A 57,671-nucleotide genomic window follows, 5' to 3' on the forward strand; every position below is an offset into this window, starting at 1 on the left:
ATCAATTACATTAGACGATGTCATTAACTTTTTACAAAAATATAAAGATGAAAAAGAATTAAAAGAATTACACCAAAAAATTGAATTGTTACAAAAGGAAAAGGAATGGCTTCTTCAGCGTGTATCTGTATATGAAGAAGAGTATCGTACTTTGCTTGATTATATTGATCGAAAAAGAAGTGTGATGGTACTAGAAACAAAAGAAAGAGATACCATTTATGAGCATGAAACATTAGAAAAGGTGAAAAAATAAAAACAGCTGAATAACAGCTGTTTTTATTTTATGCGGATTCTTCATTTGTAACCGCATTCAAATTAGCTTCTGGATGCCAAATGTAAAATTCGCCATCAGTGGTTGATATTTGCCCGAAGTTTAGTTTCTCCCAAAATGCAGCGGATTGAATACGAGCTGTTGTTTTGATTGGAAATTGTAGTTGTTTTGCATAATTAACAAGCATTTGACCAAAACCTTGTTTTTGAAAGTTTGGTAACACTTCAAGTTTAGAGAGTTCTACGTAAGATCCAGTAATCTCAAGATTTGATTCACCATGTCTCCTCATGTACAAGCTCATACGTGCGATAAGGGATCCGCCGTAATAAATGCCGTAAAATGGGGATTCACTATCATTTTCAATAATATTTGCTTGTAACTCTTCAAACATGGAGAGTTCTTGAGCGCCACATCCCTTAAATTTTTTAAATTCGTCTAACGTTTTATAATTGATGAGCAAGCGCTCAACTTTTGGGAATGTCATTACATCACATCCTTTTCTCGTTTTGTAAAATAAAGAAAAGTATAAATATTTTCAATAATATTATAACTCATTTTTTCATTTTTATGAAGGAAATAGAATATTTCTTTCAGTATTTTTTTTGAGGATTTGCTACACTAGTCGTATGAAGGGAATTTATATATATTTATGAAATGTACTTTTAGTTGTTGAAATATAAATAAGATATACTCAATGTTAGGATGAGTTATAGAGGGGAGGTAATCAGAAGGCTTCTAATTGATTACAGGATATCTTTCTTCTTTGTATTCGTTAGGAGATTCTGAGGGGATAGAGATGAAGATTGGGATTGTTGGTCCGGGAGCTATTGGTCTTCTTTTTGCATTTTATTTAAAAAAGAACAAACAGGATGTTACATTATTTACAAGAACGGTAGAACAAACTGAAAAGTTAATGCAGGAGGGGATAAGCTGTATTCGTAAGGGAAGAAAGGAAACGGTATTTCCGAATGTTACGCCATTAGAGAGTATTGTAGGTGAACAAATGGACTATACGTTTATTGCTGTAAAACAATATCATTTAGCGAATATACTTCCTTTCATAAAAGGACAAAGGCAGATTATCTTTTTGCAAAATGGAATGTCTCATCTGGATATATTACACGAAATAAAGTGTGAAAATGTAGCGGTGGGGATTGTGGAGCATGGGGCAAAAAAAGAAAATGAATACACAGTGCACCATACAGGAGTAGGGGTTACGAAATTTGGAGTAGTAAATGGTGATTGGTCTCAATTTGAGTCACTATTGGATTGTTTTTCCTCAAAGTATTTTTCGGTGCAAGTAGAAGAAGATTGGAAACAAACAATGAGTTATAAACTTGTAATAAATGCCTGCATTAATCCACTAACAGCTTTATTTGGTATACAAAACGGAGAATTACTATCGAATCCTTTTTTTTATAAAGTGATGGAGCAAATATTTCAGGAGGTCATGTTCCTTGTAGGGGAGAAAAAAAAAGAAGAGATGTGGCAATTAGTTTGTCATGTATGTGAAACAACATCCAGTAATACATCCTCTATGTTAGCTGACGTAAAAGAGAATCGGGAAACGGAAATTGATGCTATTATTGGCTATGCGATAGAAGAAGCGAGGAAACAGCGAAAGCAAGTTCCCACACTGCAATTTTTATATAATTCAATAAAGGGATTAGAGGTATAAGAGATATTCTTTGCTTTTACATCAAACATTGACTACAATTTGGATTGGTGAGAGAACAGGATAGGAAAGGAAGAATTATATGGAGATAAAAGAAATCTCTGTTCCACTACAAGGTGTTGTGGCGGACTATATGAAGGGTAGAAAAGAAGTGCAGGCATTCTTCGATTATCCGTTGACAGAAGATGGATTCGGGCGGCGTCTGTATGATTTGCGTGATAAGAAGTTTTTCCGTCAAGACTTAGTGGCACATTTATTGGAATATAATACTAATTTACATGCTGGAGAGCATACTCTTCGGAATATAGAGGCGCTAGCGGATGAAAATACATATGTTGTTGTTGGAGGACAACAAGCAGGACTATTAACAGGACCTCTTTATACTGTGCATAAAATTATTTCGATTTTACAGCTTGCAAAAGAAAAAGAAGCAAATTTAGGAGTTCGTGTAGTTCCTGTTTTTTGGATTGCTGGTGAAGATCACGATATCGATGAAATTAATCATGTGTTTGTAACGAAAAATAAAAAAATAAAAAAGACGATTTTCCATGATCGTCATCCAAAAAAGGCAAGTGCATCTGAATCTGATCTTTCAATAGAAGACTGTAGAAAGTGGATTGAAGAAATTTTCAAAACATATCCGGAAACGAATTTTACAAAGGATGTATTACAGTTTGTTGAAGATGCTTTGCAGAATTCTCTTACATATGTAGATTTCTTTGCGCATCTTATTATGAAATTATTTGTAGATTCAGGATTGATTCTCGTTGATTCCCATCATCCAGCGTTAAGAAAGTTAGAAGTTTCTTTTTTAAAACAAATACTAAGTCGATATAAAGAAGTGCAAATGAGTCTTCAAAAACAACAGCAATTAGTAAAGGAACAAGGATATAAACCGATTATTGAAACAAAATCAAATGCAGTGCACATATTTATGCAAATTGATGAAGAGCGTGTGTTGTTAGAAGAAGAGAATGGGAAATTTGTTGGAAAAGATGGTATTTATTCATTTTCGTATGAAGAGTTGATAGCGGAAATGGAAAAAAGTCCGGAACGATTTAGTAATAATGTTGTAACAAGACCACTTATGCAAGAATATATATTTCCGACATTAGCGTTTATTGGAGGGCCTGGTGAAATTGCTTACTGGAGTGAATTGCAGCAAGTATTTCATGTGTTTGGTTTTCAGATGCCTCCGGTTGTTCCGAGACTCACAATTAGTTATATGGAACGCGATATTATAACAGATTTACATGATTTACAATTACAAGAGAGTGATCCATTTGTAAATGACATAGATATGCTACGTGAAGAGTGGCTTTCTAACCAAATAGAAGAACCAATTGACAATCAGTTTATAGAAGCGACAGAGAAAATGATGGATGTTCATACTTCTTTACAACAGTTTGTAAAAAAAATAGACCCAGGATTGCAGCAATTCGCTGAGAAAAATGAGCGGAAAATTAAAGAGCAAATTGAGTTGCTAGAAAGAATGTTAAAGCGAAATGTTGAGAAAAAACATGAAGTAGAGCTGAATAAATTTCGCCGTTTACAATACGCGCTCCGTCCGCTAGGTGCGCCGCAAGAACGGGTATGGAATATATGTTATTATTTAAATCAGTTTGGATTAGATTTTGTTGAACGAGTAATGAAGCAATCGTACTCTTGGAACGGGAACCATCATATTATAAAACTATAAAATCTTGCTCTTAGGAGCAGGATTTTATTTTTCGCACGTGGAATTAACTGTAAAGTGATTTTTTCTGAATTATCTAACGGAATGTTCGGGAGTATGATATTTATAATAAAGCACATGTACATGACAAAATAGAACAAAATGTAAACGTATTATTGTGTTTTTCGACATGTTTTTATTTAATTTCCCGCAAAAAATGATAAAATTTAGTATATAATAAAGTGAAACTGCGATTTGTGGATATTAGATTTCCACTGACGCCAAGTTGGATGTGACATATTTTCGTAGCATTAATTTCCCGACATATTGGGTGGTTTATTAGGAAGAAAAAGAGACATTCAACGTAATTATTTTGCAAAAAGTAGGTGCAACAATGTTTAAACACGTAACAGTTCTTTTAAAAGAAACAGTAGATGGTTTGGATATAAAACCAGGTGGTACATATGTCGATTGTACGCTAGGTGGTGGAGGACATAGTTCCTATTTATTATCCCAGCTAACGGAAGGGGGAAAATTAATTGCATTTGATCAAGATGAAATTGCGATTCAAAATGCAAAAGAAAGATTTTCTTCTTATGGTGATCAATTTATAACAGTGAAGAGTAATTTTCGCTATTTGTCAGAAAAGCTACATGAATTAGGAATAACAGAAGTAGACGGAATTTTATTTGATTTAGGTGTTTCATCCCCACAATTAGATACACCAGAACGTGGTTTTAGTTATCATCATGATGCGCCCTTAGATATGCGGATGGATCAAGATGCCCCATTAACGGCATATGATGTTGTAAACAACTGGTCATATGAACAACTCGTAAGAATCTTTTTCCAATATGGTGAAGAGAAGTTTTCAAAGCAAATTGCAAGGAAAATCGAAGCGTACCGCGAGAATAAGGCGATTGAAACGACAGGAGAGTTAGTAGAGCTAATTAAAGAAGGAATTCCTGCTCCAGCTCGTAGAACGGGTGGACATCCTGCAAAACGAGTGTTCCAAGCGATTCGAATTGCTGTAAATGATGAGTTGAAAGTATTCGAGGAGGCACTGGAATCTGCGATTGAAATGGTTAAGCCAGGTGGAAGAATTAGTGTTATTACGTTCCATTCATTAGAAGATCGTATTTGTAAAACAACATTTAAACGAAATAGTACAACACCACAGCTTCCTCCAGGATTACCAATTATCCCTGATGAGTTTAAGCCGAAACTAAAGCTCATTACAAGAAAACCGATTTTACCTTCTGATGAAGAGTTAGAAGAAAATAATCGAGCGCGTTCTGCGAAGTTACGAATCGCTGAAAAACGATAAAAAGGAGAGAGAGGTATGACAAATTTAGCTGTAAAGTATAAACAACAACAAGTGCAAGAACAAGTGCAAGTACAATCTCAAGCTCCGCAGCAAAACGTACAACCAAAAGCGAAAACAAAAATTACAAGAATTGAAAAATTGTTGTATGTGGCTTTTATTGGCTTTTTATTATATGCTTGCGTGGCTTTTATTGGAAATAAAGCAGGCCTGTACCAAGTTGATGCGGAAGCAGCAAAAATAGAGAATAAAATTGTGGAAAAACAAAAAGCAAACCAAGAATTACAAGCTGAAGTGGAAAAGTTAAGTCGCTATGAGCGTATCGCAGAAATCGCAAAAAAACACGGTCTGGAAATTAATGCGAATAATGTGAAAGGTTTACATTAATATAGTAGGTGTGAAGAAAATATGAAGACGAATATGAACAAAATTCATACCAATAAAGGAGCAGGTTACTTTATGATATTTTTCCTCCTGCTCTTTTTGCTGTTGTTAGCCCGATTCTTTTATATTCAAGCGACAGGAACAGTACATGGTCAAGACTTAAAGAAACTTGCACAAGACAAGCATAATAAAAATGGCGTACTTGAAGCGAATCGTGGAACGATTTATGATCAAAATGGACATGTGTTAGCGCAAGATGCGAACTCATACAAGATTGTTGCGAAACTAAAAGGTGAAAAACCTGTAAAAGATAAAGAGGATGCTGCAAAGAAAATTGCAGGTGTACTTGGGACAGGTGAAGATGAAATTTTAGCCACTTTAAACAAAGATAAGAGTCAGGTAGAGTTCGGAGCGCTGGGAAAGAACTTGACGAAAGAGAAGAAAGAGCAACTAGAAAGTCTTAAAATACCAGGTATTTCATTTGTTACAGAAAAAGCTAGAGTGTATCCAAATGGGGATTTCGCATCTTACGTGTTAGGTTTTGCAAAACCTGATGATAAAGGAATTGCGGGGGGGAAATTTGGATTAGAAGAGAGCTTAGATAAGTATTTACGTGCTTCTAATGGAAGTGTAGCATATACAGGAGATCGTAATGGTGTTTCTCTCGATGGTGGAAAGCAAAATGTAAAGCCACCGGAAAATGGAGAAAATGTGTATTTAACAATTGATCAACGTATTCAAGGGTTTTTAGAAGATGCGATGAAAGCAGCTGATCAGCACTATGAACCTTCTATGCTAATTGGATTGGTTGCAGATCCGAAAACAGGAAAAATACTAGGAATGTCTAGTCGACCTAGCTATGACCCAAATAAGGGTGATATTCAATACTATATTAATGATCCAATCGCAAATGCGTATGAGCCGGGGTCTACGATGAAAATTTTCACATTAGCTGCGGCGATTAATGAAGGTGTATATAATGGTCAAGAATATTACCAGTCAGGTACGTATCCAGTTGGAAACCGTAAAATAAAAGATCATAACGGTGGTGCAGGTTGGGGATCTATTACATTTGATGAAGGGGTTGAGCGTTCTTCTAACGTTGCATTTGCAATTTTAGGAGATCAAAAACTTGGTCCAGATCGTTTCCGTCAATATATTCATAAATTTGGATTGGATGAAAAGACTGGTATTGATTTACCTAATGAAGGAAAAAATACAATTGTATTTGACCAGCAGATTCAACAGGTAACAACAGCATTCGGACAAGGCTCTACTGTAACACCGATGCAACTTGTACAAGCTGCAACCGCAATCGCAAATGATGGGAAAATGATGAAACCTTATACCATCGATCGAATTGTAGATCCACTAACGAATAAAGTGGAATTAGAGCATAAACCAGAAGAAGTGGGGCAACCAGTTACAAAAGAAACAGCAGAACAAGTAAGACAATTATTAGAACGCGTTGTTACCTCACCAAAAGGAACAGGGAATGCGTATAAAATCGATGGATACTCTGTTGGTGGTAAAACAGGAACAGCACAAATTCCGGATGGAAAAGGTGGATATATGACCGGAAGAGAAAACTATATTTTCTCATTCCTTGGTATGGCACCAATGGACGATCCGCAATTAATTGTTTACTTTGCAATTAAGCAGCCGAAATTAAAAGATAATGAATACGGGGCACAACCTCTCGCGGAAATGTTTAAATCTGTAACGAAAAATAGTTTAGAGTATTTGAAAATTAAACCGAATGAAGTAAAAGATTCGAAGAAATATGTGAAAGAGCAACAGGCGGTTGTTCCAGAGGTAACCGGAAAAACAATGGAAGAGGCAAAAGCAACATTAGAAAAAGCTAAATTCCGTCCGATTATAGTAGGTGAAGGAAAAGTAAAACAACAGGTACCAAAAGCGACTGAAAAAACATTGAAGGGCGATCGAGTCTTCTTAGTAGGAGATAAACCGTTGATGCCAAATATACAAGGATGGGCACTTCGGGATGTAATGAATTTAGCGAAAATGTTAAATCTTAATTTGAAGCCATCTGGTACAGGATATGTGACAGAACAAAGTGTGGCGGAAGGAACGCCGTTACAAGCAGGTACGGAATTAGCTGTAACACTTGTACCACCGCTTGAGCCACAGCAAGAGGCAGAAAAGCCATAGAATGTTCTAGGTGCATAATATAAGAAGTCCAAGAGGTTCTATTCGAATAGGTACAAGCATATATTGGAACAAGCTAGGCGTAAAGGAGGCTTGTTCCAATATGCGTGTATCGAATGTAACAGTTAGAAAGCGACTTATTTTTATACTTATATCAGGTATACTCATTTTTACAATTATTGATATTCGTCTTGGATACGTACAGTTTTTTCTTGGGAATATGTTAACAGATCGTGCAAAGGATTCGTGGAGTCGTAATATTACTTTCGAACCTGAACGAGGAAAAATTTTAGATCGAAATGGTGTGGAGCTTGCAACGAATAAAAGTGCACCAACTGTCTTTGTTGTACCAAGGCAAATTGAAAAACCAGCAGAGACTGCAGAGAAGTTAGCTGCAGTTTTAGGTGTGGAAAAAGAGGGAATTTATAAACGGATTACAAAAAAAGAGTCCATTGTAAGATTGGATAAAGGCGGAAGGAAAATTTCTCATGATAAAGCAAAGGAAGTACGTGCTTTAAGTTTAAAAGGTGTTTATATTGCTGAAGATTCCATTCGGTATTATCCGTTCGGAAAATATTTATCGCATGTACTAGGGTTTGCTGGTAGTGACAATCAGGGACTTATGGGACTTGAGTCGTATTATGATAAAGAGCTAAATGGTGATAAAGGGCATGTGCGCTTTTTTGCAGATGCGAAAGGACAAAGGATGCCGAATGTTGGAGATGATTTCAAAAAACCAGAGGCCGGCTTAGATTTAAAATTAACAATCGATTCTCGAATCAATACGATTATAGAGAGAGAAATGAATATCGCAGATTCTACGTATAATCCAGATGGTATGATCGCAATCGCGATGAACCCGAAAAATGGTGAAATTTTAGGAATGTCAAGTCGCCCAAGTTTCGATCCCACGGATTTTCAGAGTGTTTCACCAGAAGTGTTTAATCGAAACCTGCCTGTATGGAGTACATATGAGCCGGGATCGACTTTTAAAATCATTACACTTGCGGCTGCTTTAAATGAAAAATTAGTAGACTTGGAGAAAGATACGTTTTATGATGATGGAGCAGCTGAAGTTGGAGGCGCTAGGCTACGTTGTTGGAAAGCTGGTGGCCACGGTAGTCAAACGTTTTTAGAAGTTGTTCAAAATTCTTGTAACCCAGGTTTTATTGAGCTTGGGGACCGCCTTGGAAAAGAAAAGTTATTCCAATACATTCGTGATTTTGGTTTTGGACAGAAGACAGGGATTGACTTGCAAGGAGAAGGAAAAGGGATTTTATTCAACTTAGATAAGGTTGGTCCGGTTGAACAGGCGACGACTTCTTTCGGGCAAGGGGTTTCTGTTACACCGATCCAACAAGTTGCTGCGGTAGCGGCAGCTGTAAATGGTGGGACATTATACCAGCCGTATATTGCGAAAGAATTTGTTGATCCATCGAATAATCAAGTTGTAAGAAAGAAAACACCGGTCGAGAAAAGAAAAGTTATTTCCAAGGAAACATCGGAAAAAGTTCGTTATGCGTTAGAAAATGTTGTAGCGAAAGGTTCTGGTAAAGGTGCATATATTGATGGTTATCGTGTTGGTGGAAAAACGGGAACTGCCCAAAAAGTAAAAGACGGAAAATATTTAGATAATAACTATATTGTATCTTTTATTGGATTTGCTCCAGCAGATGACCCACAAATCGTTGTGTATGTTGCAGTTGATAATCCAAAAGGGGTTACTCAATTTGGTGGTGTTGTTGCTGCGCCAATTGTAGGGAATATTCTTCGTGATGTGCTTCCTGTTATGGGAGTAGAGCCACGCAAGGAGCAGGTTGAAAGGGAATATAAATGGGGCGATACCCCTACAATAGAAGTTCCGGATTTAATCGGGATGAAGAAAAAAGATTTGCAAACGCAGCTTGTAGACTTGCAGCTCGATGTAAGTGGTGAGGGAGACAAAGTAATTAAACAATCACCAGAAGCTGGTGCCAAAGTAAAGGAAGGATCAAAAATTAGGATTTACTTTGGTAATTAAAGGTCAGAGATTGTGTTTTGTGATACAATTGGTGGAAGTTGAGTTAATATATAATCTCTGTTTTCATAGAAATTTATTTTCTATGAAAACAGATTATATTGCTCTTGAACATAAAAAATAAAGAATTTATCAGCTAAGGTATTATATGATGCACTGATAAACGAGTCTGATTTTTCGGGCTCTCAGCAAATGCTTCCTTCTTCAATTTTTAGCGAATGAAGGATAGGAAGAATTACTTATTAAGTAAGAGATAAATAAACAATGTAGAGAGGGTTTAGTGAAATGAAGTTGCACACACTTGTATCATGTTTGCATGATTTTCCAGTTGTTCCAAAAGAAAATCCAGAAATTACATCCATTGAAGCAGATTCACGTAAAGTGACAAATGGAAGCTTATTTGTATGTATGAAAGGGTATACGGTTGATAGCCATGATTTTGCTAAGCAAGCAGCCGCGCAAGGTGCGGCTGCTATTGTTGCGGAAAGACCGATTGATGTTGACGTTCCAGTTGTACTTGTGAAAAATACCTATCGTTCTTTAGCGGTTTTAGCTGATTATTTTTACGGACAGCCAACGCATAAATTACACTTGATTGGGATTACAGGTACAAATGGAAAGACAACAACATCGCATATTATGGATGAAATTATGCGGGCACACGGTCATAAAACAGGGCTAATTGGAACAATTAATATGAAAATCGGTGATGAAACATTCGAGGTGAAAAATACAACGCCAGATGCACTGACACTTCAGCAAACGTTTCGCCGTATGGTTGAGCAAAATGTAAATAGCGCAGTAATGGAAGTTTCTTCACATGCATTAGATCTTGGCCGTGTACACGGTTGTGATTATGATGTAGCTGTATTTACAAATTTAACACAAGATCATTTAGATTATCATAAAACGATGGAAGAATATAAGCATGCAAAAGGCTTGCTTTTTGCTCAGCTTGGTAATAGCTATCATCATAACCGTGAAAAGTACGCTGTGTTAAACAGTGATGATCCAGCAGCAGAAGAGTATATGAGAAGTACTGCGGCTACGGTTATTACGTATGGAATTGATACACATAGTGATATTATGGCAAAAGATATTGTGATGACGAGCGGTGGAACAACATTTACCCTTGTTACGCCAAGTGAAAGTGTAAATATTACGATGAAGTTAATTGGAAAGTTTAATGTATACAATGTTTTAGCAGCAATAGCCGCTACTCTTGTGTCTGGTGTAACTTTGCAAACGATTATTCATGTTGTGACGAATTTAACTGGAGTTCCAGGCCGCTTTGAAGTTGTGGACGGGGGACAAGATTATACAGTTATTGTCGATTATGCACATACTCCAGATAGTTTAGAAAATGTGTTAACAACAGCGAAACAATTTGCAAAAGGGAATGTGTATTGTATTGTTGGTTGCGGCGGTGATCGTGATCGGACGAAAAGGCCAATTATGGCTAGTGTCGCTACAGAATATGCAACACACGCAATCTTGACTTCAGATAACCCAAGAAGTGAAGATCCACAAGCGATTTTGGATGATATGTTAGCAGGTGCAAAAGGAAATAATTATGAAGTCATTGTTGATCGAAAAGAAGCGATTTTCCATGCGGTTTCAGAAGCGAAGGCAGAAGATATTATTATCATTGCTGGAAAAGGGCATGAAACGTATCAAATTATTGGCAAAGAAGTACATCATTTTGACGATCGTGAAATTGCGAAAGAGGCAATCACTGAGTGTTTAAACAACAAAGAGTAACAACATGAGAGGGGGACTACATGTGCTTGAACAAGGTTTATTAGTAACGGCTGGGGTAGCTTTCTTAATTTCTGTTGCCCTTTCGCCATTGTTTATTCCATTTTTACGTAGGTTAAAGTTTGGGCAAAGTATTCGTGATGAAGGGCCAAAATCACATCAAAAGAAATCGGGAACACCAACGATGGGTGGTATTGTCATTTATGTGTCTATGATGGTGACAACACTTATCATGGCAATTAAATTTAAACATTTAAATGCGGAAGTATCATTATTATTATTAGTTACATTTGGTTATGGATTGATTGGTTTTTTAGATGACTATATAAAAGTTGTTAAAAAAAGAAATCTTGGTTTAACATCAAAACAAAAATTAATCGGTCAGCTTGTAATTGCAATTGCATTCTTTTTAATTGGAAAAGGAAGTGCGTTACAAACATATATCATGATCCCAGGAACTGAGGTTAAATTTGATTTACACTGGGCATATTTTATCCTTGTGCTATTTATGCTTATTGGTGGATCAAATGCAGTCAATTTAACAGACGGTTTAGATGGATTGTTATCAGGAACAGCCGCAATTGCATTTGGAGCATTTGGCATTATTGCAGTTGCTCAAAATCAATATGCCGTAGCTATTTTCTGTATGGCAGTTGTAGGAGCGGTACTTGGATTCTTAGTGTTTAATGCAAATCCAGCTAAAGTGTTTATGGGAGATACGGGTTCCCTTGCTTTAGGTGGTGCAATAGCTGCCGTAGCTATTTTATTAAAGCAAGAATTATTACTTGTTGTAATTGGCGGCGTATTTGTAATGGAAACTTTGTCTGTTATTATTCAAGTTATTTCATTTAAAACGACAGGAAAACGTGTTTTTAAAATGAGTCCACTGCATCATCATTACGAATTATGTGGCTGGTCAGAATGGCGTGTTGTTGTAACATTCTGGTCTGTAGGATTTTTATTGGCAGTATTAGGAATTTATATCGGGGTGTGGATGTAATTGAAAACTGTAACTGAATATCAAAATAAAAATATTCTTGTATTAGGTATTGCAAAAAGTGGCTATGCAGCAGCAACTTTATTAAAAAGCTTAGGTGCAAATGTTATTGTAAATGACGGAAAACCGTTAGCAAATAATGTATTAGCTGCAGAATTGCAAGCAAAAGGAATGGACGTTGTATGCGGTGGTCATCCGCTAGAGTTGTTAGAAAGAAATATTTCACTTGTTGTAAAAAATCCAGGGATTCCATATTCCAATCCACTACTGGTTGCAGCGAAAGAAAAACAGATTCCAATTGTGACAGAAGTGGAGCTTGCATATCGTATTTCAGCAGCACCGTTTGTTGGAATTACGGGGTCAAATGGAAAAACAACAACGACAACACTAACGTTTGAAATGTTAAAAGAAGGCAAGAAGCACCCTGTCATTGCGGGAAATATTGGGACTGTAGCTTGTGAAGTAGCACAGCAAGCAAAAGAAAATGAAATTATTGTAACGGAACTTTCTTCGTTCCAATTAATGGGAGTGGAAACATTCCAGCCTAAAATTGCAGCATTTTTAAATCTGTTCGAGGCTCACTTAGATTATCATGGTACAAAAAAAGAGTATGGTTTAGCAAAAGCGAATATTTTTAAAAGCCAAACTGAAGCTGATTATAGTGTAATTAATGCTGATGATGTAGATGTAATGGCGTTATCAGCAAATAGTAAAGGACAAAAAGTATTATTTTCGGCTACTAAGGTAATTGAAGATGGTGCATGTATTAAAGACGGTGCTCTTTATTTTAAAGGTGAGAAAATCGTTGAAGTTCAAGATATCGTTTTACCGGGTAAACATAATTTAGAAAACATTCTAGCTGCTATGAGTATTGCTAAATTGCTAGGGGTAGAAAATGAGGCAATTATTGCCGTATTAAAACGCTTTACAGGTGTAAAACATCGTTTAGAATATGTAACAACAATTAATAATCGTAAGTTTTATAATGATTCAAAAGCAACAAACATGTTAGCAACAGAAAAGGCGCTATCAGCATTTACGCAACCTGTTATTTTGTTAGCAGGTGGGCTTGATCGAGGAAATGAATTCGATGATTTAATTCCATATTTTGAACATGTAAAAGCGATATTAACATTTGGACAAACAGCACCTAAGTTAGTAAGGGCAGCTGAAAAAGCAGGGATAGATATTATTGAAAGTGTCGATAATTTAGAAGAGGCTGTAGAAAGAGCGTATTCTCATTCTACAGATGGAGATGTAATTCTTCTTTCGCCAGCTTGTGCAAGTTGGGATCAATTTAAAACATTTGAAGAAAGAGGAGACATTTTTATACAAGCTGTGCATAAACTTATATAAAGTAAACAAAACATCAGTAGGCTAACACCTACTGATGTTTTGTTACATAGAAGAAAACAGCTTCTTCAAAAAAGGTGGTGCTCATTGCCAATGAAGAAAACGCCTGATTTTATTTTAATTATCATTACACTTTTGTTGTTAACAATTGGAATGATTATGGTCTACAGTGCAAGTGCTGTCTGGGCTTCCTATAAGATGGGGGATTCATTCTTTTTTGCAAAACGACAGCTGTTATTTGCGGTACTTGGTGTAGCTGCCATGTTTTTTATTATGAAAATTGACTACTGGACATGGCGTACTTATTCGAAAGTGATTTTGCTCATTTGTTTTATCCTTCTCATTCTTGTCTTAATCCCTGGAGTTGGACTTGTTCGAGGGGGAGCGCGAAGCTGGATTGGGATTGGAGCATTTTCGATTCAACCGTCAGAATTTATGAAATTTGCGATGATTATTTTTTTAGCTAAATTTTTAGCGGAAAGACAAAAATTGATTACATCTTTTAAAAAGGGGCTACTTCCAGCACTTGGTTTTGTATTTGTTGCATTTGGCATGATTATGTTACAACCAGATCTTGGAACAGGAACAGTAATGGTTGGGACATGTATCATAATGATTTTTGTTTCAGGAGCACGCATTTTTCATTTTGCAATGCTAGGGCTAATAGGAGTAGCGGGATTTGTTGGATTAATTGCATCGGCACCATATCGAATGAAACGTATTACGTCTTATTTGGATCCGTGGTCAGACCCACTTGGGAGTGGATTTCAGATTATTCAATCGTTACTTGCGATTGGCCCCGGTGGTTTGTTTGGGCTAGGACTTGGACAAAGTAGACAAAAATTTCTTTATTTACCCGAGCCGCAAACAGATTTTATTTTTGCGATTTTATCCGAAGAATTAGGTTTTATTGGTGGGTCGTTTGTGTTATTATTATTTAGTCTGTTATTATGGCGTGGGATTCGTATAGCATTAGGAGCGCCTGATTTATATGGTACGTTTTTGGCAGTAGGTATTGTGGCGATGATTGCGATTCAAGTGATGATTAATGTTGGTGTTGTAACAGGACTAATGCCTGTTACAGGAATTACTTTGCCATTTTTAAGTTATGGTGGGTCGAGTTTGACCTTAATGCTAATGGCAGTTGGTGTATTATTGAATATAAGTCGTCATTCTCGCTACTAAACCCTGTTTATAAGACAGGGTTTTTCGTGTGTAGAAAACGGAAAATATATTATAGATATATGAATATATAAATTGAATTTAGAACAGAGAAGCGGAGGAATTTGTAGTGCGAGTATTAGTTAGTGGTGGTGGCACGGGAGGTCATATATATCCAGCTCTTGCGTTAATTAGAGAAATAAAAAAACTACATCCGGAAGCAAGATTTCTATACATTGGTACGGAAAATGGATTAGAAAGTACAATTGTTCCAAAAGCAGGGATACCATTTCAATCGATTGTCATTAGTGGATTTAAACGGAAAATATCCCTTGATAATGTAAAAACAGTGATGCGTTTTCTAAAAGGTGTACAAGATAGTAAACGATATATTCGTCGCTTCAATCCAGATGTTGTAATTGGTACAGGAGGCTATGTATGTGGTCCAGTCGTTTATGCGGCGGCGAAATTAGGAATTCCTACAATTGTACATGAACAAAATAGTGTACCTGGTGTAACCAATAAATTTTTAAGTCGCTATGTGGATAAGGTAGCTGTTTGTTTTGAAGCGGCATCTGAACATTTTCCAAAGTCGAAAGTTGTCATGACAGGAAATCCGCGTGCATCAGAAGTAATGAACCAAAATGGCATGAAAGGGAAGCGTTCTGTTGGATTATCTCTTTCTAAAAAATCTGTGCTTATTTTTGGTGGAAGTCGCGGGGCAAGACCGATTAATGATGCGTTTGTGGCAGCAATTGAACAATTTGGTAACAAAAATTATGAAGTATTGTATATCACAGGTGAAGTGCATTATGATAAAGTCATGGAGGCCGTAAAACAAAAAGGGAATCCGGATAATGTAATCATTAAACCGTTTATTCATAATATGCCAGAGGTACTTACTGGTGTGGATCTTGTCGTTTCACGTGCTGGTGCTACAACATTAGCAGAGTTAACAGCGTTAGGAAAACCAAGTGTTTTAATTCCGAGTCCTTATGTGACAAATAATCATCAAGAGAAAAACGCGAGATCTGTTGTCGATAAGGGAGCAGCAAAAATGCTTCTTGAAAAAGATTTAACTGCTGAAGCTCTTCTTCATGATATTGATGAAATTCTATTAAATACACAAACATTACAAAATATGAAACTAGCTGCTACGCAGTTAGGAATTCCGGATGCAGCAAATAAGTTATTTGAAGTGATGAAAAAACTTGTACAAAATAACGTTAGGTGAATGCCCTGCATACTACTGTAATACGGAGATTTAATATGGGGGAGATCATCATGAAACAATTAGCAAAGGAACTTATCAAAGCAGAAGTTGGTAAAGTGTTAGAAAATGAAGCGTTAGCTCGTTATACAACTATGAAAATAGGTGGGCCAGCTGATATTCTAATCGTGCCAAGTAGTGTTGCTGGTGTGGAGAAGACTTTAGATTTAGTAAAGAAATATAACACAAAATGGACAGCAATTGGACGTGGATCTAATCTTCTAGTATCTGATAAAGGTATTGAAGGTGTTGTAATTCGTTTAGGAGAAGGATTAGATCACTTAGAAGTAGAAGGAACTACTGTACGAGTTGGAGGAGGATATCCTCTTATTAAGTTGTCAACACTACTTAGTCGCCAAGGTCTAGCTGGATTAGAGTTTGCTAGTGGTATCCCAGGAAGTGTCGGCGGGGCAGTATATATGAATGCCGGTGCACATAAATCAGATATGTCAGAAATTTTGATGAGAGCGCGTATTATGTTTGAAGATGGTACAATGAAGTGGTTAACAAAAGAAGAGATGGAATTTTCTTATCGTACTTCTGTTTTACAAACAAAGCGTCCTGGCATTGTAGTAGAAGCAGAATTGCAGTTGAAAGAAGGAAATCGTGAAGAAATAGTGGGTGTAATGCAAAAGAATAAAGACTATCGTCGTGAAACTCAGCCATGGAATCATCCTTGTGCCGGTAGTATATTTAGAAATCCACTACCAAATTCCGCTGGAGATTTAGTCGAAAAGGCAGGTCTACGTGGTCATCAAATTGGCGGTGCGAAAATTTCCGAAATGCATGGAAACTTTATTATCAATGCAGGATCTGCATCAGCACAAGATGTGCTGGATTTAATTGCATTTGTCAAAAAAACAATTAAAGAAAAATTTGGTGTAGATATGCATACAGAAGTGGAAACCATTGGAAGATAGCTGTTATTTGTTCCGCTCATTATCATTTATGGTATAATAAGAAGATAAGAACGGCATGCGTAACATGCCGTTCTTTATGTTACATAGGGGGATCGTACATGAAAAATAGTAAAGTGATTAAACTACAAGATCGTGTACCAAAACTAAAGAATCAAAAAAAGAAGAATAAAAAACCTGTCAATCAGAGATTAATTTTATATGTATCGATTTTATTTTTATTAGTACTTTTTTTAATTTATTTTCGGTCTCCACTTAGTAATATAAAAAAGATAAGTGTTCTAGGAAATCATTATATGACAGATGAACAAGTCATGAAGGAATCTGGAGTTACATATGACACGAGTTATTTTCGAGTGACAGCACATAAGGCTGAAGAGAATTTAACAAAACGAAATGAAATTAAGAAAGTAAATGTCAAAAAACGTTTTCCGAATAAAATTGACATTCACATTGAAGAGTATGTAACGATAGGTTATATAAACAAAGGTGGAAAGTTACAGCCGCTTCTAGAAAATGGTAAAACACTTGACGTGCTTCCGAACGGGAAATTACCTGTCGCAGCTCCGATTTTTGAACCATTTAAAGAAGAGAAAATGAAAGAGTTAATTGAAGAGCTAGAAAAATTAACTCCGACTATTCTCAGATCTATTTCTGAAATTCATTATGCTCCAACGAATTCAAATGAAGACCATCTTACTTTATATATGAATGAAGGTTATGAAGTGAGTACAACTATACAAGATTTTGCGAAGCGTATGGAAACATATCCACTTATTATAAAAAATATAGAGTCGGGTAGAAAAGCCCTAATTGATTTAGAAGTTGGCGCATACTTTAAATATTTAGATAATGAAGAAAAAAAGCAGTAGAGTAGTAGTTTTATTTCTTTTTAAATACAATAACAACAAGTGTGTTTTTCTATGTGTAAATTTCATTACAATTATAATTAATTTGGTGAAAAATAACTAGATTTTCTTCGATTCATGCTAGGATTGGTACAAGTTTAGCTTTTCTATGAGTACATCTTAGTGTAGACTTATATTTGGCGATAATCTTTGCATTTGGAATCGAGTTATTTCAAAGATAAAGCAGTCATTCACAGATTACTGTGATTGCAATAAGTGAATGTTAAATAAAAATAAGAAAAATATAGGGTTAAAAAAGGGAAACGCATAAAGACGTTGAATATTTTTCTTATAAATAGTAAAGCTGCGATTGTTGTTCCATATATTGACTTGTATGGTATAAATAAAGAAGGAGGTGCCAAAGAATGAACAGCAATGAAATATATGTTAGTCTTGACATCGGTACATCCAATGTTAAAGTCATCATTGGTGAAATGGTTAATGATGGTTTAAACATTATTGGTGTTGGAAACGTAAAATCAAATGGTTTGAAAAAGGGCTCCATAGTTGACATAGACGAAACTGTTCGATCAATCAAAAAAGCAATTGAACAAGCTGAGCGTATGGTAGGAATTCACATTGAACAAGTTGTTGTAGGTGTGAATGCAAATCAGGTGCAGCTTCTTCCTTGTCATGGAGTTGTCGCTGTTTCAAATGAAGATCGTGAAATTGGAAATGAAGATGTCTTACGCGTTCTGGATGCAGCACAAGTTGTATCAATTGCTCCTGAACGTGAATTTATTGATGTGGTGCCTCGACAATTCATAGTAGACGGTCTTGATGAGATTAACGATCCACGCGGGATGATTGGTGTAAGATTAGAAATGGAAGGCACGTTAATTACAGGCTCAAGAACGTTATTACATAATTTACTACGTTGTGTGGAAAAAGCGGGCCTTGAAATTGTTGATATTTGTCTGCAACCTTTAGCAGCTGCAACGGTTGCTTTATCTTCTGATGAGAAAAATAGAGGTGTAGCCCTTGTTGATATTGGCGGAGGATCTACAACCTTATCGATTTTTCAAGATGGAGAGTTACAAGCAACAAGTGTATTGCCTTTAGGTGGAGATCATATAACGAAGGATATCGCTATAGGACTTAAAACTTCAACTGAAAGTGCGGATCAAATTAAGCTAAAATATGGACATGCTTTTTATGATACTGCATCTGAAGAAGAAGTGTTTACGGTTCCTATTATGGGAAGCGATCAAACAGAACAATATTCACAACTAGAGTTATCTGATATTATTGAGGCACGTGTAGAGGAAATCTTGATGTTTGTTCAAGAAGAGGTCCGGAAGCTAGGAGTAAAACAAGTAGCGTCTGGTTATGTACTTACTGGTGGGATTGCTTCTATGCCGGGTGTTCTTGATCTTGCATATGATATTTTACATGAAAATGTTCGTATAGCCACTCCAGATTATATTGGCGTTCGTGAACCACAGTATACAATTGGAGTCGGATTAATTAAACATTCTTATCAAAAAGCGAAATTGCGCGGAAAAAATGTTCAGGAAAAGGAAGAGCATTTTGAGCCAGTACCAGCACCAATGCCGGTACAGCAGCAACCTGTAAAACAAACAACGCGTAAGCAAAGCAAAAATAATGAAGACAATGAGCGTATGATGTCAAAAGTAAAACGTGTATTCCGCTATTTATGGGATTAAAATTGCACACGAAAAATGAGGTTCTAGGGGGATTTCGACATGTTAGAGTTTGATACTACTCAAGATCAATTAGCGAGCATAAAAGTTATCGGTGTCGGCGGTGGCGGAAATAACGCTGTAAACCGTATGATTGAGCACGGTGTACAAGGTGTGGATTTCATTGCTGTGAACACTGATGCGCAAGCATTAAATTTATCAAAAGCTGAAACGAAAATGCAAATTGGCGGAAAATTAACGCGTGGACTTGGTGCCGGCGCAAATCCTGAAGTAGGGAAAAAAGCCGCTGAAGAAAGTAAAGAACAAATCCAAGAAGCACTTCGTGGTGCAGATATGGTCTTTGTAACAGCTGGTATGGGCGGAGGAACTGGTACGGGTGCAGCTCCAGTTATTGCACAAATCGCAAAAGAACTAGGCGCGTTAACAGTTGGTGTTGTAACACGTCCATTTACATTCGAAGGTCGTAAACGTGCGACGCAAGCTATATCTGGGATTACAGCATTTAAAGATAATGTAGATACAATCATTGTTATACCGAATGATCGTATTTTAGAAATTGTAGATAAAAATACACCAATGCTTGAAGCGTTCCGCGAAGCGGATAACGTATTACGACAAGGTGTACAAGGTATTTCTGATTTAATTGCTACACCTGGTCTCATTAACTTAGACTTTGCAGACGTAAAAACAATTATGTCTAATAAAGGCTCTGCATTAATGGGTATTGGTGTTGGAACTGGTGAAAACCGTGCAGCAGAAGCAGCAAAACGTGCAATTTCTAGTCCGTTATTAGAAACATCTATCGATGGTGCACAAGGTGTTCTTATGAATATTACTGGGGGCACAAACTTAAGTTTATATGAAGTGCAAGAAGCGGCAGATATCGTTGCTTCAGCTTCAGATCCAGAAGTGAATATGATTTTCGGTTCTGTAATTAATGAGAGTTTAAAAGATGAAATTGTTGTTACTGTAATTGCAACTGGTTTTGATGATAGTGTTTCAGTTCAGCCGCCAAAACCATTTGTACGTCCAACGGCGGCTACAAATCACGCGCAACAGCAACAACCAACAGCGCAGCCACAAAAACAACGTGAAGTAAAACGCGAAGTGAAACGTGAAGAGTCTATTGTACATGATCGTAATACAGATTCAGATGATATCGATATTCCAGCATTTTTACGTAACCGTCGTAGACGATAAAAAGAAAGGAGCCTCAGGGCTCCTTTCTTTTTTATTACACAACCTTAAATATTTTAAAATAAAAAAACTTATCTCGCTATTCATAAATATATAAATTCATTTTGATTTTTCAACGTATAAGTTGCTGTTACGAAGAACAAAAGGTGACCAGCAGTCGTTTCTCTCTTTGTTTTAACTTGCATATGGCAGGAAAAGGATTGATCTGACCGCTTCTATGCATGGATGGATGCACTCTTTCACTTAAAAAGAAAGGTTTTATGTCGTTTTTTCAATTTGTATTTATATAATAAGACCATCATCTGAATTATAGAAAGTAAGAAAGATAGATGAAGGGAACCGAAGGATTTATTATTAGAAAGCTCACAATATATACCTCACGACAGATTATGTCTAGAAACCACAAAATAACAAAAAAACCCCTCCGCAAATTGACACACTTTCCTATTGGATATGCTTTATACTAGTCTCAACTTAAAAAAAGAGGTGAATTGTTTGGTTGTTTACGCCGACGTTGTTTGGTTGTTAAACGCCTGCATTGATTTTCTTTTGCTTTTATTAGCAGCAACTGTGTTGAAAAAGAAGATCAAAAGATGGAGGCTTGTGCTAGGGACATTTATTGGTTCTACAATTGTTATTTTTGCCTTTACTCCTTTTGCTTCTATGATGACACACCCAATTATGAAATTATTGTATTCGTTACTTATTGTGTATACAGCATTTGGATTTTCTACTTTTAGAGATTATACACAGACTGTTTTTACCTTTTATTTTGTAACATTTATGGTAGGAGGAGGATTAATTGGAACTCATTTTTTCCTACAAACGAATGACATGGTAGATGGATTAGTTCAGGCGAAAGCAATGTCTTATGGTGATCCAGTAAGTTGGATGTTTGTGATTTTGGGATTTCCGATTATTTATTACTTTTCAAAAAAACGTATTGAAAATGTGGAAGTGACTAAGATTCATTATGACCAAATTGTACAAGTGAATATTAGATTAGTTGAAAATGAAATTAAATTAGATGGCTTGATTGATAGTGGAAATCAGCTTCATGACCCTTTAACAAAAACACCGGTTATGATTATGCATATTTCATCATTAGAGCATTGTTTACCAACATGGTTAACAGAACAAATTTATTCCAAAACAGAAATTCCACAAATACCAGAAAATGATTCAGGTTGGGCAACGAGACTACGTTTAATTCCTTTTCGAGCAGTAGGAGTTGATCATCAATTTTTATGGGCAATTAAGCCAGATGTTGTTCAAATTTATCATGAAGGAAGCAATATGGTCGTAAATAAAGTATTAATCGGCTTAAATACACAGCAATTATCTACAAATGGAGAGTATCAATGTATTATACATCCGAAAATGTTGATATCACCCAAAGTGACAATTGCTTAATTATGAGAGGCGGGAGAATATGACGAAAATAAAATTTTATTTCATATATCTTTGGTATAAAGTATTGCTGAAACTTGGAATTAAGACTGATGAAATTTACTATATCGGTGGAAGTGAGGCATTGCCACCGCCTTTAACAAAAGAGGAAGAAGAAGTACTCCTCAATAAATTGCCAAAAGGTGATCAAGCAGCACGGTCATTACTCATTGAGCGTAACTTACGGCTTGTTGTGTATATAGCGCGTAAATTTGAAAATACAGGAATTAATATTGAGGATTTGATTAGTATTGGAACAATTGGTCTTATTAAAGCTGTGAATACATTTAACCCTGAAAAGAAAATAAAATTAGCAACTTATGCATCACGTTGTATAGAAAATGAAATTTTAATGCATCTACGTAGAAATAATAAAAATCGTTCAGAAGTGTCATTTGATGAACCATTAAATATTGATTGGGATGGGAATGAATTGTTACTATCAGATGTTCTTGGTACGGATGATGATATTATTACAAAAGATTTAGAGGCTAATGTAGATAGACATCTTCTTAAGAAAGCACTACACCAACTGAATGATCGTGAAAAACAAATTATGGAACTCCGTTTTGGACTTGCAGGGGGAGAAGAAAAAACACAAAAAGATGTGGCAGATATGCTAGGGATTTCACAGTCTTATATTTCTCGACTTGAAAAGAGAATTATAAAAAGGCTTCGAAAAGAATTTAATAAAATGGTATAAAGTGACGTTGTTAAAAGGTTAGATCATCAAGGAGATTGTGCAAAACCAATCGGTATTCCGATTGGTTTTGTTGTATTTCCGGGTAAAGCACGAATGATATTTTTATTAAAAGTGACAGAAAAACGGTATGCATAAAATTCCCTCCAAAGGAGATACTTTACACTGTACAGCAACTCCCGATAGGAGGGAACACTTTGACGAGAAACAAAGTAGAAATTTGCGGTGTTGATACAGCTAAACTTCCAGTACTAAAAAATGAAGAGATGCGTAAATTATTTCGAGAAATGCAAAGTGGAGAGATAAGCGCAAGAGAGAAATTAGTAAATGGAAACTTACGTCTTGTACTGAGCGTCATTCAGCGATTTAACAACAGAGGAGAATTTGTTGATGATTTATTTCAAGTCGGCTGCATTGGACTTATGAAATCCATTGATAACTTTGACTTAAGCCAAAATGTTAAATTTTCAACATATGCTGTGCCAATGATTATTGGAGAAATCCGTAGATATTTGCGTGATAACAATCCAATTCGCGTCTCTCGTTCGTTGCGAGATATTGCGTATAAAGCATTACAGGTAAGAGAAAAGCTAATTGCTGAAAATTCAAAAGAACCAACGGCGATGGATATTGCAAAAGTACTTGAAGTGACACATGAAGAAATCGTTTTTGCACTTGATGCCATTCAAGATCCAGTATCACTATTTGAACCAATCTATAATGATGGGGGCGATCCTATTTTTGTGATGGATCAACTAAGTGATGATAAACAAAGGGACGAGCAATGGGTGGAAGAATTGGCGTTGAAAGAAGGAATGAAACGATTGAATGATCGCGAAAAAATGATTATCCGAAAACGTTTTTTTCAAGGGAAAACACAAATGGAAGTTGCCGAAGAAATTGGGATTTCTCAAGCACAAGTATCACGCCTTGAAAAATCAGCAATTAAACAAATGAATAAAACAATTCAAGGATAAGGTCTCATCATTTAAGATGAGATCTTTTTATGTTGCGTGCCCCAAGATTCTGTTCATAGGAAAGATTACGTGTTCATATAATGACAGTAAAGTGAAACTGCTGGCAGGAGGAGACTTATCGATTACACAACATAAAAGGGGAGAATGACAATGATACGAATTTCAGAGTTTCAAATTAAGGATGTTGTAAATGTCTCTGACGGAAAAAAACTTGGAAACATTAGCGATATTGATATTGATATGAATACAGGGAAGATTCAAGCTGTCATTATTTCAAAGCAAACACGTATGTTAGGGATATTTGGGAAAGAAGCAGAGTTTGTTATTCCGTGGAAGCAAATTGTAAAAATTGGAGAGGATGTAATATTAGTAAGAGCTGATCATGTCAATTCTGTAACAGAATCAATACAAACACCGACAATTTCTTAAAGAATATTACAAATCTCTCTTTTTTTTATGTTGTCATTATGGAAAAATAAAAGTATGGTAAAATAGACAGGAAGTACCATGCTTTTTATGTTATTTTATTAAAAGGAGCCGCTTTATGAGAGAACCATTTATATATGAGGACGGTATATTGTATTTACAAGCGTGGAAAGAACTTGGAAACATTACTGCAGGATTTACGACAAAAGATGGTGGAGTAAGTACAGGCTCCTTTCATGCGATGAATTTAGGATTACATGTAAATGATATGATGGAAAATGTTCATGAAAATAGACGTATTTTAGCGAACAAGTTACAAAAACCATTAGAAAATTGGATTTGTTCAGAACAAGTTCATGATTATCATGTTGAAAAAGTAGGACAGCAAGAAAAAGGGCGAGGAATCTATTCATATGAAGACGGTATTCCAAACACAGATGGTATTTATACGACTGATAGAGATGTATGTTTAACATCTTGTTATGCTGATTGTGTTCCACTCTATTTCTATGCACCATCACATGGTATGATAGGGCTGGCACATGCTGGATGGAAAGGCACTGTAAAAGAAATTGCAAAAGAAATGATTCAAAAGTGGCGTGCAGAAGGGGTGCCAGCTCATGAGATTTATGTTGCAATTGGACCAGCCATAGGGTCCTGCTGTTATGTAGTTGATGATCGCGTATTATCAGCAGCAAAACAAGCGGTAAACGGACATGTTCCATATAAATTGATTTCAGACGGACAATATGCAATTGATTTAAAAGAAATCAATCGCATATTATGCATACAAGCTGGCATAAAAGAAGAGCATATTATGATGTCGTCTCTTTGTACAAGCTGTGAAGAACAATTGTTTTTCTCACATCGTCGTGATCGAGGGAAAACAGGAAGAATGTTGAGCTTCATAGGCTTTAAGGAGGATTGAAAACAGTGGTAGTGCAAGAGAATTTAGCATTTGTAAATGAGAAAATTAAAATAGCATGTGAACGAGCAGAGCGCTCAGCACAAGAGATTAAGCTCGTTGCAGTAACAAAAACAGTAGGAATTGAAAAAACAAATGAAGTAATAGAAGCTGGACTTACTGATTTAGGTGAGAATCGTAATGAAGGTTTTTTACAGAAGTATGAGCATTTTGGTTCAAAAGTAAGTTGGCATTTCATTGGTTCGTTACAAACGAGAAAAGTAAAAGAAATTATTAATGAGATTGATTATTTGCATTCATTAGATCGCATTTCACTTGCGAAAGAAATCCAAAAGCGTACTACAAAGCAGGTTCGATGTTTTGTACAAGTGAAAACATCGTCTGAAGAATCAAAGCAAGGGATAGCGGCTGAGGAAACGATTGCGTTTATTCGTGCTTTGCAAGAATTTGATAAAATTGAAGTTGTTGGATTGATGACAATGGCACCATTTACTGAGGAAGAAGCCGAAATTCGTCATTGTTTTAAGAAATTGCTTGGTTTGCAAAAACAAGTACAAGAACTAGGATTATCATACGCTCCGTGTAAAGAGTTATCAATGGGAATGTCAAATGATTATACGATTGCAATTGAAGAAGGTGCTACATATATTCGTTTGGGAACGATTTTAGTAGGAAAAGCATAAAAGGAAGGAGAATGTTATTATGAGTTGGTCAAAAGTAAAATACTTCTTTTTTGACACTCCAGAAGAGCGAGAAGCTTACGAAAAGGAAAAGGAGCAAGCTGAAATGAAAAAACAACAAGATCCACCAGAGCAGCAGGATATTCCACTTACGAAAGCACAGCCGAAACAAAATATTGTAAGTATTGAAACAGCAAAGCAATCTTCCAAAGTTGTTTTGTTAGAACCGCGCACATATTCGGAAGCACAAGGGATTGCGGATCATTTAAAGGGAAGAAGAGCGGTTGTCATTAATTTGCAAAGGATGTCAACAGATCAAGCTGTGCGTATCGTTGACTTTTTAAGTGGTACTGTATACGCTATAGGCGGGGACATTCAAAAATTAGGACCGAAAACATTTATTTGTACACCTGAGACTGTGGATATTGTTGGGGCCATTTCTGAATTGTTCGGTGAAGAGGAAGAGACAAATATAAAGAGGTGGTAATACGCCATGACGATTATTTTACAAGCATTGCTTTGGATCATCCAGATTTATTCCTGGGCGCTTATTATCTATATCCTTCTATCTTGGTTTCCAGGGGCTAGAGAATCAACATTTGGTGATCTTCTATCACGTATTTGTGAACCATATTTAGAGCCGTTTCGGAGATTCATCCCACCTTTTGGCATGATGGATATTTCTCCAATTGTTGCAATTATTGCGTTGAGATTGGCTAGTAATGGTTTAGTAAGTCTGTTTCGTTATTTCTTGTAATAAGAGGTTGAATGAATGAGCATCTATGAGCATTTTAGACCCGAAGAAGTGGTCTTTGTCGATAAAGTGTTAGAGTGGAAACAGGTAGCTGAAGAATATCATCAAGTGAAATTAACGGATTTTCTGGATCCGCGTCAGCAGCAAATTGTTGCTACGATAATTGGAAATCAAGGGGATGCTACTTTGCGTCTTTATGGTGCTGAGCCAAAAGCGGAAAGGAAAAGAGCTCTTATTTATCCGAGTTATCTGGATTTAAATGAAGAAGATTTTCAAGTTGAAGTATTAGAAATTGACTATCCTTCCAAGTTTTATACGCTTGAACATAGGCAAATATTAGGTGCATTTATGTCTCTTGGTCTTACAAGAGAAAAGTGTGGTGATATTTTGCTTCAAGAAAATCGTGCCCAAATTATAGTTGCAAAAGAAATTGTTTCTTACATTGAAATGAATTTACAATCAATAGGGAAAATGAAGGTCTCACTTTCCTCTGTACAAGCAGACAAAGTATTACGATTGCAAGAAGAATGGAAAGAACAATCTGGAACTGTTTCATCACTTCGATTAGATGTCCTGCTAGCTGAAATGCTTCATCTATCACGGCAAAAAGTACAGCCACTTATAAAAAACGGTCTTGTGAAAGTGAACTGGAAAACTGTTGAACAAACTGCATATGAGTGTTTTCCGGGTGATGTTTTTTCAATTAGGGGATATGGCCGGAGTAAATTATTTTCTGTAGAAGGAAAAACGAAACGCGACAAATGGCGAGTTTTGTATGGTATACTAAAATGATTGGTTTTTTAGAAGGAAAAACTCTTGTTTTGTCGAAGAAAAGATATAATTAAAAGAAGAAAATTCAGATAACTACTTGGAGGTGGCGTTTGTGCCGTTAACACCATTAGATATTCATAACAAAGAATTTGGTCGCGGATTCCGTGGCTATGATGAGGATCAAGTAAATGAGTTTCTTGATCAGATCATCAAAGATTATGAATTGGTCATTCGCGAGAAGAAAGCATTAGAAGAAAAAGTTGCTCAACTAGAAGGTAAATTAGATCATTTTTCTAACATTGAAGACACGCTAAATAAGTCTATCGTTGTTGCACAAGAAGCGGCTGAAGAAGTAAAGCGTAATGCACAAAAAGAAGCGAAATTAATTGTACGTGAAGCAGAAAAGAATGCAGATCGTATCATTAATGAAGCTTTAGTAAAATCAAGAAAAGTTGCATTTGATATTGAAGAGCTAAAGAAACAAGCGAAAGTATTCCGTACGCGTTTCCGTATGTTATTAGAAGCACAGCTTGAAATGTTAAACAACGATGATTGGGACAAATTAATTGAGCTAGAAGAAGAAGTGGACGAGCTATTAAAGAAAGAAGAAACAGTGTAAGCTTGACGTTTTTCTCATTATTACATATAATTTTAAACAACATATTTATTAAGAAAAACAAAGATAGGGATAAGTACCTTTTTCATACCTTATATAGCGAACTGAGGACGGTGTAAGCTCAGGATAAGGAGATAAATGGGAATATCACCCTGGAGTTCCGCGCTGAACAAAAAAGTAAGCGTAGGCGTATATTCGCGTTAAGAATATAAAGAGGACCTTGTGCATACGTGTACGGTCTACTAGGGTGGTACCGCGGGAGACTTTCTCGTCCCTTTTTTGGGGATGAGAGAGTCTCTTTTTTATTCCATTTTTTAGGGTCTTTCTTTTATAAATTCGAGGAGGAATTAAGCGTGGAGTATAAAAATACATTACTAATGCCGAAAACAGAATTCCCAATGCGTGGGAATTTACCAAAACGTGAGCCTGCAATGCAAGAAAAATGGGCTGAGATGAACATTTATGAAAAGGTACAAGAACATACAAAAGGTCGTCCTTTATTTGTACTGCATGATGGTCCTCCATATGCGAATGGTGACATTCATATGGGACATGCGTTAAATAAGGTATTAAAAGATTTTATTGTTCGTTACAAATCAATGACTGGATACTGTGCACCATATGTACCAGGATGGGATACACACGGTTTACCAATTGAACAAGCTTTAACAAATAAAGGTGTAAAACGTAAAGAAATGACGGTTGCAGAATTCCGTATGTTATGTGCAGAGTATGCATACGAACAAGTGAATCGCCAACGTGAACAGTTTAAACGTCTAGGTGTGCGTGCTGATTGGGATCGCCCGTATATTACTTTAGAGCCAGCTTATGAAGCGCAGCAAATTAAAGTATTTGGTGAAATGGCGAAAAAAGGTTATATCTATAAAGGACAAAAACCAGTTTATTGGTCTCCAACAAGTGAATCCGCTTTAGCTGAAGCTGAAATTGAATACAATGATAAAAAGTCAGCATCTATTTATGTGGCATTCCCTGTAAAAGACGGAAAAGACGTATTAGAAGGCGACGAGAAATTTATCATTTGGACAACAACACCTTGGACATTACCAGCCAACTTAGGTATTTCTGTTCATCCAGAACTTGAATACAGCATTGTGAAAGTAAATGATGAAAAATATATTATTGCTTCTGAACTATTTGACACAGTTTCTAAAACGTTAGAGTGGGAAAATGCTGAAGTTGTGAAAACAGTTAAAGGTAGCGAACTTGAGTATACAGTTGCGAAGCATCCATTCTATGAGCGTGATTCTTTAGTTATGCTTGGTGAGCACGTTACAACAGATGCTGGTACAGGTTGTGTACATACAGCACCTGGACACGGGGAAGACGATTTCCTTGTTGGTAAACAGTATGGATTAGAAGTTCTTTGTCCAGTTGATGATAAGGGTGTATTAACAAGTGAAGCACCTGGATTCGAAGGTCTATTCTATGATAAAGCTAATAAGCCAATTACAGAAAAATTAGAAGAAGTAGGTGCGTTATTAAAATTAACATTTATTACGCATTCTTATCCACATGACTGGAGAACGAAAAAACCAATTATCTTCCGTGCGACAGCGCAATGGTTTGCATCTATTGAAGCGTTCCGCAGCGAATTATTACAAGCGGTTGAGGAAACAAAATGGGTACCAGCATGGGGGGAAACACGTCTTCATAATATGGTTCGTGACCGTGGTGATTGGTGTATTTCTCGTCAACGTGCATGGGGTGTACCGATTCCTGTCTTCTATGCAGAGAATGGCGATCCAATTATTACAGATGAAACAATCAATCACGTAGCAGATCTATTCCGTGAGAACGGTTCTAACGTATGGTTCGAACGTGAAGCGAAAGATTTATTACCAGAAGGATTTACACATCCATCTAGTCCGAATGGCGAATTCCGTAAAGAAACAGACATTATGGACGTATGGTTTGATTCAGGTTCTTCTCACCAAGCTGTCCTAGAAGAGCGCGAGGACTTACAACGTCCAGCTGATTTATACTTAGAGGGATCTGACCAATACCGTGGCTGGTTTAACTCTTCATTATCAACAGCAGTTGCAGTAACAGGTAAAGCACCATACAAAGGTGTGTTGAGTCATGGATTCGTATTAGACGGTGAAGGTCGTAAAATGAGTAAATCTATCGGGAATATTGTTGTACCGAAGAAAATCATGGATCAATTAGGTGGAGATATTTTACGTTTATGGGTATCTTCTGTTGACTACCAATCTGATGTGCGTATTTCAGATGATATCTTAAAACAAGTTGCAGAAGTATATCGTAAAATCCGTAACACATTCCGTTTCTTATTAGGAAACTTAGCTGACTTTAATCCAAGTCAAGATGCAGTAGCGAAAGCTGAATTACGTGAAGTAGATCGCTACATGCTAGTGAAATTAAATGACTTAATTACAAAAGTAAAAGAAGCATATGAAACATATGACTTTGCGGCAGTATATCATGCAATTCATAACTTCTGCACAATTGATTTAAGCTCATTCTATTTAGACTTTGCAAAAGACATTTTATACATTGAAGCAGCAAATCATCATGACCGTCGTGCGATTCAAACAGTACTTTACGATGTTCTTGTTGCATTGACAAAACTTGTAACACCAATCTTACCTCATACAGCTGATGAAGTATGGCCATATGTTCCTGGTGTTGTAGAGGGAAGCGTTCAGCTAACTGATATGCCAGAAGCTGTAGAAGTAGAGGGTGCGGAAGCGTTAAAAACAAAATGGGATGCATTTATGACACTTCGAGATGACGTATTAAAAGCTTTAGAAGTGGCTCGTAATGAAAAAGTAATCGGTAAGTCATTAAATGCGAGTATTACCCTATATCCAACTGCAGAAATGAAACAAATGTTAGAGTCTATTAGTGAAGATTTAAAACAATTATTTATTGTCTCTGAGTATAAACTTGGTGGAACAATGGAAGAAGCTCCAGTGGATGCACCAAAATATGAGCATACAGCTGTTGTTGTAGCGCAGGCAACTGGTGAAACATGTGAACGTTGCTGGGTTGTTTCTGAAACAATTGGTAAAGACGCTGAACATGAAACATTATGTGAGCGTTGTGCAACAGTAGTAAAAGAAAATTATGTAAAATAATGATGTGATAAAAACTGACTGCTATTACGGTAGTCAGTTTTTGTATTTAGTAATGATTCTTCTTAACATGTAGCAGATGTATGAAAAGTTCGACTGCTTAAAGTTTTTCTATTGGGCAGGAGGAAGTAACTTTTAAGCACTTTCCCATGAAGGAAAAATGTGTGAGCGGTAAGCGAGAAAATTTCGGACACACTAACGGTACATTGCAGCCGGGAGGAATGTACACGTGAATGAAATCTATATGGAAATCAAAGAAGAATTACAATTGATGAAAAAAGAACTACAGGAACGACTGGCAAAAGAAGCGATAAAAACTTATTATGTAGAATTCGGACTGGAATTAGGCTATGAATCGAAGGAAGATGGAAAAAAGAAATTATTTTTACATGATATAAGAGAAGATTTAAAAGATGTGGAACGAGCATTATTTAAAATGGAAATCGATATGTATGGCATTTGTGAGGAAACTGGGACATACATTCCTATAAAGCAAATGAAAATGATGCCAACAGCTCGTACAATTCATGAATTTTTATATGAGAAAGTAAATGTCTAAGAGGCACAACGATATTATATTACCTTTTTTTATTTTATTTTATTCTTCCGTAAAGGTTCATTGTGAAAAGACCGTAGCTATGCTAAAATTTTGAGGTACACTGTCTTTGTGGGGGAAATGAAAATGATATATTATTTAATAGCGTTATTTGTCATTACCATCGATCAAGTATCGAAATGGTTAATTGTAAAAAACATGGAATTAGGTACAAGTATCCCGATTATCGATAATGTATTATACATAACATCACATCGGAATAGAGGAGCTGCCTGGGGCATTTTAGAAAACAAAATGTGGTTCTTCTATATTATTACAGTTGTTTTTGTAGGATTTATCGTATTTTATATGAAAAAGTATGCAAAAACAGATAAGCTCCTAGGGATTTCATTAGGTCTTATTTTAGGCGGAGCAATTGGCAACTTTATTGATCGTGTATTTAGACAAGAAGTGGTGGATTTCATTCACGTGTATATTTTTTCATACAACTATCCGGTATTTAACATAGCTGACTCAGCTTTATGTATTGGGGTTGTATTGATTATTATTCAAACATTATTAGAAGGAAAGAAAATGAAGGAGTAATTGAATGAGCGAAGTAGTACAAGTAACAGTTACAGAAGAACAAAAGAGCGAACGGATTGATAAGTTTCTCGCGGGAGTGAACAATGAATGGTCACGTTCACAAGTACAACAGTGGATTAAAGATGGCGTTGTAACCGTAAATGGAAACGACATTAAAGGAAATTATAAAGTAAAAGTAAATGATGAAATTGCAGTAGCAATTCCAGAACCAGAAGAGCTTGATATTTTGCCAGAAGACATGAATTTAGAAATTTATTATGAAGATGCAGATGTGCTTGTTGTGAATAAGCCACGTGGCATGGTTGTGCATCCAGCTCCTGGACATACAAGTGGTACACTTGTAAATGGGTTAATGCATCATTGTACAGATTTATCAGGTATTAACGGTGTAATGCGTCCGGGTATTGTACATCGTATTGATAAAGATACATCTGGCTTATTGATGGTTGCTAAAAATGATATGGCACATGAATCTCTTGTAAATCAGCTTGTGGCAAAAACAGTAACAAGACGATATAAAGCAATCGTCCATGGTGTAATTCCACATGATAAAGGAACAATTGATGCTCCAATTGGCCGTGATAAAAAGGACCGCCAAAGTATGACGATTGATGAAAATGGGAAGCATGCTGTTACGCATTTTCAGGTGTTAGAACGATTTAAAGACTTTACACTTGTAGAGTGTCGTTTAGAAACCGGCCGTACGCACCAAATTCGTGTTCATATGAAATATATTGGATACCCGCTTGCGGGAGATCCGAAATATGGCCCGAAAAAAACATTAGATATAAATGGACAAGCGCTTCATGCGGGGATTTTAGGGTTTGATCATCCTCGTACAGGCGAATATATCGAGTTTGAGGCGCCAGTTCCAGCAGTATTTGAAGAAGTTTTAAATGTTTTACGGAAATAGTATTGACAAAACGATTGAAACCTGCGATACTAACAGCAGTTGAATAATGATCCTTTAACACAGCCCCGTGAGGTTGAGAAGGTAACGGTTTGAAATACTTAGGGTATACTTGTACCCTTTTTTCAAAAGTCCTCTCGCACACGCTGAGAGGACTTTTTTTATACCATTCCTCTCACGCAAGAAAAAAGCTTGGAGGTGTAGAGCATGCAAGAAAAAGCTGTCGTTTTAGATGACCAAATGATTCGCCGCGCTTTAACACGCATCAGTCATGAAATTGTGGAACGTAATAAAGGTGTCGATAATTGTGTTCTTGTCGGAATTAAAACACGTGGGATTTTTATTGCACAGCGTTTAGCAGAACGAATTGGTCAAATTGAAGGAAAAGAAATAGAAGTAGGCGAGTTAGACATTACGCTATATCGTGATGATTTAACATTGCAATCAAAAAATAAAGAACCGCTTGTAAAAGGTTCAGATATTCCTGTGGACATTACGAAGAAAAAAGTTATTCTTGTGGATGATGTATTGTATACAGGAAGAACGGTTCGAGCAGCGATGGATGCTCTTATGGATTTAGGTAGACCATCACAAATCCAACTAGCTGTTCTTGTAGACAGAGGTCATCGTGAATTACCAATTCGTGCTGATTATGTAGGAAAGAACATTCCAACATCAAGTGAAGAACGTATTGAAGTTGATTTGCAAGAGACGGATCAGCAAGATCGAGTAAGTATATACGATAAGTAAAGCCCTTTTAAATGTAGTCCTGTGAGGCTGCCAAAGGGTCTTGACTTTCGTATGTCAAATTTGACATACGAAAGTATAGGACTCTTTGTGCATAGGGCGCAAAGAGTTTTTTTATTGCAAAGTTTTAAACTGAAGGAGGATATAACAATGGAGCAAAAGCCAGTGTTAGACATTCATGAAGTACCGAAACCCGGAAAATGGTTATTTTTAAGTATACAACATTTGTTCGCGATGTTTGGATCAACAGTACTTGTTCCGTTTTTAACAGGACTGAACCCATCAGTAGCTTTAATCTCCAGTGGATTAGGAACACTCGCGTTTATTCTTATAACAAAGGGTCAAGTACCAGCATATCTAGGCTCATCATTCGCGTTTATCGCACCGATTATTACGGCGAAGACAGCAGGAGGGCCAGGAGCAGCAATGCTTGGTGGTTTACTAGCAGGACTTGTATACATCTTAATTTCACTTGGAATTAAGAAATCGGGATCAGCATGGATTATGAAGTTACTCCCACCAATTGTTGTTGGTCCAGTTGTAATGGTTATCGGATTAGCATTAGCACACACAGCAGTGAATATGGCAATGAATGATGCAGGTGGCAAGTATAGTGTTACACACTTCTCAGTAGCATTAGTAACGCTAGCAATTACAATCATTTGCTCTATATTCGGAAGAGGATTTTTCAGCATCATACCAGTTCTATTAGGGATTATCGGAGGATATATCTTCGCTTACTTCCAAGGATTGGTGGACTTAAAGCCAGTAGCTGAGGCGAAATGGTTTGATGTACCAGACTTTGTCGTACCATTTGTAACTTACACGCCAGAGTTTTCATGGAAGATTGTACTCTTAATGGTGCCAGTAGCACTTGTAACAATTTCAGAACATATCGGGCATCAAATCGTACTTGGAAATGTTATTAATCGAGATTTAATTGAAAAACCAGGGTTACATCGCTCGATTTTTGGAGATGGTGTAGCGACATTAATCGCATCAGTAATTGGTGGACCACCAAATACAACATACGGTGAAAACATAGGTGTACTGGCAATTACGAAAGCTTACAGTGTATACTTATTCATCGGATCAGCAGTCTTCGCGATTATGTTCGGATTTATTGGTAAGATTTCCGCACTGATTCACTCGATTCCAACACCAGTTATGGGGGGCGTATCAATCTTACTCTTTGGAGTAATCGCATCAAGCGGTTTACGCATGATGGTAGATGATAAAACAGACTTAAGCGACAAACGAAACTTAATGATTGCATCAGTGATTCTGGTAATCGGGATTGGTGGCGCGGTACTTCGTGTCGGAGAATCATTCCAAGTAGAAGGAATGGCACTTGCAGCAATCGTTGGCGTACTGTTAAATCTACTGTTACCTGAAATGAAACAGAAACAACAATCTAAGCAGATTGCTTCATAAAAACAACCTTTTAATTCAGTCCTGTGAGACCGAAAAGGGTGGCTTTTTTCTCGCACCCTAGTCTCATACGATTAGGGTATTTTTATGCAGTTATTATTATATAAATACAAAAGTGTTATCATAAAAATCAGAAAGATGAGGGATGACAATGAGCCATTTGTTAACGATGAGTGAATTATCGAAAGAAGAGATTTCAGAAATCCTAAAAGACGCAGAAGATTTCGCAAATGGAAGAAGTGAAAAAACAACAGAGCAAACGTTTGTAGCGAACTTATTTTTCGAAAATAGTACGAGAACAAAGTTTAGCTTCGAAGTTGCCGAGAAGAGATTAGGACTAGACGTATTAAACTTCTCAGCAGATTCTTCTAGCGTACAAAAAGGAGAAACATTATACGATACGATAAGAACACTAGAATCAATCGGAACAAAAGCAGTAGTCATCCGTCATCAGCAAGATCGCTACTTCGATGAGCTAAAAGATAAAGTAAATATTCCAATCCTAAATGCTGGAGATGGATGTGGAAATCATCCAACACAATGCTTGCTAGACCTTTTAACAATTAAACAAGAGTTTGGAAGCTTCGAAGGATTAAAGATTGCAATTGTTGGAGATATCCGCCATAGCCGAGTAGCCCGCTCTAATGCTGAAGCATTAGCGAAATTAGGAGCAACAATTTACTTTGCTAGCCCAGAAGAGTGGAAAGATGAAACTAACACATTCGGAACATACAGAAGTTTAGATGAACTTGTTCCAGAAGTGGATGTGATGATGTTACTTCGTGTGCAACATGAGCGTCATGACCATTATGAAACAGACATCATGAAAGAGTATCATGAACAGCACGGATTAACAATTGAACGAGAAAAACGTATGAAACAAGGAAGCATTATTATGCATCCAGCTCCTGTAAACCGCGATGTAGAAATTGCGAGCGAACTCGTTGAGTGTGAGCGTTCCCGCATTTTCAAACAGATGGAAAACGGAGTTTACGTAAGAATGGCTGTACTAAAACGCGCATTACCAAATGTATTAGGAGGAATGAAATATGAATTATTTGTTTAAAAATGGACGTTATCTAAATGAAGAAGGAAAAATTGTAGCAACAGATCTTCTTGTACAAGACGGTAAAATTGCGAAAGTAGCAGAAAATATTACGGCAGATAATGTTGAAGTAATCGATGTAAATGGAAAATTAATCGCACCTGGATTAGTAGATGTACACGTTCATCTTCGCGAACCAGGTGGTGAACATAAAGAAACAATTGAAACAGGTACGCTTGCAGCAGCAAAGGGTGGATTTACAACAATTTGCGCAATGCCAAATACACGCCCAGTACCGGACAGCAAAGAACATATGGAAGACTTGCAAAAACGAATTAAAGAAAAAGCACATGTAAATGTACTGCCATATGGCGCAATTACAGTACGTCAAGCAGGTTCTGAAATGACAGACTTTGAAACATTAAAAGAACTTGGAGCATTCGCGTTTACTGATGATGGAGTAGGCGTACAAGATGCAAGCATGATGCTAGCTGCTATGAAACGTGCAGCAAAATTAAATATGGCAGTCGTTGCACACTGTGAAGAAAATACGCTAATTAATAAAGGTTGTGTACATGAAGGGAAGTTTTCTAAGGAACACGGATTAAACGGTATCCCATCAGTATGTGAATCTGTACATATTGCCCGGGACATATTACTTGCGGAAGCGGCAGATTGCCACTATCACGTATGTCACGTAAGTACAAAAGGATCTGTACGAGTGATTCGTGATGCAAAACGTGCTGGAATTAAAGTGACAGCAGAAGTAACACCGCACCACTTAGTATTATGTGAAGATGATATCCCATCGGCTGATCCAAACTTTAAAATGAATCCGCCGCTTCGAGGAAAAGAAGACCACGAAGCATTAATTGAAGGATTATTAGATGGAACAATCGATATAATCGCAACAGATCATGCACCGCATGCAGCAGAAGAAAAAGCACAAGGGATTGAAAGAGCACCATTTGGAATTACTGGTTTTGAAACAGCATTCCCATTGCTATATACAAACCTTGTGAAAAAAGGAATCATTACATTAGAACAATTAATTCAATTCTTAACAGAAAAACCAGCTGATACATTTGGTCTAGAAGCCGGTCGCTTGAAAGAAGGAAGAGCAGCAGATATTACAATTATGGATTTAGAACAAGAGGAAGAGATTGATCCAACAACATTCTTATCAAAAGGGAAAAACACGCCATTCGCAGGCTGGAAATGCCAAGGTTGGCCGATTATGACAATCGTTGGTGGTAAGATCGCATGGCAAAAGGAGAGTGCATTAGTATGAACAGACAACTTATCTTAGAAGATGGAACAGTATTAATTGGAAAAGGTTTCGGAGGAGAAATCGAAAAGTCAGGTGAGGTTGTATTTACAACTGGAATGACTGGATATCAAGAAACATTATCTGATCCATCATACTGCGGTCAAATTGTAACATTTACTTACCCATTAATCGGAAACTACGGCATTAACCGTGATGATTTCGAATCAATTCATCCATCTGTAAATGGTTTAATCGTAAACGAAATTTGTGATCACCCATCTAACTTCCGTAATGAAATTTCGTTAAATGATTACTTGAAAGAAAGAAATATTCCAGGATTAGCAGGAATTGATACGAGAAAATTAACAAGAAAAATCCGTCAATATGGAACGTTACGCGGTCGTCTTTGCAACATGGATGCGAATGTAGAATACATCGTTAGCCAATTAAAAGCGACAGTCTTTACAGATCATGTAAAACGCGTATCAACAAAAGATCCATATCCAAGTCCAGGTCGTGGTCATCGTGTTGTACTTGTAGACTTCGGTATGAAACACGGTATTTTACGAGAATTAAATAAACGTGATTGTGATGTAATTGTTGTACCTTACAATACAACGGCGCAAGAAATTTTACGCCTTAGCCCAGATGGAATTATGTTAAGTAATGGGCCTGGGGATCCAAAAGATGTACCAGAAGCAATTGAAATGTTAAAAGAAATCATCGGAAAAGTACCTTTATTCGGGATTTGCCTTGGCCATCAATTATTCGCTCTAGCATCTGGTGCGAATACAAGTAAGTTAAAATTCGGTCACCGTGGTTTAAATCACCCAGTAAAACACCTTGCAACTGGAAAAGTAGCAATCACTTCTCAAAACCATGGTTACGCAGTAGAAGAAGAGTCAGTTAAAAATACAGATCTTGAAATTACGCATGTTGCTTTAAACGACGGAACAGTAGAAGGTCTTCGTCATAAGAAGTTCCCAGCATTTACAGTACAATACCATCCAGAAGCTTCAGCAGGACCAGAAGATGCAAATGATTTATTCGAAGATTTCTTAGCAATGATTGAAAACTTCAAGAAAGAAGGGGAAGAGTTATGCCAAAACGCCTAGACATTAACACAATTTTAGTAATCGGATCAGGACCAATTGTAATTGGGCAAGCAGCAGAGTTTGATTACTCTGGTACACAAGCTTGTCAATCTCTTAGAGAAGAAGGTTACAAAGTAATCCTTGTTAACTCTAACCCAGCAACAATTATGACAGATACTGCAACAGCAGATAAAGTATATATAGAACCATTAACATTAGAATTCGTAAGCCGTATCATTCGTAAAGAACGTCCAGATGCAATCCTACCAACATTAGGTGGTCAAACAGGGTTGAATATGGCTGTTGAACTTGCGAAATCAGGCATACTTGAAGAGTGCGGAGTTGAAATTTTAGGAACAAAATTATCAGCAATCGAGCAAGCGGAGGATCGTGATTTATTCCGTACATTAATGCAGGAATTAAATGAACCAATTCCATCTAGCACCATTATTCATACGCTAGAAGAAGCACATGAATTTGTAAAAGAAATTGGTTATCCAGTTATTGTTCGCCCAGCATTTACAATGGGGGGAACAGGTGGCGGAATCTGTAGTAATGAAGAAGAACTAATTGAAATCGTATCAGGTGGATTAAAACATAGTCCAGTAACACAATGTTTATTAGAAAAGAGTATTGCTGGTTGTAAGGAAATTGAATATGAAGTAATGCGTGATTCGAATGATAACGCGATTGTAGTATGTAACATGGAAAATATCGATCCAGTTGGGGTTCACACAGGTGATTCTATCGTTGTAGCACCGAGCCAAACATTAAGTGACCGTGAGTATCAAATGTTACGAAATACTTCATTAAGAATTATTCGCGCATTAGGAATTGAAGGTGGATGTAACGTTCAGCTTGCACTTGATCCACATAGCTTCCAATACTATGTAATCGAAGTAAATCCGCGTGTAAGTCGTTCGTCTGCACTAGCATCTAAAGCAACTGGATATCCAATTGCGAAGCTAGCGGCAAAAATTGCAGTTGGTTTAACATTAGATGAAATTGTAAACCCAGTAACACAAAAAACATACGCTTGCTTCGAGCCAGCATTAGACTATGTTGTTTCAAAAATTCCACGTTGGCCATTTGATAAGTTTGAATCAGCAAACAGAACACTTGGTACACAAATGAAGGCAACTGGTGAAGTTATGTCAATCGGGCGTAACTTAGAGGAATCATTATTAAAAGCGGTTCGTTCTTTAGAGCTTGGCATTTATCACTTAGAGTTAGAGCATTTAAAAGAGCTTGATAAAGAGACAATGAAAAAACGTATTATAAAAGCTGATGATGAGCGTCTGTTTGTTGTAGCAGAAGCAATCCGTCAAGGTGTAACGAAAGAAGAAATTAACTCATGGTGTGAAATGGACTTTTTCTTCTTACAAAAAGTTGAAAACATCGTAAATATGGAACGCAAAGTAAAAGAAAATGTAGGAATTATGGAAGTATTACAATCTGCGAAAGAAATGGGCTTCAGTGACCATTACATCGCAGCTGCTTGGAACAAAACAGAGCGTGAAATTTACGATATGCGTAAAGAAAGCAATATGACTCCTGTTTATAAAATGGTAGATACTTGTGCGGCAGAGTTTGAATCTGCAACACCATACTACTACAGCACATATGGTGATGAGAATGAATCGATTGTAACAGATCGTAAGAGTGTAGTCGTACTAGGATCTGGTCCAATCCGCATCGGTCAAGGTGTTGAGTTTGACTATGCAACAGTTCACTCTGTATGGGCAATTAAAGAAGCTGGATATGAGGCAATCATTGTTAATAACAACCCAGAAACAGTTTCAACAGACTTCAGTATTTCTGACAAATTATATTTTGAACCATTAACAATCGAAGATGTAATGCACATTATCGATTTAGAAAAGCCAGAAGGTGTTATCGTCCAATTCGGTGGACAAACGGCAATTAACTTAGCTGCTAAATTAGAAGAACACGGTGTGAAAATCTTAGGAACATCACTTGAAGATTTAGACCGTGCAGAAGATCGTGATAAGTTTGAAGCAGCTTTAACACAGCTTGGTATCCCGCAACCAGTTGGTAAAACAGCAACGACTGTAGAGCAAGCGGTAGCAATCGCTGACAAAATTGGTTATCCAGTATTAGTAAGACCATCCTACGTACTAGGTGGACGTGCGATGGAAATCGTATATCGTCAAGAAGAACTGCTGCACTATATGAAGAACGCGGTTAAAGTTCATGCAGATCACCCAGTATTAATTGACCGTTACATGGTTGGTAAAGAAATTGAAGTAGATGCAATTTCAGACGGTGAAAATGTGTTCATTCCAGGTATTATGGAACATATTGAACGCGCTGGGGTTCACTCTGGTGACTCAATTGGAGTATATCCACCACAAAGCTTATCTGCAAAACTGAAAGAGCAAATTATTGAAAATACAATTGCACTTGGACGAGGATTAAACATTGTTGGATTACTAAATATCCAGTTTGTAGTATTCAAAGATGAAGTGTATGTAATTGAAGTAAACCCACGTGCGAGCCGTACTGTACCATTCTTAAGTAAAATTACAGGCGTGCCGATGGCAAATATCGCAACGAAAGTTATTTTAGGTCAAAACCTAGTAGAGCAAGGTTTTGAAACTGGCTATCGCCCAGAAGAGAAGGAAGTATACGTAAAAGCTCCAGTATTCTCATTTGCGAAACTACGCTCAGTTGATACAACATTAGGACCTGAAATGAAATCAACAGGGGAAGTAATGGGTAAAGATTTAACGCTTGAAAAAGCATTATATAAAGGACTTGTTGCTTCTGGAATTAATATTCCAACGCACGGATCAGTAATCATTACTGTAGCTGATAAAGACAAAGAAGAAGCGATGGAAATTGCAAAACGCTTCCATGAAATCGGTTATAACTTATTAGCGACAGCTGGAACAGCACAATCATTAACAGAACAAAACATTCCAGTGCAAGTTGTAAACAAAATTGATTCTGAAGACTACAACTTACTTGATATTATTCGTCAAGGGAAAGCGCAGTTTGTTATCAACACATTAACAAAAGGAAAACAACCAGCGCGTGATGGTTTCCGCATTCGCCGTGAGTCTGTAGAGAATGGAGTAGCTTGCTTAACATCTCTTGATACAACACGAGCAATCTTGAGAGTATTAGAATCCATGACATTCTCAGCTCACGCAATGAAAGAAATCGCGCCAACAGAGCGCCACGAGGTGGTACATGCATGATGCAAAAGCAAAATATGATCGTCGTTAATCAAACAGAAATCGCAAAAAACATTTACGAATTAGTGCTTCAAGGTGATCTTGTACAGCAAATGAACGAACCAGGGCAGTTTGTACACATTAAGGTAGCAGAGGGCATTACGCCCCTTCTGCGCCGCCCAATTAGTATTTGTAATGTCGATCAAGACAAGAACGAATTTACAATGCTATATCGTGCGGAAGGACAAGGAACAAAAACATTAGCAAAAAGAAAACAAGGTGAACTTGTAGATGTGTTAGGACCACTTGGTCATGGATTTCCTATAGAAGAAGCGGAATCTGGGCAAACGGCTCTATTAGTTGGCGGGGGAATTGGTGTACCACCACTATACGAATTGTCACAGCGTCTTGTAGCAAAGGGAGTACGCGTTATTCACATCTTAGGTTTCCAGACGAAAGATGTTGTCTTCTATGAAGAGAAATTCGCAGAACTTGGTGATACGTATGTTGCAACAGTTGATGGTACACACGGTACAAAAGGGTTTGTAACAGATGTAATTGATAGCTATGGAATTGACTTTGACATTCTATACTCATGTGGACCTTTAGCGATGCTTCGTGCATTAGAAGGACGCTATAAAGAGAGAAAAGCCTACATTTCATTAGAAGAACGCATGGGCTGTGGCATCGGAGCATGTTTCGCATGTGTATGTCATTTGCAAGCAGATCCGAGTGGACATTCTTACAAGAAGGTGTGTAGCGATGGACCAGTATTTCCAATCGGGGAGGTTGTACTATGAACAGATTGCAAGTTGAATTACCGGGGTTATCATTAAAAAATCCAATCATCCCAGCATCTGGTTGCTTCGGATTTGGTCGTGAGTATGCACAGTTCTATGATTTAAGTGTACTTGGATCAATTATGATTAAAGCGACGACAGAACAGCCTCGTTATGGAAACCCAACGCCTCGTGTTGCTGAAACACCAGGCGGAATGCTAAATGCAATCGGGCTTCAAAATCCTGGATTAGAAAAGGTAATGAATTCTGAATTACCTTTTCTCGAGCAATTTGATCTTCCGATTATTGCAAACGTTGCTGGTTCACAAGCTGAGGATTACGTAGCGGTTGCGAAGGAAATTTCAAAAGCACCAAATGTTCATGCGCTAGAATTAAATATTTCTTGTCCAAACGTAAAAACGGGTGGTATTGCTTTTGGTACTGTCCCAGAAATTGCTGCTGATTTAACGAAGCGAGTAAAAGAGGTTTCTGAAGTACCGGTATATGTGAAATTGTCACCGAACGTGGCAAACATTGTAGAGATTGCGAAGGCAATTGAAAATGCAGGTGCGGACGGATTAACGATGATTAATACATTGCTTGGTATGCGTCTAGATTTAAAAACAGCAAAACCCATTTTAGCAAACCGTACAGGCGGACTATCAGGACCTGCAATTAAGCCAGTGGCGATTCGTATGGTACATGAAGTGAGTCAAGCGGTTAACATTCCGATTATCGGAATGGGCGGTATTGAATCAGCAGAAGATGTAATTGAGTTCTTCTACGCTGGTGCAAGCGCAGTTGCAGTTGGTACAGCGAACTTTGTTGATCCGTTCGTATGTCCAACAATTATTGAAGAATTACCAGCGTTATTAGATGAATTAGGATTTGATCACATTTCGGAATGTCAGGGAAGGAGCTGGAAATAAACATGTCACAGTCTTTAATCGTTGCACTGGATTTTCCAGGTAAGGCAGAGGTAGAACAGTTTTTAAGCCACTTTGAAGGGGAACAGTTATTTGTCAAAGTTGGTATGGAGCTATTCTATAAAGAGGGACCTGCTATCATTACGTACTTAAAAGAAAAAGGGCATCAAATTTTTCTAGATTTAAAGCTCCATGATATTCCGAATACAGTAAAAAGCGCTATGCGCAGCCTAGCTAGTCTAGATGTTGATATGGTAAATGTTCATGCTGCTGGGGGAAGCAGCATGATGAAAGCTGCGCTTGAGGGATTAGTGGAAGGTAAGCAAGAAGGAAAAGAGAGACCGATTTGTATTGCAGTTACACAACTAACAAGCACTTCGGAAGCTATGATGAAAAAAGAGATTGGTATTGAGAAAACGTTAGAAGAAGCGGTTGCTCATTATGCAAAATTAACGAAAGAAAGTGGACTTGATGGTGTTGTATGTTCGACACTAGAAGTACCAAAGTTACGTGAAGTATGCGGACCTGCATTTGTAACAGTAACACCGGGGATTCGTCTTGCAAGCGATGATGTTAATGATCAAGTACGCGTAGCAACGCCAAAGCGTGCACGTGAACTTGGTTCAAGTTACATTGTAGTGGGACGTAGTATTACAAAGGCAGAAAATCCGCTTGAAGCGTATAAAACAGTAAAACAACAGTGGGAAGGTGTAACAATATGAAAAAAGAAATCGCATCTCATCTATTAGAAATTGGCGCAGTATTTTTACAACCAAATGATCCATTTACATGGTCTTCTGGTATGAAATCACCAATTTATTGTGATAATCGTTTAACGTTATCATATCCAAAAGTACGCCAAGCGATTGCGGCAGGATTAGAGAAGTTAATCGAAGAACACTTCCCAACTGTAGAAGTTATTGCAGGAACAGCAACTGCTGGTATTGCGCACGCTGCATGGGTAAGTGATCGTATGGATTTACCAATGTGCTATGTACGTAGTAAAGCAAAAGGTCATGGTAAAGGGAACCAGATTGAAGGAAAAGCAGAAAAAGGTCAAAAAGTAGTAGTAGTAGAAGACTTAATTTCAACTGGCGGCAGTGCAATTACTTGTGTAGAAGCACTTCGCGAAGCTGGCTGTGAAGTATTAGGAATCGTATCAATCTTCACGTATGAGCTTGAAGCAGGAAAAGAAAAACTAGCAGCAGCAAACGTAGCATCATATTCTCTAAGCGACTACAGTGCATTAACTGAAGTGGCAGCAGAAAAAGGTATGATCGGACAAGCTGAAACAAAAAAATTACAAGAATGGCGTAAAAATCCAGCTGATGAGGCTTGGATTACAGCCTAATTATAAAAAACACGACCGCGGGGGAAACGCGGTCGTGTTTTTTATAGAAAATATGGTTAGATAAATATCCTCTTATCCTGGTAATTCTAACAATTATTCTAGATGAGGTCCCGACACATCGCCATCAAGCTAAGCATACTAAAAGGTAATATGGTAGTGCATTTTTATTGATTCTCTATGAATACACTAAAAATGGGCATGACAAAAAAACTATTTAATGGTTTTTTTTTATTTTTATGTGGATTTTCGTATTTGTAACATCTTACAATACATAACACCCAAAACATCAAAAATCGTTTTCTTTTTGTAACGGTGCGATTTCCGTTCGTTTTTCTTCATTTTTTAACCAATTCTTAAAATCCATCATCATCCTTCTTTCTTCAATTGTGTTCCGTAAAAAGTATCTATTATATATATTAAGTTTAATAAGTTAACGGAAGACATCTTCTGTTAACTAAAAAAAATTTCTATATTTATTTAGTTCTTTAATAAATGGAGAGATATTCATTTGTTAAAGAACTAAGAATTTAATATTTTTCTATTTTTTTACAAATAGCACACAAAAAAGACATACTTCTAGGCTATTTTTATATACAGGAATTATTTTTTTGAAATGGTTACTATATATAAAGGAGACTTCAAAATGGATATGGATTCATATTATTGGGAAATGGTTAAGAAGAATATTGGTGTGTATTCTGAACAGGAACAAGAATGTCTTCGAAATAAGAAGGTTATTATTTTTGGATTAGGGGGTGTAGGTGGATATGAAGCAATTCTCTTCTCTCGGATGGGGATTGGGCATATTACAGGCGTTGATCCAGATGAATTTGAAATATCTAATATTAACAGACAAATGTTAGCGCTTTCTAGTGTTATAGGTGAACCAAAAGCAAAAGTTGCAGAACAGGTTGTAAAAGATATACATCCCTATATATCAACAAACTTTATACAAACAAGAGTAGATGAAGATAATGTAATCGAACTTATAAAAGAGCACGATATTGTATTAGAAGCCGTAGATGACATGCCTTCAAGAGTTATTATACATAGAACTGCTAGAGAATTAGGTATACCAAGTGTGGGGATGTCAGGTAGTCCTCCTACAAGAGGATTTGTTTCTACATTTTTTCCAACTGGAATTCCTTATGAGGAAGCCTTGAATGTATCTATTGTAGGAGGTAAATTAACAAATCACGAATTAAGACAACAAATTGCGGATATAAAGAAAAGTCGAGCTTGGTATTCTGTAGAAAAAGGGGCACCAAAAGAGTGGGCACAAGATTTTTGTGATGGAAAAGCAGGATGGATTATCACGCCGATGCGTGCCCATCTATTGTCATTATTTAGCTTTCATGAAGCAATCCAAGTGTTAACTGGTCGTGAACCGCTAGCGAGAGCTCCAAAAGGGATTGTTATTGATGTAAATAGCCAGAACCCCGTCCAAGTAAAAAATGCACCAAAAGATGGTTGGGATTATACAACACTGTAAGGAGGAAAATAATTTGTTAACAAAAAATAAAAATACGCAAAATATATATGAAGAAAGTTTCACGCGAAATATTGGCGTCATTTCTGTAGAGGAGCAAGAAAAATTAAAAAATGCTCGCGTTACTGTAGTTGGAGCAGGGGGAGTAGGAGGAATTACACTCATTCAATTGGCGCGAATGGGTGTAGGTTCTTTACATGTTATTGATCAAGATGTATTTGAAGCAAGCAATATCAATCGACAAATGCTAAGTTCCATCAGTAAATTAGGACAGCAAAAAGCAGAGGTCGCTTTAGAAGTTTTGCAAGACATTAATCCATTATTACAAATAGAGATAACAAAAGAATTTGTTACCGAGGACAATGCATTAGAACTTCTAACGAATGCAGATGTCATTATAGATGCAACTGACAATTTAGTAGCGAGAGTAATTATCCATCGTACAGCTCAGAAACTAGGAATCCCTTCTATTTGGATTGCAGTTACACCCCCCTTTAGAGGTGGCGTCATGTCTTTAACTCCTAACTCTACGCCCTATGAAATTGCGTTAGGATATCCGTCTTATCAACAAGAGCTAACACCAGAAATGCAAAATAAAATTCATGAATTAAAAGATGGACGTGCTCTTCATTCCGTTACATATGGCGCGGATGAGAAATGGGCAAGCAGTTATGTACAAAAAGATCGTCCATGGGCTGTATTGTCTCCCGTTGCGAATATAGTAGGCATTCTAGCAAGCTTTGAAGCATTTAAATTTATGATAAATCGAGAAGAGTTAAGACCTGTAATAAGTCCAAATTTAATTCAAATTAACTTTGCAAACCAGAATATGGTACAAGTCTCTATACCGGAAAATGGTAGTTGGGACTATACCACACTATAGATGAGAGAAAAGATTATGCTTCCTTTTTTGTTACTTGGAATAATTGTAATACTCGCCCTGCTTATAAAGGATTATGCACTAGCTGGTGCGGCTTGCTTATTAGGAATTTTACTTGCTGTTGGACAAAAAACTTTATTACATTTTATTCAACAATACTCTTTTCAAATTGGTATTTTCTTTCTTATGTTATTCTTTTTAATTCCAATTGCATCAGGGAAGATTACAAACGAAAACGTAGTGAAATTAATTGCTTCCCCTATGGGATTAGGGTCCATTCTTGCAGGTTTCACTGTGTCATACATAGGAGGGAAAGGTGTAGGAGTTCTATCTATGAATCCTACGATATTGTTAGGTGTCTTAATAGGGACTCTTGTTGCCGTATTATTTACAAAAGGTTTACCAGCCGGATTAATTATTGCGGCTGGAATAATAGCTATTATTTCTATGAAATGAAAGGAACATTCTAAATGAAGATAAAATGGACACATATTAGTTTAGTAGGGATTTTTTTTATAATGCTTATGTCTGGTTGTTCTAATATAAAAGAAACTTCTCAAAATGCTCAGACTTCTAAAGTAGTAAAACAAGAATTAGAAATTCAGCAAGGAGAAGAAAAAATATTTTTGCTTCATAAAAACTTAAATAATAAAAAACAGTATAAATCCGATGAAATTGTCTTATTTTTAGAACCATTTAGTGTACCTACAGCTCAAGCATTTGATGTACCAAAATATTCGTGGATGGATGAGTATGCCAAAAAAGGGTATGATACTTGGGCCATGGATTTTCGAGGGTTTGGTCATTCTTCTCGCCCTAAAGAAATGTCAGATCCTCCTTCCCAAAACCGTCCGGTTATTCATCTGAATGATGCAACTAAGGATCTAGAAACAGTTGTAAAGTGGATCCAAAAGAAAAGAAATGTGAAAAAGATTCATATAATAGGGTGGTCATATGGAGGTGTTGTCGCTGGAAATTATGCAATATCCCATCCTCAAGATATTAATAAACTTATTTTATATGGGTATATGCATGGATTCACACTTCCTATGATGACAAAATCTCTTGAAAATCCATTACAACCTAATCAATTTAACCCTGAAGCATCAGCCTATCAAATGGTGGACTTTGATAAAGGAATGCATCATTGGCATATGATGATGGGAAAGAAAAAAATCGTTACAAATGAAGCAATGGATGCCGTAAAACAAGTATTTATCAATTCGGATCCTATGAGTAAGAAAAATAATCAAACTATTCGTCGACCAGTTGGTCCACTAGAGGATTTGTTTTATATTTGGAAAAATCAGCCTTTATATGATGTATCTAAAATTACCGTTCCAGTACTTGTCATTTATGGAGAAGATGACACGTTTGCAGACCGAAATATGATGTCAAAACTAACAGGTACAAAACAAAAAAAAGAAGTTGTAATCCCCGATGCAACGCACTGGGCTGTTTATGAAAAGAATCGTAATAGCCTATTCGAACAAACGTTAAACTTTATAGAAATGAAAGAAGGAAAAAAGGAATGAACAAGGGTATAACAATATTGGATGCCACCTTACGTGAAGGAGAACAACAATGTGGTATTCGTTTCTCCAAGGAAGATAAAATTACCTTACTCCATATGTTAGAGAATTTTGGAGTAACTCTTATCGAGGTTGGACATCCGGGTATTTCTGAAGAAGAAGAAGAGATTTGCCGAGAAGTTGCAGCCTCTGCAAAGTACGCTGAAATACTTATGCATGCTCGGGCAAAAAAAGAAGAAGTTCATGCGGCTTATCGTGCTGGTGCCGATTGGATAGGAATCTGGACGTCTATTAACCCCATTTCTTTACAAACAAAGTACACCAATAGATCAAAAGATTACGTTATCAATCAAGTGAAACAAGCTATTGAAGAAGCAAAATCTTTAGGGATGAAAATCCGTTTTACTATTGAAGATGCTTCGCGAACTGAATGGGAAGATATCGCCTACATTGGACAGGTTGCACATGTAGCTGGAGCAGACCGAATCAGTTTAGCAGACACTGTAGGAATTTGGGAACCAAGTCAGTGTGCGACAATCGTGAAGAAATCTGTTGAGACATTCCCTTGTGAGATTGAAGTTCACCTTCATAATGATTTAGGACTAGCCATGGCAAATGCCCTTGCTGCAATCGATTCAGGGGCATCTGTCATTGATACTACATTGTGCGGAATAGGTGAACGTGCTGGGATTGTTGACTTGCTAAATTTATCAGTGTTTTTATCTCAAAAGCGTAATCTTCAGTACTTTAAACTACAGATGATTCCTGAATTGACTCAATCTCTTCAATTAGCTACTGGTTGTAAAGTAGATCATTGGAGACCGATTATTGGAAAGAACATATTTACTCATACGGCACCTTATCATAAAAAAGCTGTTCAGCAGAATGACTCAGCATACGAGGGTATTCAGCCTGAAATGATAGGAAGAGTAAGGACCATTCAACAAAAATGCATAGAAAGAAAAGGGCCTAGGCTTTCAAAGTCTCTCCGAGTTAGTAAACCATTTGTAAAGGGAGCATCTGAGCTTTTATATCATCGCGATGGTCCAGGAGAGCGGTGGGTGCAGATGGATTATAGAACGGATGAACGGGCTTCATTTTATGTGATACAGCGTGTGTTTTACGATGCGCATATGGATGATAACTTAGAAGGACATGTAGATATTCACGCACATCATTGTGATAGTGCTTTTATCTTCTGGGGGAATAAAATAGATGGTACAGGCCTCGTATGTGAAGTGGAAATTGAAGGAGAGTCTCAAATCATTGAGAGTCCTGCATCTGTTTTTATTCCAGCGGGTTTCAAGCATAGGTATAAGTACCTTTCGGGTATAGGAACATATACAAATATCGTACTAGCACCTAATTATAATTCTAGTTTGTTAGAGGATAATTTATCAAAAATGCGTGTATAATGGGTAATCTAAAATGCCATTAAGTTAAAATACATTTGCATCCCAAAAACGAAAAAAAAATTTTCGTTTTTGGGATGCTTTTATTTTTTACTTGATGAAGATAGGGAGCTACTTCAAAAGATGAATAAGAACCTTAATTTTCTTTCGTGAAAAAGGCTTAATCCTTTGGTATGAACTGTACCTCGAATTGTGGACACTTAAAAAAGTCCATAATTCGGGGTTTTTGTATATTTTTACACTCATTCCTCCTTATAATGGAAACAATGGTAAAAAGACAATTTATGAAAATTAAAAGATGGCTTTCTTTGCGTTAAAGGAAAGCCATCTTTTTAAATGCACTTAAAATTCATAAAGAGACACAGGGTATAGGTTACAATATAAAGTGAAACTTTAATCAGTGGGGGTTTTCTTCATCCCCCACTGATTGTTAGTTGAACGAATCGGGCTTTTACGGACAGTTCATCTCCCACCTAACTTCTTTGCTTTCGCTGAATTTTGAGGTGGGAGTGTTACTGTCCGTTAATGCGGGATAAATGTAGAATTAGCACAAATTATCAAAAAAATATTTTGTTTGAATTATAAAATATGAATATACTGTGGTATTGAGGAATGAATCATTTTGAAAGAATACAAAACTCAATTGAATATATTGAAAAGAGCTTACAAGACGAATTGAACGTTACTGAAATTTCCTCAAAACGAAAATTTTATCTCTTCATAGTTGCATGGGAATACAGCTTTCATTTTTTTCGTTGTGGGGACATTTCAAAATACTAGCTTGATAACGATGTGGCAGGACCCAGCTTTATAAAATATAATTATTGCGATAAGGAAGAATATTATTAAAAACTTTATCAAATTTTTCTCTGAGCGGTAACTCCATCTTTAAATATTTATGAATTATAAAATGTATAATGATCTGATGAATAATGAGTTTAAAATTAAGCATTAAAGCAACTATCTGGAATCTAATTGTAATTCAGCTTTGTTGGTTGTCAGTGTATTAGCAGAATTACAATTTCCAGAGTAGATAGCTCTTGCTTCATCACACGAATCAGATTTTTCACATCCTATAAGCATTCCTAATGTTATAAACGATAATAAAATCTTTTTCATTATAATACACGCTCCATACTATTTAGAATGTTATGATGTTCTTAGACTAATTGAAATTTAATACATATATTTCTATAACGAAAAACATATGTATTAAATTAAAGAAACTGAGGAAGGTCAGTTTCTTTAATTTATATAATAGGCCTCACCATACATGCCCATCAACTTAAGAGTGGAAAAAACTGAACTGTCATTCAGAAAGGTTAAAACATTTCTAAAATAGGAGCCTATTCTTAAAAATGCGTATATCGAATAAATCTTAATGGGTTTCATTTTTTAAATTATGTAACTTTCTTTTGTTTTCTTAATCCATTATACTCATAGACAACACCCATAATATCAAAGACAGTTTTCTTCTCATATCGATGAGACTTCCGTCCATTCTTCTTTAGGAGGTGGAACAGGCGGATTAGGATCTTTGTTATTTCTTGGGTGTTTTTTTGTTACAGCTAGATCAACGATTAAGACGTTTCGTAGTTACAACACTACCTAGGAAAAGTATTCCCTGGCGTTTTATAAATTTCTGCAAAGAAAAAAAACGACTCGAATGAGTCGGTTTTAACTAGTTAGTTTACTTGGATCGGCCTTGAAGATACTGGAATAGCTCTATATAAGAACGTAGCCAACTGTTCACGTGTCACTTTATCTTTGGCACCAAAATAACCGCTACCATATTCTCACATTATATTATGTTCAGCCATGTACTGAATCTCTTTATACGCCCAATGCGATTGAGATACATCTATAAAACTACTAGTCTGGGCGCTTGCTGCTTTTATATTCTGATTTGAGTTACTTCAGCAAAAGAATTCTGCGCAAAAAAAGTCGTACCAAATATTGCTGCGCATACACCTGTAATAATTAATTTCTTCATTTCTTTCTCTCCTGATCTTTATAATTAATTTTGATATATATAATTATATATATATCAAAATTAATAACAATAGGAAATTCTATTTTATATTTATAGATTCGAGAGCTTCATAACAAAACGTTACCCTTTCTAATCTAGCTTGTGTAGAAAGGATAACGTGGGGATATTAAAATGTCTTAAGTTGATGGGCATGTTGTGTTACCCCATTGCCATCAAGCTAAGAAAACGAAAACTTATATATCATTATCTTTAGGTGGAGAGGAAAGATTGTTTGATAAATTAAAAAGGCTATTTAAAAAAGATAAAGAGAATGATTTTGAAGATGAGAGGTACATTTTCAAACAGAATCGTTAAATTTCTTAAATAAAAGATATTACTATTTTCCCTTCACAGCTTCATACCCCTTTACAAATAATAAAGTTATATAAGAAACGATAAATGAGAAGATGCTATACATGCCAACCCAAAAGAAAAATGAAGGGGGAAACAATATAACTCCTAATATAAGAAAAATAGCAAACGTTACAATTGGCATTACGTAATACGTTCTTGTTCTACGTGTCCCAAGTACTGAAACAATAAAAATAAGTAATGGACAAATAAATAAAAAGAAAAGCAATTCACTCATGATTATGCCCCCTTTTCTTAAAAAGTAATATGTTCTTTTAAACTAATTGTTCTCTTAATATAATTTTGACAGATGGTTTGAAATCCCTTTTGGGAATCAGTATATTTTAACAATTCGCAAGGGAAAACAGTAAGCAAAGAAAACTTGTCTATGGTTATAAAAGAAACATCGCGATAATTGTAGTGACAATTAACACGATAACGACAGGTATAAAATTGCGTCTAGCAAGTTCGAATGGATCTACTTTATAAATTGCTTATTGAAATAATAATAGAGATGATTAAAATAGTTGGTAGTAGTTCGGTAATGGCATAGGTAAAACTTTGAAAAATCCCGCTAACGGCAAGAGGAATGGAATGTGTTGCGGTTAGAGCTAGTAAAAAGATAAAAACAATACAAATGATTGTCGTATCTTTTCGAAGAATAAGAAAAGGTGATAATTGTAAGTAAACAAAGAATATAGAGGGCGTGCAGAAGTGTTAATTCTACTCCCATTTTGCTAGGCATTCGTGTAGTTTAGTGTATGAAGAGAGTGGGAGTGTGTGAGTACGTAGAGAAAGAAAATATAACAATTTCATGTACTGCACTTACAAGGTGAAAATGGATGATATAATACAAATAATCCTGAAAGTGGATAAAATATTATACAGTTTTATTACTAGATAGAGAGAGGGAATATATGAAGGAGAAAATAGGTTTTTACGGTCTTATGGGATGCTTCGCTATAGGACTTATTTTAAAGTATTTTATTGAAAGTGATTGGATCGACATTATTTATGCAGTGGGTTTTATTTTTGCTGTATTATATTGTTGGGATGAATTTAGAGCATACACCCGAAAAAAGAAGATCGTTTTAGGAATTGAGTTTGTCATTTTAATAGCTACAGTGCCATTCATATTGTTGGAAGCCGGTAGACAAATGGATAGGATGCCAATTTTTCAAGGGTGGCTATCTTTTGCTAGATTAGTATATTTACTTATAATCTTAGGTATTGTGGGAATGATTGTTACAAAAGTGAATAAAAAATTATTATTAGGTGATGACGTATCTAAAACATAAAAAAGTGCTACCTGACTAAGAGATAGCACTTTTTTATTATTTTACTGAATGAGTTCCTTACATTTTTTTAATTAAACGAATTTGTCCACGATGACTCAGCTCATCTTCAAAGACGTGAAACCATTTGAAATAGTTGTTTGCTGGTTTGTCATACCAAAACGGTGTGGTTTTATATAGCCATTCATCCGGTAGTGATTGAAACGTTGTAATTGTTTTAGCACGAACTTCTTGTAACGTATTTATGTAGTAGTCTATAGGGTGGTTTTTAATATGCTGACGTCCAAGTTCGCCTAATTCGATTCCAGGTAACCAACGCTCTAATTCTTCCTCTGTCGGCTCTCGATCTTCAAAGGTATGAATCTGATAGTAGTACTCGACTGTAGTCATATGATATAAAAGCATACCAATGGAGTTTGCCTTAGCATCGTACAAATAATCGAGTTCTTCAATCGTTAAATCTTGTACAGCTTGCATTGTTGTATAACGAGCATAATTCATCATAGAAACAAGCTTTGAAAATTCTGTGTTTAATCCATCAATTGTATCAATTACGAAATTTAATAGAAATTCCTCCTAGTAAATAATATCTTTATAGAAAGATTTCTCCGTGTAAAAAGAAATCCCTTTTTAGATGGATAAGGAGAGTTTCCTATTAGCCAATAACAATAAGGTCTCTATTTGCCTTTGTAATTACTTCATGCCCATCTTTTGTAATGACAATATCATCTTCAATCCTACAGCCACCCCAGTTTGGAATATAAATACCTGGTTCGACAGTAACAACCATTCCTTCTTGTAAAGTAGCTTTACTTTCTTGTGATAATCGAAGTGGTTCATGAAGTTCTAATCCAACGCCATGGCCGGTAGAATGGCCAAAGTATTGACCGTAGTCGTTATCTGTAATGTAATTTCTTGTCACATCATCAATCGTTTTTGCGGATTCACCAGGCCGGATTGCTTTGGTTCCTCGTTTTAATGCTTCTAATACAATACTATATATCTTTTCAAATTCTTTGGAGTAACTTCCAATCGCAATAGTACGTGTTAAATCAGAGCAATACCCATTGTAAAGTGCACCAAAATCTAATGTAACCATATCTCCGTTTTCAATCATCTTATTTGTGGCAACGCCGTGGGGAAGAGAAGAACGGACTCCAGAAGCTACGATAATGTTAAATGATGAGGAAGAGGCCCCTTGTTTTCTCATAAAAAACTCTAATTCATCTCGGACATCAAATTCAGATACACCGGGTTTTAGGAATCCTGTTATATGTTGAAATGCTTCATCGGCGATACGTGCTGCAATTTTAATTGTTTCGATTTCAGACTCTTCCTTAATGGCACGGATTGTTTCTACTAGTTCACTTACTTGTACAAGTTCGATGTTTGTATATTTTTTTAACGAACTATACTGTTTTAAGGTCATATTGTTTTCTTCGATGCCTAACTTTTTGATGCTTAATTTAGTTATCTGATTTGCGATCTCTTGTTCCATGTTTCCTTTATGCATAATGATTTCAGCTTCTTGTACTTGTGTTTTTGCTTGATCGACATAGCGGAAATCTGTAATGAATACAGCTTCAGTTGCAGATAGTAATACGGCTCCAGCGCTACCTGTAAATTCAGTTGCATACTGGCGATTTTCCTTTTTCGTAATGAGTAATCCGTCTATTCCATATCGATCTAGTTGTTCTTGTATTTTCTTTATTCTTGAAGTCATTTTGATTCCTCCCTTTCACTTCCTTATATAAAGCAATAATTGTGCCAATGTAATTTTCTTTGTATAAGAAATAATTACTACATAAAGTGTCTAAAAATTAAGGAATATAACTCTTGTTTGTGTCTATATTTTTTTACACGAAACATATAAAGTGTCAATTTTTTTATCATTTATATTGGTTTGATAGAGGGGGAAATAAGGCGGTAAAGTCTTTGTAAAAGACAGGGAATATTATTTTATAAGAAAAAACGCAATGATTACTCACAATCATTGCGTTTTTGTGTTTTCCTTAAGCTTTTAACTTCATCACCGTATCAGCATCTGGTGTTACATATAATGTTTGTTGATTATCATATGTCACAAACCCAAGTTTAGCACCGCTTGGTTTTTTAACATGGCGAATTTTTGTGAAATCTACAGGAACAGAACTAGAATCTTTTGCTTTACTGTAATAAGCAGCGAGTTTAGCAGCTTCTAATAAAGTCTCTTCAGTTGGTTCTAATGAGCGGATGACAACATGAGAACCAGGAATATCTTTCGTATGTAACCAAATTTCATCACGACGTGCAAACTTGGTTGTTAAATAGTCATTTTGTTTATTATTTTTACCGACTAAAATTTCTGTTCCATCGGTAGAGATATATTTATCTAATATCGGTTTTGATGTTTTTTTCTTTGTATTCTTCGACTTACGGTTACGCATGTAACCTTCTTCAGCTAATTCTTCGCGAATCTCCTCAATATCTTTTGAAGCAGCAGCCTCCATTTGTTGAAGTAGGCTATCAAAGTAAAGGATTTCTTCATTTGTCTTTTCAATTTGTTCTTTTACGATTGCGACAGAATTTTTCGCTTTTTGATACTTTTGGAAATAACGTTGTGCGTTTTTTGACGGTGTTCTCAGTGGATCTAATGTAATTTTTACTGTTCCGCCATTTTCATCGTAGTAGTTGACAACCTCAATTTCTTTGTCACCTTTTTTTAATGCATACATGTTAGCTGTAAGAAGTTCACCGAATAATTGATATTTATCAGCTTTCCCAGCATCTTGTAGTGTTTTTTGTAATTTAATTAATTTCTTTTCATTTTTTGCTTTTTCATTGTGCATAAATCGTTCTAAATCATGTGCTTGTTGTTTTACACGATCGCGTTCAGCTTTTCCAAAGAAGAATCGATCTAATAATTCACTTACAGATAAGAATGTTTTATTATCCCCTTTTAAATGTGTAAGAGAGAAGAGATAAAAGAACTCTTTTCCATTTGCCGTTATCATTGTTGGTTCATATTGATGCGCTTGCATTGGTTTTTGTAATGTGAAAAACGCTTCTGATAATGCATGTTCATTTACCATAACAGCTTTCTTTACAACTTCTTTTGCAAATAGCGGAGAAATCCCCATAAAGGCCCCAACAAGTTGTTTATCCATATTTCCTGCTAAAAAGTCTAGTGGCCTAATAAACTCATCTTGTGTTTCAATCTGCAAGGGATTAATTTTATGCTGTGCTGGTGGTGCAACATATTCAGCGCCAGCATATACAGTACGATGCCGATTTACCGCTAAAGAAACGTGCTTTAAGCTATCTAAAATGATATTTGTTTTCGCGTCTACTAAAATAATATTGCTGTGACGACCCATTATTTCAATCACTAATGTTTTTAAAGATTCGTCCCCAATCTCGTTACGGCTTCGAACGGTAATTTGAATGATACGTTCTAAATCGATTTGTTCAATTTTCTCAATAAATCCACCTTCTAAATGTTTGCGAAGAAGCATGCAAAACATTGGTGGTAATGCTGGTGAATCATAACTTTGATTTGTAAGATGCATACGTGCGTATGTAGGGTGTGCGGAAATAAGTAATTTTTGATTTTTTCCGTTTGCTCGAATATGTAACAAAACCTCATATTTTGA

Annotated in this window: 51 protein-coding genes, 3 pseudogenes and 1 other annotated feature (2 of these 55 only partly in view); of the genes and pseudogenes, 47 read left to right on the forward strand and 7 right to left on the reverse strand. The window is 36.4% G+C overall.

Features of this window, described 5'->3' with window-relative positions:
- Positions 1–253, forward strand: partial view of an RsfA family transcriptional regulator gene (locus tag ACM6HU_RS08955; RefSeq protein WP_016116043.1) — the final stretch only. Its footprint begins 269 nt before the window's first position; only the last 253 of its 522 coding nucleotides appear in the window; its start codon lies off the left edge, out of view; its stop codon occupies positions 251–253.
- 28 nt (positions 254–281) lie between these two features.
- Here ACM6HU_RS08955 and ACM6HU_RS08960 read toward each other — a convergent pair whose 3' ends face one another.
- The gene (locus tag ACM6HU_RS08960; protein ID WP_003199752.1) at positions 282–755 is read right to left on the reverse strand and encodes an N-acetyltransferase; all 474 of its coding nucleotides are present in this window, start codon (positions 753–755) and stop codon (positions 282–284) included.
- A gap of 306 nt (positions 756–1,061) precedes the next feature.
- Here ACM6HU_RS08960 and ACM6HU_RS08965 point away from each other — a divergent pair, with 306 nt between their 5' ends.
- The 45 genes and pseudogenes from ACM6HU_RS08965 (at position 1,062) to ACM6HU_RS09185 (ending at position 50,364) form a co-directional block, all read left to right on the forward strand.
- Complete coding sequence (locus tag ACM6HU_RS08965) at positions 1,062–1,949, forward strand: 2-dehydropantoate 2-reductase (RefSeq protein WP_033671484.1); 888 nt, start codon at positions 1,062–1,064, stop codon at positions 1,947–1,949.
- A gap of 79 nt (positions 1,950–2,028) precedes the next feature.
- Positions 2,029–3,645 carry a bacillithiol biosynthesis cysteine-adding enzyme BshC gene (bshC, locus tag ACM6HU_RS08970; RefSeq protein WP_016116041.1) on the forward strand — a complete coding sequence of 539 codons (1,617 nt, stop codon included), beginning with the start codon at positions 2,029–2,031 and terminating at the stop codon, positions 3,643–3,645.
- A 370-nt stretch (positions 3,646–4,015) separates the two neighbouring features.
- Positions 4,016–4,948: a 16S rRNA (cytosine(1402)-N(4))-methyltransferase RsmH gene (gene rsmH, locus ACM6HU_RS08975; protein ID WP_016116040.1), complete on the forward strand. Its 933-nt coding sequence runs from the start codon at positions 4,016–4,018 to the stop codon at positions 4,946–4,948.
- A gap of 15 nt (positions 4,949–4,963) precedes the next feature.
- The gene (ftsL, locus tag ACM6HU_RS08980; protein WP_016116039.1) at positions 4,964–5,332 is read left to right on the forward strand and encodes a cell division protein FtsL; all 369 of its coding nucleotides are present in this window, start codon (positions 4,964–4,966) and stop codon (positions 5,330–5,332) included.
- 21 nt (positions 5,333–5,353) lie between these two features.
- Complete coding sequence (locus ACM6HU_RS08985) at positions 5,354–7,501, forward strand: penicillin-binding protein (RefSeq protein ID WP_016116038.1); 2,148 nt, start codon at positions 5,354–5,356, stop codon at positions 7,499–7,501.
- A gap of 100 nt (positions 7,502–7,601) precedes the next feature.
- Complete coding sequence (locus ACM6HU_RS08990; protein WP_016116037.1) at positions 7,602–9,518, forward strand: stage V sporulation protein D; 1,917 nt, start codon at positions 7,602–7,604, stop codon at positions 9,516–9,518.
- Positions 9,519–9,800: 282 nt separating this feature from the next.
- The gene (locus ACM6HU_RS08995; RefSeq protein WP_016116036.1) at positions 9,801–11,276 is read left to right on the forward strand and encodes a UDP-N-acetylmuramoyl-L-alanyl-D-glutamate--2,6-diaminopimelate ligase; all 1,476 of its coding nucleotides are present in this window, start codon (positions 9,801–9,803) and stop codon (positions 11,274–11,276) included.
- Between the two features lie 22 nt (positions 11,277–11,298).
- On the forward strand, positions 11,299–12,273 hold the full coding sequence (gene mraY / locus ACM6HU_RS09000; protein WP_016116035.1) for a phospho-N-acetylmuramoyl-pentapeptide-transferase: 975 nt from the start codon (positions 11,299–11,301) through the stop codon (positions 12,271–12,273).
- Positions 12,274–13,626, forward strand: coding sequence for a UDP-N-acetylmuramoyl-L-alanine--D-glutamate ligase (gene murD, locus ACM6HU_RS09005; RefSeq protein ID WP_016116034.1), 1,353 nt, complete (start codon positions 12,274–12,276; stop codon positions 13,624–13,626).
- Positions 13,627–13,710: 84 nt separating this feature from the next.
- Positions 13,711–14,808 carry a stage V sporulation protein E gene (gene spoVE / locus ACM6HU_RS09010; protein ID WP_170927912.1) on the forward strand — a complete coding sequence of 366 codons (1,098 nt, stop codon included), beginning with the start codon at positions 13,711–13,713 and terminating at the stop codon, positions 14,806–14,808.
- Positions 14,809–14,914: 106 nt separating this feature from the next.
- Entirely contained in the window at positions 14,915–16,018 is a 1,104-nt protein-coding gene (gene murG / locus ACM6HU_RS09015) for an undecaprenyldiphospho-muramoylpentapeptide beta-N-acetylglucosaminyltransferase (RefSeq protein WP_016116032.1), read from the forward strand.
- Between the two features lie 50 nt (positions 16,019–16,068).
- Positions 16,069–16,974: a UDP-N-acetylmuramate dehydrogenase gene (murB, locus tag ACM6HU_RS09020; RefSeq protein ID WP_033671439.1), complete on the forward strand. Its 906-nt coding sequence runs from the start codon at positions 16,069–16,071 to the stop codon at positions 16,972–16,974.
- Positions 16,975–17,072: 98 nt separating this feature from the next.
- Positions 17,073–17,843: a cell division protein FtsQ/DivIB gene (locus tag ACM6HU_RS09025; RefSeq protein WP_016116030.1), complete on the forward strand. Its 771-nt coding sequence runs from the start codon at positions 17,073–17,075 to the stop codon at positions 17,841–17,843.
- A gap of 122 nt (positions 17,844–17,965) precedes the next feature.
- Positions 17,966–18,061, forward strand: a pseudogene (locus ACM6HU_RS09030) (small basic protein); the annotation flags it as partial.
- Positions 18,062–18,244: 183 nt separating this feature from the next.
- Entirely contained in the window at positions 18,245–19,546 is a 1,302-nt protein-coding gene (gene ftsA / locus ACM6HU_RS09035) for a cell division protein FtsA (RefSeq protein ID WP_003199785.1), read from the forward strand.
- A 39-nt stretch (positions 19,547–19,585) separates the two neighbouring features.
- Positions 19,586–20,743 (forward strand): cell division protein FtsZ, encoded by a 1,158-nt coding sequence (gene ftsZ, locus ACM6HU_RS09040; RefSeq protein ID WP_016116029.1) that lies wholly within the window; start codon positions 19,586–19,588, stop codon positions 20,741–20,743.
- Between the two features lie 492 nt (positions 20,744–21,235).
- On the forward strand, positions 21,236–22,153 hold the full coding sequence (spoIIGA, locus tag ACM6HU_RS09045; RefSeq protein WP_016116028.1) for a sigma-E processing peptidase SpoIIGA: 918 nt from the start codon (positions 21,236–21,238) through the stop codon (positions 22,151–22,153).
- Positions 22,154–22,172: 19 nt separating this feature from the next.
- A complete protein-coding gene (gene sigE, locus ACM6HU_RS09050) occupies positions 22,173–22,892 on the forward strand; it encodes an RNA polymerase sporulation sigma factor SigE (protein ID WP_016116027.1) in 720 nt (239 codons plus the stop codon).
- 194 nt (positions 22,893–23,086) lie between these two features.
- Complete coding sequence (gene sigG, locus ACM6HU_RS09055; protein WP_003199794.1) at positions 23,087–23,866, forward strand: RNA polymerase sporulation sigma factor SigG; 780 nt, start codon at positions 23,087–23,089, stop codon at positions 23,864–23,866.
- Between the two features lie 150 nt (positions 23,867–24,016).
- Positions 24,017–24,295 (forward strand): YlmC/YmxH family sporulation protein, encoded by a 279-nt coding sequence (locus tag ACM6HU_RS09060; protein ID WP_016116026.1) that lies wholly within the window; start codon positions 24,017–24,019, stop codon positions 24,293–24,295.
- A gap of 115 nt (positions 24,296–24,410) precedes the next feature.
- Entirely contained in the window at positions 24,411–25,220 is an 810-nt protein-coding gene (gene pgeF / locus ACM6HU_RS09065) for a peptidoglycan editing factor PgeF (protein WP_016116025.1), read from the forward strand.
- Positions 25,221–25,225: 5 nt separating this feature from the next.
- Positions 25,226–25,900: a YggS family pyridoxal phosphate-dependent enzyme gene (locus tag ACM6HU_RS09070; RefSeq protein ID WP_414848114.1), complete on the forward strand. Its 675-nt coding sequence runs from the start codon at positions 25,226–25,228 to the stop codon at positions 25,898–25,900.
- A 19-nt stretch (positions 25,901–25,919) separates the two neighbouring features.
- Positions 25,920–26,384: a cell division protein SepF gene (locus ACM6HU_RS09075; protein WP_003199801.1), complete on the forward strand. Its 465-nt coding sequence runs from the start codon at positions 25,920–25,922 to the stop codon at positions 26,382–26,384.
- Positions 26,385–26,390: 6 nt separating this feature from the next.
- Complete coding sequence (locus tag ACM6HU_RS09080) at positions 26,391–26,654, forward strand: YggT family protein (RefSeq protein ID WP_016116023.1); 264 nt, start codon at positions 26,391–26,393, stop codon at positions 26,652–26,654.
- Between the two features lie 15 nt (positions 26,655–26,669).
- Positions 26,670–27,443: an RNA-binding protein gene (locus tag ACM6HU_RS09085; protein WP_016131892.1), complete on the forward strand. Its 774-nt coding sequence runs from the start codon at positions 26,670–26,672 to the stop codon at positions 27,441–27,443.
- Between the two features lie 91 nt (positions 27,444–27,534).
- On the forward strand, positions 27,535–28,041 hold the full coding sequence (gene divIVA / locus ACM6HU_RS09090; RefSeq protein ID WP_016116021.1) for a septum site-determining protein DivIVA: 507 nt from the start codon (positions 27,535–27,537) through the stop codon (positions 28,039–28,041).
- Between the two features lie 51 nt (positions 28,042–28,092).
- Positions 28,093–28,317, forward strand: a binding site (T-box leader).
- A 74-nt stretch (positions 28,318–28,391) separates the two neighbouring features.
- Positions 28,392–31,157: an isoleucine--tRNA ligase gene (ileS2, locus tag ACM6HU_RS09095; protein WP_414848115.1), complete on the forward strand. Its 2,766-nt coding sequence runs from the start codon at positions 28,392–28,394 to the stop codon at positions 31,155–31,157.
- Between the two features lie 226 nt (positions 31,158–31,383).
- On the forward strand, positions 31,384–31,713 hold the full coding sequence (locus tag ACM6HU_RS09100) for a DnaK suppressor protein (protein WP_016116019.1): 330 nt from the start codon (positions 31,384–31,386) through the stop codon (positions 31,711–31,713).
- Between the two features lie 123 nt (positions 31,714–31,836).
- A complete protein-coding gene (gene lspA, locus ACM6HU_RS09105) occupies positions 31,837–32,295 on the forward strand; it encodes a lipoprotein signal peptidase LspA (RefSeq protein ID WP_016116018.1) in 459 nt (152 codons plus the stop codon).
- Between the two features lie 4 nt (positions 32,296–32,299).
- Entirely contained in the window at positions 32,300–33,208 is a 909-nt protein-coding gene (locus tag ACM6HU_RS09110; protein ID WP_016116017.1) for an RluA family pseudouridine synthase, read from the forward strand.
- Between the two features lie 204 nt (positions 33,209–33,412).
- Positions 33,413–33,955, forward strand: coding sequence for a bifunctional pyrimidine operon transcriptional regulator/uracil phosphoribosyltransferase (gene pyrR / locus ACM6HU_RS09115; RefSeq protein WP_001156487.1), 543 nt, complete (start codon positions 33,413–33,415; stop codon positions 33,953–33,955).
- Between the two features lie 147 nt (positions 33,956–34,102).
- Positions 34,103–35,386, forward strand: a complete 1,284-nt coding sequence (gene uraA, locus ACM6HU_RS09120; RefSeq protein WP_016116016.1) for a uracil permease — start codon at positions 34,103–34,105, stop codon at positions 35,384–35,386.
- A gap of 148 nt (positions 35,387–35,534) precedes the next feature.
- Complete coding sequence (locus tag ACM6HU_RS09125) at positions 35,535–36,449, forward strand: aspartate carbamoyltransferase catalytic subunit (RefSeq protein ID WP_414848116.1); 915 nt, start codon at positions 35,535–35,537, stop codon at positions 36,447–36,449.
- Positions 36,433–37,719 carry a dihydroorotase gene (gene pyrC, locus ACM6HU_RS09130; protein ID WP_016116014.1) on the forward strand — a complete coding sequence of 429 codons (1,287 nt, stop codon included), beginning with the start codon at positions 36,433–36,435 and terminating at the stop codon, positions 37,717–37,719. Before ACM6HU_RS09125 ends, pyrC begins: the two co-directional genes overlap by 17 nt.
- Positions 37,716–38,813 carry a carbamoyl phosphate synthase small subunit gene (locus tag ACM6HU_RS09135; RefSeq protein WP_033671433.1) on the forward strand — a complete coding sequence of 366 codons (1,098 nt, stop codon included), beginning with the start codon at positions 37,716–37,718 and terminating at the stop codon, positions 38,811–38,813. The genes pyrC and ACM6HU_RS09135 overlap by 4 nt, the downstream gene beginning before the upstream one ends.
- On the forward strand, positions 38,798–42,016 hold the full coding sequence (carB, locus tag ACM6HU_RS09140; RefSeq protein ID WP_016116012.1) for a carbamoyl-phosphate synthase large subunit: 3,219 nt from the start codon (positions 38,798–38,800) through the stop codon (positions 42,014–42,016). The genes ACM6HU_RS09135 and carB overlap by 16 nt, the downstream gene beginning before the upstream one ends.
- On the forward strand, positions 42,013–42,792 hold the full coding sequence (gene pyrK / locus ACM6HU_RS09145) for a dihydroorotate oxidase B electron transfer subunit (RefSeq protein WP_016116011.1): 780 nt from the start codon (positions 42,013–42,015) through the stop codon (positions 42,790–42,792). Before carB ends, pyrK begins: the two co-directional genes overlap by 4 nt.
- Complete coding sequence (gene pyrD, locus ACM6HU_RS09150) at positions 42,789–43,700, forward strand: dihydroorotate oxidase B catalytic subunit (protein WP_016116010.1); 912 nt, start codon at positions 42,789–42,791, stop codon at positions 43,698–43,700. Before pyrK ends, pyrD begins: the two co-directional genes overlap by 4 nt.
- Before the next feature lie 2 nt (positions 43,701–43,702).
- Positions 43,703–44,419, forward strand: coding sequence for an orotidine-5'-phosphate decarboxylase (pyrF, locus tag ACM6HU_RS09155; RefSeq protein WP_016116009.1), 717 nt, complete (start codon positions 43,703–43,705; stop codon positions 44,417–44,419).
- Complete coding sequence (gene pyrE / locus ACM6HU_RS09160) at positions 44,416–45,048, forward strand: orotate phosphoribosyltransferase (protein ID WP_016116008.1); 633 nt, start codon at positions 44,416–44,418, stop codon at positions 45,046–45,048. The genes pyrF and pyrE overlap by 4 nt, the downstream gene beginning before the upstream one ends.
- 643 nt (positions 45,049–45,691) lie before the next feature.
- Positions 45,692–46,540 (forward strand): HesA/MoeB/ThiF family protein, encoded by an 849-nt coding sequence (locus ACM6HU_RS09165; RefSeq protein WP_016116007.1) that lies wholly within the window; start codon positions 45,692–45,694, stop codon positions 46,538–46,540.
- Between the two features lie 13 nt (positions 46,541–46,553).
- Positions 46,554–47,420: a HesA/MoeB/ThiF family protein gene (locus tag ACM6HU_RS09170; RefSeq protein WP_016116006.1), complete on the forward strand. Its 867-nt coding sequence runs from the start codon at positions 46,554–46,556 to the stop codon at positions 47,418–47,420.
- A gap of 15 nt (positions 47,421–47,435) precedes the next feature.
- On the forward strand, positions 47,436–47,873 hold the full coding sequence (locus ACM6HU_RS09175) for a DUF441 family protein (RefSeq protein ID WP_016116005.1): 438 nt from the start codon (positions 47,436–47,438) through the stop codon (positions 47,871–47,873).
- Positions 47,874–47,887: 14 nt separating this feature from the next.
- Positions 47,888–48,952, forward strand: coding sequence for an alpha/beta hydrolase (locus tag ACM6HU_RS09180; RefSeq protein WP_016116004.1), 1,065 nt, complete (start codon positions 47,888–47,890; stop codon positions 48,950–48,952).
- Positions 48,949–50,364, forward strand: coding sequence for a hypothetical protein (locus tag ACM6HU_RS09185; RefSeq protein ID WP_016116003.1), 1,416 nt, complete (start codon positions 48,949–48,951; stop codon positions 50,362–50,364). Before ACM6HU_RS09180 ends, ACM6HU_RS09185 begins: the two co-directional genes overlap by 4 nt.
- Positions 50,365–51,761: 1,397 nt before the next feature.
- Here the strand turns inward: ACM6HU_RS09185 and ACM6HU_RS09190 are convergent.
- From ACM6HU_RS09190 to ACM6HU_RS09200, 3 genes and pseudogenes are all read right to left on the reverse strand, one after another.
- Positions 51,762–51,923 (reverse strand): annotated as a pseudogene (locus ACM6HU_RS09190) (IS4 family transposase); the annotation flags it as partial.
- 807 nt (positions 51,924–52,730) lie between these two features.
- On the reverse strand, positions 52,731–52,982 hold the full coding sequence (locus ACM6HU_RS09195) for a YbeF family protein (protein ID WP_016116000.1): 252 nt from the start codon (positions 52,980–52,982) through the stop codon (positions 52,731–52,733).
- Between the two features lie 248 nt (positions 52,983–53,230).
- Positions 53,231–53,477: pseudogene (locus ACM6HU_RS09200) on the reverse strand (hypothetical protein); the annotation flags it as partial.
- Between the two features lie 184 nt (positions 53,478–53,661).
- Here ACM6HU_RS09200 and ACM6HU_RS09205 point away from each other — a divergent pair.
- The gene (locus tag ACM6HU_RS09205; protein WP_414848117.1) at positions 53,662–54,042 is read left to right on the forward strand and encodes a YoqO family protein; all 381 of its coding nucleotides are present in this window, start codon (positions 53,662–53,664) and stop codon (positions 54,040–54,042) included.
- 57 nt (positions 54,043–54,099) lie between these two features.
- Here the strand turns inward: ACM6HU_RS09205 and ACM6HU_RS09210 are convergent, their stop codons facing one another.
- The 3 genes from ACM6HU_RS09210 to ACM6HU_RS09220 form a co-directional block, all read right to left on the reverse strand.
- Positions 54,100–54,543, reverse strand: a complete 444-nt coding sequence (locus ACM6HU_RS09210) for a DinB family protein (RefSeq protein ID WP_016115998.1) — start codon at positions 54,541–54,543, stop codon at positions 54,100–54,102.
- 151 nt (positions 54,544–54,694) lie between these two features.
- Entirely contained in the window at positions 54,695–55,762 is a 1,068-nt protein-coding gene (locus ACM6HU_RS09215) for a M24 family metallopeptidase (protein WP_088093640.1), read from the reverse strand.
- Between the two features lie 289 nt (positions 55,763–56,051).
- A protein-coding gene (locus tag ACM6HU_RS09220; protein WP_016115996.1) for an NFACT family protein crosses the window boundary here: on the reverse strand, positions 56,052–57,671 show its 3' portion. Its footprint extends 90 nt past the window's final position; 1,620 of the gene's 1,710 nt are visible here — the last part of the coding sequence; its start codon lies off the right edge, out of view; its stop codon occupies positions 56,052–56,054.

The sequence above is a fragment of the Bacillus sp. IT-79MI2 genome (assembly GCF_949768135.1).
Lineage (GTDB): Bacteria > Bacillota > Bacilli > Bacillales > Bacillaceae_G > Bacillus_A > Bacillus_A pseudomycoides.

Excerpts from the sequence above, each read along its gene's own strand:
- pyrE (WP_016116008.1), top strand. The coding sequence starts at position 44,416 with ATGAAAAAAGAAATCGCATCTCATCTATTAGAAATTGGCGCAGTATTT.
- ACM6HU_RS08985 (WP_016116038.1), top strand. The coding sequence starts at position 5,354 with ATGAAGACGAATATGAACAAAATTCATACCAATAAAGGAGCAGGTTAC.
- ftsA (WP_003199785.1), top strand. The coding sequence starts at position 18,245 with ATGAACAGCAATGAAATATATGTTAGTCTTGACATCGGTACATCCAAT.
- murB (WP_033671439.1), top strand. The coding sequence starts at position 16,069 with ATGAAACAATTAGCAAAGGAACTTATCAAAGCAGAAGTTGGTAAAGTG.
- ACM6HU_RS09165 (WP_016116007.1), top strand. The coding sequence starts at position 45,692 with ATGGATATGGATTCATATTATTGGGAAATGGTTAAGAAGAATATTGGT.
- ACM6HU_RS09210 (WP_016115998.1), bottom strand. The coding sequence starts at position 54,543 with ATGATGAATTATGCTCGTTATACAACAATGCAAGCTGTACAAGATTTA.
- ACM6HU_RS09125 (WP_414848116.1), top strand. The coding sequence starts at position 35,535 with ATGAGCCATTTGTTAACGATGAGTGAATTATCGAAAGAAGAGATTTCA.
- ftsZ (WP_016116029.1), top strand. The coding sequence starts at position 19,586 with ATGTTAGAGTTTGATACTACTCAAGATCAATTAGCGAGCATAAAAGTT.
- ACM6HU_RS08960 (WP_003199752.1), bottom strand. The coding sequence starts at position 755 with ATGACATTCCCAAAAGTTGAGCGCTTGCTCATCAATTATAAAACGTTA.
- sigE (WP_016116027.1), top strand. The coding sequence starts at position 22,173 with ATGACGAAAATAAAATTTTATTTCATATATCTTTGGTATAAAGTATTG.
- pgeF (WP_016116025.1), top strand. The coding sequence starts at position 24,411 with ATGAGAGAACCATTTATATATGAGGACGGTATATTGTATTTACAAGCG.
- pyrF (WP_016116009.1), top strand. The coding sequence starts at position 43,703 with ATGTCACAGTCTTTAATCGTTGCACTGGATTTTCCAGGTAAGGCAGAG.
- lspA (WP_016116018.1), top strand. The coding sequence starts at position 31,837 with ATGATATATTATTTAATAGCGTTATTTGTCATTACCATCGATCAAGTA.
- ACM6HU_RS09180 (WP_016116004.1), top strand. The coding sequence starts at position 47,888 with ATGAAGATAAAATGGACACATATTAGTTTAGTAGGGATTTTTTTTATA.
- carB (WP_016116012.1), top strand. The coding sequence starts at position 38,798 with ATGCCAAAACGCCTAGACATTAACACAATTTTAGTAATCGGATCAGGA.
- ACM6HU_RS08990 (WP_016116037.1), top strand. The coding sequence starts at position 7,602 with ATGCGTGTATCGAATGTAACAGTTAGAAAGCGACTTATTTTTATACTT.
- rsmH (WP_016116040.1), top strand. The coding sequence starts at position 4,016 with ATGTTTAAACACGTAACAGTTCTTTTAAAAGAAACAGTAGATGGTTTG.
- ftsL (WP_016116039.1), top strand. The coding sequence starts at position 4,964 with ATGACAAATTTAGCTGTAAAGTATAAACAACAACAAGTGCAAGAACAA.
- ACM6HU_RS08995 (WP_016116036.1), top strand. The coding sequence starts at position 9,801 with ATGAAGTTGCACACACTTGTATCATGTTTGCATGATTTTCCAGTTGTT.
- pyrD (WP_016116010.1), top strand. The coding sequence starts at position 42,789 with ATGAACAGATTGCAAGTTGAATTACCGGGGTTATCATTAAAAAATCCA.
- ACM6HU_RS09185 (WP_016116003.1), top strand. The coding sequence starts at position 48,949 with ATGAACAAGGGTATAACAATATTGGATGCCACCTTACGTGAAGGAGAA.
- pyrR (WP_001156487.1), top strand. The coding sequence starts at position 33,413 with ATGCAAGAAAAAGCTGTCGTTTTAGATGACCAAATGATTCGCCGCGCT.
- ACM6HU_RS09110 (WP_016116017.1), top strand. The coding sequence starts at position 32,300 with ATGAGCGAAGTAGTACAAGTAACAGTTACAGAAGAACAAAAGAGCGAA.
- ACM6HU_RS09195 (WP_016116000.1), bottom strand. The coding sequence starts at position 52,982 with ATGAGTGAATTGCTTTTCTTTTTATTTATTTGTCCATTACTTATTTTT.
- ACM6HU_RS09085 (WP_016131892.1), top strand. The coding sequence starts at position 26,670 with ATGAGCATCTATGAGCATTTTAGACCCGAAGAAGTGGTCTTTGTCGAT.
- ACM6HU_RS09025 (WP_016116030.1), top strand. The coding sequence starts at position 17,073 with ATGAAAAATAGTAAAGTGATTAAACTACAAGATCGTGTACCAAAACTA.
- uraA (WP_016116016.1), top strand. The coding sequence starts at position 34,103 with ATGGAGCAAAAGCCAGTGTTAGACATTCATGAAGTACCGAAACCCGGA.
- ACM6HU_RS09075 (WP_003199801.1), top strand. The coding sequence starts at position 25,920 with ATGAGTTGGTCAAAAGTAAAATACTTCTTTTTTGACACTCCAGAAGAG.
- ACM6HU_RS09205 (WP_414848117.1), top strand. The coding sequence starts at position 53,662 with ATGAAGGAGAAAATAGGTTTTTACGGTCTTATGGGATGCTTCGCTATA.
- ACM6HU_RS09080 (WP_016116023.1), top strand. The coding sequence starts at position 26,391 with ATGACGATTATTTTACAAGCATTGCTTTGGATCATCCAGATTTATTCC.
- ACM6HU_RS09135 (WP_033671433.1), top strand. The coding sequence starts at position 37,716 with ATGAACAGACAACTTATCTTAGAAGATGGAACAGTATTAATTGGAAAA.
- ACM6HU_RS09215 (WP_088093640.1), bottom strand. The coding sequence starts at position 55,762 with ATGACTTCAAGAATAAAGAAAATACAAGAACAACTAGATCGATATGGA.
- pyrK (WP_016116011.1), top strand. The coding sequence starts at position 42,013 with ATGATGCAAAAGCAAAATATGATCGTCGTTAATCAAACAGAAATCGCA.
- ACM6HU_RS09060 (WP_016116026.1), top strand. The coding sequence starts at position 24,017 with ATGATACGAATTTCAGAGTTTCAAATTAAGGATGTTGTAAATGTCTCT.
- bshC (WP_016116041.1), top strand. The coding sequence starts at position 2,029 with ATGGAGATAAAAGAAATCTCTGTTCCACTACAAGGTGTTGTGGCGGAC.
- pyrC (WP_016116014.1), top strand. The coding sequence starts at position 36,433 with ATGAATTATTTGTTTAAAAATGGACGTTATCTAAATGAAGAAGGAAAA.
- ACM6HU_RS09175 (WP_016116005.1), top strand. The coding sequence starts at position 47,436 with ATGCTTCCTTTTTTGTTACTTGGAATAATTGTAATACTCGCCCTGCTT.